Here is a 55336-nt window from a genome sequence, read left to right on the forward strand (position 1 = left end):
ATGTCCTGAGTCCTATCGCTGTGTTGTGACCAGCGCAGCGCAAGCCGCGCCGCCGCTTTTTTCGGGCTGCATCCCACCATCCGCATGCGCCGCGCTACCGCACCACGGCTTCGGCATACTGCAGACGCCGAAGCCCGTCCTGCTCACCACAGTTTAGGTCGTGATTCGCCGACAGGCAGGGACATTTGCCTTTCGTTGCATGTCCCAGCGAACTCACGGCGCCGGATTGGGCTGCAACTGATGCAGCGCGTCGATTTCATCGAGCAGTTCCTGCGACAGCTTCACGTCGACGCTGGCAATGTTGTCCTTCAGTTGATCCAGCGATGTAGCGCCGATCAGATTGCTCGTCACGAACGGCCGGCTGTTGACGAACGCAAGCGCGAACTGCGCGGGCGACATGCCATGACGCTTCGCCAGTTCGACGTAACGCGTGGTCGCCTGCACCGCTTGCGGCTTGCTGTAGCGCTGAAAGCGCTCGAACAGCGAAATGCGTGCGCCGGCCGGACGCGCGCCGCCTTCGTATTTGCCGGACAGCCAGCCGAACGCCAGCGGCGAATACGCGAGCAAGCCGATGTTGTCGCGATGCGCGTATTCCGAAAGCCCGACTTCGTAAGTGCGATTCAACAGACTGTACGGATTCTGGATGCTGACGATACGCGGCAAGCCGAGCTTCTCCGACGCGCGCAAAAACTGCGCGACGCCCCACGGCGTTTCGTTCGACACACCTACATGGCGCACCTTGCCCGCCTTGACGAAATCGGCGAGCACGGACAACGTTTCGTCGATCGGCACCGTGTATTCGTCATCGACCCATGGATAAGCCGGACGGCCGAACGTCATCGTGTTGCGATCCGGCCAGTGCAACTGGTATAGATCGACGTAGTCCGTTTGCAGACGCTTGAGGCTGTCGTTCAGCGCCTCGGTCAGGTTCTTGCGGTCGAACTGATTGGTCTCGCCGCGAATGTGACGCGGGTTATGCGGCTGACGCGCGGGGCCGGCGATTTTCGTGGCAAGCAGGATTTTCTCGCGCGCGCTGCGGTGCTGCGCGAGCCACGTGCCGATAAAGCGTTCGGTCGAGCCTTGCGTCTCGGCGCGCGGCGGCACCGGGTACATTTCGGCGGTATCGATCAGGTTGACGCCGTGATCGAGCGCGTAGTCGATCTGCGCGTGCGCGTCCTGCTCACTGTTCTGCTCGCCCCACGTCATGGTGCCGAGCCCGATCAGGCTGACCTGCACATCTGAATCGCCGAGTCTGCGGTATTCCATCGAACTTGTCCTGTTGGTTGTATGAACATAAACCGCTGACGTTACCATGTCCGCTCGATGCCTGCAGCACGGCTAGAATGCCGTTCTAGCTGGCGTCAGCCGGTTCGTCACGCTCAACATTTTTGCGTCGGTCCATCACGATGAATCCGGAACACCGAACTGCTGGTCACGCGCGTGATGCCTTACGGCAAGTACAAAGGCCGCCTGATCGCGGACCTGCCTGGCCACTACCTGAACTGGTTCGCGAGTCAGGGCTTTCCGCCGGGCGAGATCGGACGGCTGCTCGCGTTGATGCACGAGACCGATCACAACGGTCTATCGTCGTTGATCGAGCCTTTGCGCAAGCGTTGAGTTATTCGTCCGACAGGATGACAGATGGGCCGCCCGCGCTCAGATGCTGAAGATTAACGAACTGTTACGACGCAACGGATGCGTATGCCAAGGTGGCAGCCGGCTCACGCAACGCACGCAATAGCTTCCCGGCGCGGCATGAGTTGCGCCTCTCCGCCAGCGCGGATCACGCCGGTAATGCACGGACACAAATGCGGGTGAACTCCTTTGCACGCGATGTTTCTGATTCTTTATGTCAGGACGGGAGACGATCGTGAGCAGACTCTTTGCATCGATGGCATTGCTGGCCGTGGTGGCGAGCGTCGGCGGATGCGCAGTCGCACCTGGCTATGACTACGCCGATGCGCAGCCCTATTATCCCGACTACGGCTACGCGTACGGACAACCCTATGCACCCGTCTACGGCACGGTCGGCATCTGGAGCGGCTGGGGCGGACCATGTTGCTACTACCGTGGCGGCGGTGGCCACTGGCACGGGGGCGGCGGTTGGCACGGCGGCCACGGGGGTGGTGATGGCGGTGGTGGCTGGCATGGCGGCGGGTATGGCGGCGGGTATGGCGGGTCTCGCGGCGGCAGTTCGTGGAGCGGCAGTGGCGGGCACGGCGGACGCAGCCATTGAGCCTCCTGCTCTCGAAGCAGCCGCTTGCCGCTCAGTGCAAACCAGAACCTTGTTGCGGCTGGTTAGCTAGCCAGGTCGCCGCGCCCGCTACGGTTCAAGCCCGGCCCCGGCCGTTTCGCGCGTTGCGGTAAAATCGCGGTTTCGATTCAAGCCGTTTGGCCGCCCATGTCTTCACCTCGCACTCCCAGTCCACGCCGCGTTTCTGTCGCGCCGATGATGGACTGGACCGATCGCCACTGCCGGTCGCTTCATCGCATGATCTCGCGCCATACGTGGCTTTACACGGAAATGGTGACGACCGGCGCGCTGCTGCATGGCGATGTCCCACGTCATCTCGCGTTCACGCCTGAGGAAGCGCCTGTCGCCCTGCAACTCGGCGGCAGCGAGCCCGCGGATCTCGCGCGCTCGGCGAAGCTCGGCGAGCAGTGGGGTTACGACGAAATCAATCTGAATTGCGGCTGCCCGTCAGAGCGGGTGCAGCGCGGCGCGTTCGGCGCGTGTCTGATGAACGAGCCGCAACTGGTCGCTGACTGCGTGAAGGCGATGCGCGACGCCGTCTCGGTGCCCGTGACGGTCAAGCACCGCATCGGCGTGGATGCCGTCGAGGACTACAGCTTCGTGCGCGATTTCGTCGGCACGATCGCCGACGCGGGCTGCACCGTTTTTATCGTGCATGCACGTAACGCGATCCTCAAAGGCCTGAGCCCGAAAGAGAACCGCGAGATTCCGCCGCTCAAGTATGGCTACGCGTATCGGTTGAAACGCGAATTCCCGCATCTCGAAGTCATCATCAACGGCGGGGTTAAAACACTCGACGAAGTGGAGACGCATCTTGAACACATCGATGGCGTCATGCTCGGGCGCGAGGCGTATCACAACCCCTATCTGCTGGCCAATGTCGACGCCCGCTTCTACGGCTCGACAAAAGCGCCGCTCGCGCGCGAGCAGGTCGAGGCGAAGCTGATCGAATATTGCGCGGCTGAAATGGCGCGCGGCACTTATCTCGGCGCGATCACGCGGCATGCGCTCGGGCTCTATCGCGGCGAAGCTGGCGCGCGCGGTTGGCGGCGCGTGTTGTCCGACAGCAAACGTCTGGCTGCGCGCGATCTCGCGATCTTCGACGAGGCGAGACAACATCTGCGTGAGCCCGCCGAGATTTTTGAATAAAGGACTAGGCAAACGCGGTTCCTCTTCGTATAATCTCGTTTCTTCGTTGACGAGCCAAGTTTTCCGGCAAGTCAGGCAGATCTCAGTGGTGGCTGTAGCTCAGTTGGTAGAGTCCAGGATTGTGATTCCTGTTGTCGTGGGTTCGAGCCCCATCAGCCACCCCAAAGAATTCAGGCAGTAAAGTTTGGCAAACGGTTTTGCAAACGGCGTTGTGAGAAATCACAACGCCGTTTTTGTTTTGGGGTTTCGTTCGCCTGTCGCATTGCCACCGCAATGCCCGCCTCGCCTATCAAAAAACCCATCCCAGATGAGGTCCTTTTCCTCGCCGAACACCATCGCCCATCGGGCCAGACCGTCGCTCACGCCCGCCCCACCTGACGTTCACCGATTATTTCAGCAGCGAGAATAGTAATTTCAGATTATCGGCACAAATTTTCGATAGTAGGGGTATACACTGCATTTCATCGGCGGTGCAGACACAGTTCAACGGCTCCTGCAACGCCACCCTGAATCGAAATCGAAACATCATTGGAGGTACATCATGAAGACCAAATTTATCGCCGCCCTGCTCGTTGCTGTTTCCGCCTCGATCGCTGCTCCCGCTTTCGCGAGCGGCTACGGCCCGGCACCGTTCTATCGTCCGTCGGTCGGCGCACCGGCTTCGCAACAAGGCCAGAGCGCGCAAACCGTCGCGGCTGAACGTGCTAACGCCAACTCAACCGCATATGGCGGCGTGACCAACGTGTCGTCGCAATCGGGCACGCGTGAGCCGGTTTCGAGTCCGCAATCGGTTTTCTTCGGCCACTAAGCATTCGCTGTTGAGCATGCTGCGTCGTAGCAGCACGCAGACTGGGCGCCGCGCATCGAGCTCCGATGCCGGCGCCCAGTTGCGTTTACCTCGGTGGGCAGCGCTGGCTGATGCAGATAGCCGACGCCTCAAGCGGCGAGACCCGCGTCGATCACTTCGCGCGCGGCGCGAAAGCCCGCCTCGGCCGCCGCATGCTCGGTGGACCACAGGCTGTCAATGTGCACGAGCCGCCAGTCGACCACCACGGCGTCTTCCCGCAGCACCCGAAAATGCGCCTTGACGCCGGTGAGCACCTGTTCGACCGCGACCTCGATGTCGTAGTCCTGATAGCGCTCCTGGTAATCCCCCATGTCAAGGCCCTTCGGCTCCATGTTCGACCTCCTCGTTTAATCTGTCTTCGTAGCGCCTGTTGATTGGGCGCGAGCGTACCGGGGAAGTCAGCGCGACGCCGCACGAGCGCCGATACAGGCTCGTCCGCTGCCTGGGGTCACACGGCTCTCGACTCGCGCTCAGTCGCAATCGCCGGACAGGTACTGCCTGCCGTTGCAGGTGATCTCGACCTCATCGCCGCTCGCTTCGGCGACGAGCCCGCACGCCAGTAATTCCGCGGTGACGGACTGCGGGAATTTCGGCATCGGCTGCCCGACGCCCACATCGTTCAAGCGCCGCAACGCTTCTATCGCTTCCGGACTCAATGACTTCGACATGGCCGTCTCCATCGAGGTGACTGAATTCATCGTAGCAAGTTTCGAACGCGTATGCAGGTACGTTGGCGTATAACGCGCCGCGACCATGGGACGGCGCGACCGCGCGTGAATTTTCCTTGCCACGGTGGGTCTACCCAGAAACCTGACACGGCCTAATCCGCAGCGATGGACGCAAAGGAGAAAGAGATGAAGCGAAGCACTCTGGCAACTCTGATAGCAGGCGCCACGCTGGCGGCGATGGGCGCGAGCGGTATGGCTGCGTCGGCGCAAACGGGTTCGACTGCGCCGACGCAGCAAACGGCGCAAAGCGGCAAGCAGGCGCCCCCGCAGGGCAGCGACGCTGCAGCGTCGATGGTGAAGCCACCGGAGTCGGCCTCCGGTTCGACCGGATCGAGCAATCCGGATAACATGCCGATCAAACGTCCGCGCAAGCCGACCAACGACAAGATGATGCACGAGCCGCCCGCAAGCGGCGCGAACGCGAAATAACGCGGGCCTTACAGGCGCGCGATCGACACCTCCGTCGACTTGACCAGCGCGACGACTTCCGAGCCGACCTGCAGATCGAGTTCATCGACCGAGCGCGTCGTGATCACCGAGGTGACGATACCGAACGGCGTATCGACATCGACTTCGGACACGACCGGTCCGCGGATGATTTCCTTGACCTTGCCTTTGAACTGATTGCGTACGTTGATTGCGGAAATGCTCATAGCGAGTGGCTCCAGTGAAGCGATTGAAAACAGTCAGTCAAGGGAATGTCAGACGGCCCAACGGACGTCTGTGGGCCGCGTGAAGCGGCGTTCTATACGTTCTCCACGTGCGTCGTATGCACGTTCCGACAAGGCGTCGTCGTTCGGCGCATTCTTCAGCACGCGTTGCAACACATGCTCTTCAAGGGCGGCGAAGCCCGCCGACGCGCGCGCTCGCGGACGCTCGAGCGGCACCGGCTGATCCAGCGCGATGCGCCCTTCTTCTATCAGCAAAATGCGATCGCCGAGCGCCACGGCCTCGTGCACATCGTGCGTGACGAGCAGCGCGGTGAACTTATGCTCACGCCACAAGCGCTCAATCAGCCCGTGCATTTCGATACGCGTCAATGCATCGAGCGCGCCGAGCGGTTCATCGAGCAGCAGCAATTGCGGACGATGCACCAGTGCCCGCGCCAACGCCACGCGCTGACGCTGACCGCCGGAAAGTTGTGCGGGCCAGTCATTGGCACGCTCCAGCAAGCCGACTTCGGCCAGCACCGCGCGCGCATCTTCACGCGCGCTGCGTGGCAGCCCAAGCATCACGTTTTGCAGCACGTTCTTCCACGGCAATAGACGCGCGTCCTGGAACATGATGCGGGTGTCGAGCGGTCGGCCGTCTTCGGTGCGTTTTTCGAGCACGCCGGCCGTGGTCTTCTCCAGACCGGCGACGAGCCGCAGCAACGTCGACTTACCGCAGCCGCTGCGGCCGACGATCGCGACGAAACTGCCGCGCTCGATCGACAGATCGAAGTCCGTCAGCACCTTGCGTTCGCCGTACCGTTTGCCGACGGCGCGCAGTTCGACCGAATAATCGTCGGCACTATTTGCACCGCTTGCATCGTTGCGCGCCAGTGCGCCGACCGGTGCCACCGTAGACCGACCGCCATGTGCATAACCGTGCGCGGCATCGCCGTGCTCGAAATCGGCGGCCACCTCCGCGTCGCGATCGACGACGCGCGCCTGCGCCAGTTCCGCTTCCAGATCGCTGCCCGCGATGCCGCCGAACGACGCCGAGAGTGTCGTTGCGCTCATGCTTTGCCTCCTCGCTGATAGGCTGGATGCCAACGCAGCGACACGCGTTCCAGGCTTTTCGCCAGTACGTCGGCGAGTTTGCCGAGCGCCGCGTACAGCAGAATGCCGACCACGACGACATCGGTTTGCAGGAATTCACGCGCGTTCATCGTCATGTAGCCGATGCCCGACTGCGCCGAGATAGTTTCCGCGACGATCAGCGTCACCCACATCAGCCCGAACGCGAAGCGCACGCCGACGAGAATCGACGGCAACGCGCCCGGCAGAACGACATGGCGGTACAGCTGAAAACCCTTCACGCCGTAACTGCGCGCCATTTCGGTCAGGTTGGAATCCACCGAACGAATACCGTGAAACGTGTTCACGTAGATCGGAAAGAACACGCCCAACGCAACCAGAAAAACTTTGGCCTGTTCCTCGATGCCGAACCACAGGATCACGAGCGGGATCATTGCGAGCGCCGGAATATTGCGGATCATCTGCACAGTCGAATCGAGCGCGATTTCGATCGGCTTGAAGAGACCCGTCGCGAGACCGAGTGCGAGACCGATACCGCCGCCAATCGCGAAGCCGGAGACAGCGCGCCACGTGCTGACCTTCACATCCGCCCACATTTCGCCCGACTGGATCAGCGACCACGCGGCCTTCACGACCGCCAGCGGTTCGGGCAGCACGCGCGTCGACAGCACGCCGCTGCGCGCGGCGAATTCCCACGCGAGCAAAATCAGAAGCGGTGCGAGCCAGGGCGCGAGATGCGCGCCGATGCGCCGTAACGACGTAAAGACTGAGACCAGTATGGAATCGAAAGCCGCGCGTGAACCCGCGCCTTCATTGCGGTCCGCACTCACAGTGGATTGAGCCATGACGATTTTCCTGATTGCCTGTCGGATGTGCTGTGTGGGTCTGAGTGCGCTCAACTCGCGCTTGCCGCCTTCGGCAAATAACTGTTGCCGACGATCTCGCCGAACGGCCCCGACAGCGGGCCATTCGAGGTCTTGCCGCGACGGTTCGGCAGCAGCGGAAACACAAGTTCCGCAAACCGATACGACTCTTCGAGATGCGGATAGCCCGACAGAATGAAGGTCTCGATACCCAACTCGGCGTATTCCTTCATGAGCGCGAACACCTGCTCCGGATTGCCGACGAGCGCGGTGCCTGCGCCGCCTCGCACGAGGCCCACGCCGGCCCACAGATTCGGATAGACCTCGAGTTCGGCCCGGTTGCCGCGCTTGCCGCCATGCAGCGCGGCCATGCGGCGCTGACCTTCGGAATCCATCTTCGAGAACGACGCCTGGGCGCGCGCGATCGTGTCGTCGTCGAGCTTGCTGATCAGCTTGTCGGCGGCGGCCCATGCTTCTTCTTCCGTCTCGCGCACGATCACGTGCAGGCGGATGCCGAATCTGATGGTGCGGCCATGAGCAGCGGCGCGTGCGCGAATGTCGCCGATCTTCTTCGCGACCGCCGTGGGCGGCTCGCCCCATGTCAGATAAGTGTCGATATGCTCGCCCGCCATGTCGTGCGCGGCCGGCGACGAGCCGCCGAACCACAGCGGCGGATGCGGGTTTTGCACCGGTGGATACAAGGCCTTGCCGCCCTTCGACTTCAGATGCTTGCCGTCGAAGTCGATCGCGTCGTTGGTATGCGCGGCCGTCAACAGCTTGCGCCAGATGTGCAGGAATTCGTCGGTGATTTCGTAGCGCGTGTCGTGGTCGACGAACACGCCGTCGCCTTCGAGCTCGGCCGCATCGCCGCCGGTCACGACGTTGATCAGGAGCCGCCCGTTCGACAGACGGTCGAAGGTCGCGGCCATGCGCGCGGCAAGACCCGGCGAGGAAATGCCCGGGCGAATCGCAACCAGAAACTTCAGGCGTTTTGTCGCGGCGATCAGGCTCGATGCCACGACCCAGGCGTCCTCACACGAACGGCCCGTCGGCAGCAACACGCCTTCGTAGCCGAGCGTATCGGCCGCGACGGCGATCTGCTGGAAGTAGTCGTAATCGGCTGCGCGCGCGCCTTGCGACGTACCGAGATAACGGCTGTCGCGATGAGTTGGAATGAACCAGAACACATTCATTTGCTGCTCCCGCAAACTCAAACAGGATTGGATAAAGACGGTGCACGCCGCGCATGCAAACGCAAAGGCACACGCAAACGCACACGCAAAGGCACACGTACGCGCCGGCCGCGCGCATTGAGCCGGCCATCAGGACTCGAGCCGGGCGATGCATCGCCAAAAGCACGGAAATTGCGGTAATCGACGCTATGGGTGACGGCGGCAAGCACCGTCTGCATGGAGAAACAGTCTAGGGATGGGGCTGCGGCTTTTGAACGATTTTTTTGAGCTTAGGTTTTCCACTTCTGTGATTAGCCCGACGCTAAAGCATACGAAGATGGCGTTTGATGCACGCTGAAAAGCCGCTACCGCTGGATATAATGGCGCACGTTTCCAATAATCCGGTACAGGCCACGCGAGGCACGCGCCTGGACCCTGGCGGTGCAATGCATGCAAAAACTTATCCTGCCGTTCGTCGCCGGTTTTCTGGCTTCACTGTTCTTTCATGAATCGACGCTGGCGCTGCTGCACGCAGCCGGGGTCATCGATCAAAGCGGTTTTTCAACTGCGCCGTTTCTGCCGTTCGGCCTGCCCGAGTTCATTGCGAACGCAATCTGGAGCGCCTTCTGGGCCGTGTTGATGGCGTGGCTGTTGCGGGTCTCGCCCGAACGCCGTGCGCCGTGGGTGCCGGCTTTCGTGTTCGGCGGCATCGTGTTGACGGGGGCGAGCGTGTTCGTGGTCGATCCGCTGCGCGGCATCTGGCCGAGCGGCAATATGTTGCCGCGCCTCGCTACGGGTTTCGCGGCGAATGCGATGTGGGGTTGGGGCGCGCTCGTATTCATGCGCGCCCTCATGGCAAGCGAAGAGGTGGATTGAGCGGCCTGGCTGGTTAGCTGCTTGGTCGCTTGGTCGCTTGGTCGCTTGGTCGCCGGCTCGCTTTTCGACGGCTCCGGCGGTCAGGCTAGACGTGAGCGAAGCTTCAATCGCGCGAACCGAGCGCGACTTAATCTCGAAGATCGCGCAGCGGATGTTCGTTGCCCGGCCACGGGCTTTCGAACATCTTCGCCACGTCCGCGCCGCTTACGTCTTCGATACGGGCGAAGCGCCAACGCGGCGCGTTGTCCTTGTCGATGATGCGCGCGCGAATTCCTTCCACTGCGTCGCCTTGCAGGAAACTCGAACGCGTCAGATCGAGATCGCCGCGCAGCACTTCCGCCATCGAACCCTCCGCGCGGGTCACTACGTCGAGCGACACCGCCATCGACAGCGGCGAGCGCTCGCGCAACACGGCGATGGTCCGCTCGGCCCAATCGGCGGCATCGCCATCGCACTTGCGCTGTAGTGAGGCGAGAATGCGCGGCATATCGGGCAGCGCAAAGTGCCGGTCGATCAGACCACGGGCGCTCGCGAGCGGCGAGTCGTCGGGCTCCGGCACGACCCGATGCGCGCGGCTTTCACGCTCCACGCAAGCCACGACATCCGCGCCACGCTCGAACAGTTCGCTGCGCAAGGTGTCGATGAGCGCGGGCAAGGCGGCGTCGTCCATATAGACGTCCGCGAGGCCGGCGTATAGCGCATCCGCCGCGCCGATCGCTTCGCCGGTCACCGCCAGATAGCGGCCTATCGCGCCAGGCGTGCGGGCGAGAAACCAGCTCGCGCCGACATCAGGAAAAAGTCCGATGCGCGTTTCCGGCATCGCCATTTTCGTGGACTGCGTGACGACGCGCAGCCCGCCGGTGCGATGCGCGCCCTGCGAAATGCCCATACCGCCGCCCATCACCACGCCGTTCGTCAACGCGATATATGGCTTCGGATAAGTGAAGATCGCGTGATTGAGCCGGTATTCCTCGATGAAAAACGTCTCGCGCGCTGCGTGCTCAGCGCGTTGCGCCGACTCGTACAGAAAGCGGATGTCGCCGCCCGCGCAGAACGCCCGGGGATGCTGGCTGCGCACCACGACCGCGAGCACGTCGGGATTTTCCCGCCACGCGTCGAGCGCTGCATGCATTGCGCGGATCATGCCGGTCGACAACGCGTTGAGCGCCTTCGGCCTTTCGAGTTCGATGAAACCGATGCGGTTGGCTACGTAAGTCGCGACTTGGTCGCTAGCTGCGGGCGAGGCGGAAAGAGACATGGAAGACGACGCACGGCGGCGCAGAGTCAAGGGAAACCCAACGTTATCACGGGCCCGCGGCCTGGGGTCTGTTTGCGCATGCGTGCCGCCTGCATGCACGTTACGCGCCGGCGGTATGCCAGCAATATGCCGGCTAGGTGCTCGCTTTCGCGGAAATTCCGCGGACCTTGGCCGGACCTTTCGCCGACGCTCCCTTCGCTCTACCCGGCCGAGTTGCCCGGCGGAAAGTGCCCGCTCTTGAGCAGCACAGGCGTGCCGTTGCTGATCTGCAAGTGCTCCCGCGCCACCGCTTCGATGCGCGGACGTCCGGCGTTAAACGCGCGCATCCAGCCTTCCAGGTCTTCGGAGCGCGCGCCGAAGTGATCTTCGAGCGCCTCGACGGAAATTGCGCAGGGCACCGGCTCGCCGTCCACCAGCGCGGAAAAGACAACGGTCAGATTGGAGTCGCGGTAGGCTGGCGCGCCCGCGGGAAACCTGATTTCCATGGTCGCCTCATTAGAAATATCCGGCATGGAACCCGGGCCCGCGAGAACCGGCCGGCCCCGGACGACCTCGATATGGTACTCGCGCGGCCGGACCGCGGTCCACCCCGCCGCCGCGTCCGCTTCGCGGCCGGCTTCCTTGCAGTCTTGCGTTTCACGCGCCGTCATGACTTGCCTCCCAGCAGACGGTCGATGTAATCGCGCGCGGCCTGTTCGACGAATGCCAGCGCCTCCTCTTCGCTGCGAAAGCGCTGCCGATCGCCGAGTTCGAGCAAGGTTTCCATCCGGTGCGGATCGTCGGGACCGAGTTCGGCGAGGCTGACCGAACCGACGTAGGTACCGCCCGCGCTTTGCGCGTCGGCTGCCGGCATGAGCCGCGCGGCGGCACTGATGTAGTAGCCGCGATAAGGGCCGCTGACCCGTTCAGCCATGTTCGTTCTCCTCGTTGCAGTTGATCAGGTAAGGCGCGTGGCAGTCCAATAAGTTCTGCGCGATGCAAGATCGCACTTGCCGGGTTCGCGCGAGTCGAACGGCATAATCGGCACGCTCTGTGCTGCCGAAGTGGCGCCATTTGGAGTTCAGCGAGTGCAATATGGGAAAATATTTTCTGCAAGATCACGAACTGCCCGAGCCGGATGCGGCAAACAGATGGTTTGCCTATGCCGAAAGCCACGGCATCGACATCGCCAAAGCCATCAGCATCTGGGAAGACGCGGCCACGGAGAGCGGCACGGAAAGCCGCCGGCTGGTCAGCGCGGCAGGCATCACTATCGAAACGCCCTGAACTCGCGCGCACCGCGCGAGGCACGCGGCGCAAGCCAACTTCATCAAAGGAAACATCACGATGCATTTCATGATGCAATTGCTCCGCACCAGCCGCCTGCGACGTGGCCTCGCGCGGGCTCTGCTGCGCCGTACGCCCCTCCTTGCCGCCTTGCCGGCCGCGGTCGTGCTGGGCGCTGGACTCGCCGGTTGCGCGTCGTCGAACACGACCTCGCTGATCAACCTGCCGAACGGCCAGACCGGCTTCGCGGTCAATTGCAGCGGCGCGGACGCCGGTTCGAGCTGGGCGTCGTGTTACGTGCAAGCGGGTAAAGCGTGCGGCGCGACGGGCTATGACATCGTGTCGAAGGATAATGACGAAGGCGGCACCGCGGGCGGCAGCGTGACGAACGTCGTGTCGGCCAACGTCAAGAACCGCTCGATGATCGTGCGTTGCAAATAAGCGCGCTGAAGCAGGGCCAAGCATCGGCAAGCGCCGCAAAGCCCCAAACGCGCACGCGGTACATGCAACGCAGATACGTCGCGGCGAAAGGCGCGCGTCAATGGGCCTGCATCTTCGAGAACATGTTCAGCACCGCGACGCCAGCAACGATCAGCCCGAGCCCGATGACGGCGGGCACATCGGGCACCTGGCGGTACAGCAGCAGAGCCACCAGCGTGATCAGCACGATGCCGGCGCCCGACCACACCGCGTAGACGATGCCGACCGGAATGCTCGTGAGCGTCAGCGACAGGCAGTAGAACGCGAGCGCGTAGCCGAGCACCACCACCGCGGACGGCACGAGCCGCGTGAAGCCGTCCGATGCCCGCATCGCGGAGGTCGCAATCACCTCGGCCACGATCGCGATGCCGAGCAATGCATAAGGCGGCATCCGCATGGGCTCAGGCCTTTACAAGCGCGAGCTTGCTGTAGTCATGACCGAGGTGCGCGCACAGCGCCTCCACCACGAACTCATGATCGGCGCGCTGTGGCAAGCCGGATACGGTGACCGAGCCGATCACGCCGGCGCCCGCGACCGTCAACGGAAACGCGCCGCCGTGCGACGCATATTCGGTGGCGGGCAGGCCGTGCTTGTCGGTGAGCGTGCTGCCGGCCTGCTGCATCTTCAGGCCGATCGCGTACGAGCTGCGCCGGAAATGCGCGACCGTGTTGCCCTTGCGGCGCGCCCAGTCGACGTTGTCGGGCGTCGCGCCGTCGAGCAGGCTGAAGAACAGCGGTTGACCGAAGGTACGCACGTCGATGGCGGCGGCAATGCCGCGTGCCTTCGCGACTTCGTGCAGATAGGCGCCGATTTGCCATGCGCGGTCGGCATCGAATTGTGGGAACACCAGCGCGTGTTCCTGAGCGGCAATGACCTGCAGATCGTGAGCGATGTCCATGGAGTTCCAGGGCGAGTAGGAGTGCGGGCGCGAGTCGTCGTGGATTCGGGGTGCTTTCGTCGTGGAGTCGTCGTTGATTCGCCGCGAATGTGAGACGGCGCGCCGGGAGGATCTGATTCTAGCGCAGCACCTCATGAAGGCCTTCCGCGATACGACGCCGCCCACGCCTCGCGCGACCTGACCTGCAATCTGACCTGCAAGGGCCGCCAGCAGCGGGACCGCCCAAGATTTGAAGCCGTTTCTTAAATGGCTATTGCGTCAGCTTTCGCTTTGTTCTATAATCTTTTCTTCGACGGGCGCGGGGTGGAGCAGTCTGGCAGCTCGTCGGGCTCATAACCCGAAGGTCGTAGGTTCAAATCCTACCCCCGCAACCAAAAGCTGAATCAGCGAACTGGTTGGAACGTCGAAGACAACATTGAAGGCTTGCCAAACCGGCAGGCCTTTTTTGTTTGCGCGGCTGCTTGTTCTCCTCATGTAGCCCAAAGAGATACCTGCACCGGATTGATCCGCAAACACCGCAATTCGCGCATCCGCAAGCGCTCCCCGCGTCTCTTTCGCACCACCCGCGCGCGGCACAGATCACATTGCGCGCCGCCGTCTCCGCGCACGGTAAAACGCCGCCCCAGTGATAAACTCCTAGCACCCTTTCTCGCCCCCTTCCTATGAAATTCTGTTCTGTCTGCGGCCACGGGGTCAGCCTGAGCATTCCGCCGGGCGACAACCGCGAGCGCTTCGTATGCGGCAGTTGCGGCACGGTGCACTATCAGAATCCGCGCAACGTCGTCGGCACGGTTCCGGTCTGGGACGACAAGGTGCTGCTGTGCCGTCGCGCGATCGAACCGCGCTACGGCTACTGGACGCTGCCCGCGGGCTTTATGGAAATGGGCGAGACCACGGCCGAGGCCGCTTCGCGCGAAACGCTCGAAGAAGCCGGCGCACGCGTCGAAGTGCAGAACCTGTTCTCGCTGCTGAACGTGCCGCATGTGCATCAGGTGCATCTGTTCTATATGGCGCGTCTGCTCGATCTGGACATTGCAGCGGGCGAGGAAAGTCTCGAAGTGAAGCTCTTCGACGAAAGCGATATTCCCTGGGACGAGATTGCCTTTCCCACCGTCGGACAAACGCTGCGCTTCTTTTTCGCCGACCGCGCGGCCGGCAGTTTCGGCCTGCATACCGGCGACATCTTCCGCTCGCTGCGCGAAGGCTGAGCGGCGCGCATGGTTCCCTGGCTCGGACCCGACGATCCGTTTCCGCCCGTCGAGCGCGCGCTCGGCGCGGCAAGCGGCGCCCCCGGTCTGCTCGCGGCGAGCGGCGACCTGCTGCCGTCACGGCTCATCGACGCCTATCGCCACGGCATCTTCCCGTGGTATTCGGACGGCCAGCCCGTGCTGTGGTGGAGCCCCGACCCGCGCATGATCCTGCGCCCCGCCGAGTTCAAGGTGTCGCCGTCGCTGCGTAAAACGCTCAAGCGCGTGCTGCGCGACGACGCGTGGGAAATCCGCGTGGACCACGATTTCGCCGCCGTGATGCGCGCCTGCGCGCAAGCGCCGCGACGTGGCCAGCGCGGCACGTGGATCACTGCGGACGTGGTGGACGCGTATTCGTCGCTGCATCGCGCGGGCGATGCGCACAGCATCGAAACATGGTTCGAAGGCGAGCGCGTGGGCGGTTTGTACGGCGTCTCGTTCGGCAAAATGTTCTTCGGCGAATCGATGTTCGCGGACGTCACGGATGCCTCGAAAATGGCGCTGGCCGCGCTTGTCGGGCACTTGCGCCGTCACGAAATAGAAATGATAGACTGCCAGCAGAACACGTCGCATCTGGCGTCGCTCGGCGGTCGCGAGATAGCGCGCAAGGCGTTCATCGCGCATGTTCGCGCGTCGGTCGACGCACCGCGCATTCCCTGGCGCTTCGACAAGACCGTGTTGCTCGATCTGCTCACGCGAGCGGCGTAGGAAGAATCAGGCCGAATCCGGATCCGCTGACTGAAACGCGCGGATCGAAAGCTGCAACAGGAGCCGCAACGCGCGGCGGATTTGCATTACCAGAGACGCTTCGAGAGCTGCCAACGTGACTCATCCCAACGAGCTGCCTCTTTCTCCGCTTTCGGCGCTGCAATTTTATGCAACGGCGCCCTACCCCTGCAGTTATCTCGACGGGCGCATCGCGCGCTCGCAAGTCGCCACGCCCAGTCACCTGATCAACTCGGACGTCTATACCGATCTCGTCAAAGCAGGCTTCCGGCGTTCGGGCGTGTTCACCTACCGTCCGTATTGCGACGGTTGCCGCGCGTGCGTGCCGGTGCGTGTGCCGGTCGATCAATTCGAACCGAACCGCACGCAGCGGCGCGTCTGGAAGAAGCATGGCGACATGATCGCCACGGTCGCGCCGCTTCACTACGACGAAGAACACTATGCGCTCTACATGCGCTATCAGTCGGCGCGGCATGCGGGCGGCGGCATGGACCGCGACAGCCGCGATCAATACGAACAGTTCCTGCTGCAAAGCCGGATTAACTCGCGGCTCGTCGAATTCCGCGAGCCGCTGCGGGATCGGCCGGATTCGCCCGGCCTTTTACGCATGATCAGCATGATCGACATTCTCGGCGACGGGCTTTCGTCCGTGTACACGTTCTTCGAACCGGGACTGCCGCATACGAGCTTCGGCACGTACAACATCTATTGGCAGATCGAGCAGGCGCGCAGCCTGAAGTTGCCGTATGTGTACCTTGGCTACTGGATCCGCGAGAGTCCGAAGATGGCGTACAAGGCCAATTTCAGGCCGCTCGAAGGTTTGATCGACGGCGTGTGGCGCGTGCTCGATCCCGCCGGCATCGATCCCGCGCCGGTCGGCGTGACGCTGCAGGGCAAGCGTGGGCCACTGCGGCCCTGAGTGCTTGCGATAGCGGCGGCGCGCTGCGCCTCGCCTTCTGCCTCGCCTTCTGCCTCGTCTCATGGCATGCGCGGGCCGCTGCGGCCCTGACCGGTTGCCCTGACGGTCACGCACCCGCCCGGCTCCTGCCGGGCCTCATTAAAAGCGCAAAGCCGGTAAAATAGCGGGTTCCCATTTTCCGGCCGCCCGGCTTCGTCCCGTGTTCAGTTCCCTCTATCCGCTTGTACGCGCCCAACTCTTTCGCATGGATGCGGAAGACGCTCATCACCTGACCTTGCGTGTGCTTGGCGCCGCGGGCCGAACCGGTCTTGCCGGCGCGCTCGCCGCGCGCGTGCCGGACGCGCCGCGCACGGTGATGGGGCTAACGTTCCGTAACCCGGTGGGGCTCGCCGCGGGGCTCGATAAAGACGGCGCCTCTATTGACGGTCTGGCCGCGCTCGGCTTCGGCTTCATCGAAGTGGGCACCGTCACGCCGCGCGCGCAGCCCGGCAATCCGCGGCCGCGCATGTTCCGTCTGCCGCAGGCGAATGCGGTGATCAACCGCATGGGCTTCAACAATGCCGGCGTCGATCAGTTCGTGAAGAACGTGCAGGCCGCGCGCTATCGCGGGGTGCTTGGCCTGAACATCGGCAAGAACGCCGACACGCCGATCGAACGCGCCGCCGAAGACTATCTCTATTGCCTCGAACGCGTGTATCCGTTCGCGAGCTATGTGACAGTCAACATCTCGTCGCCGAATACGAAGAACCTGCGCCAGTTGCAAGGCGCGGACGAACTCGACGCGCTGCTCGCGGCGCTCAAGGACAAGCAGCTGCGTCTCGCCGACATGCACGGCAAACTCGTACCGCTCGCGTTGAAGATCGCACCCGACCTCGACGACGAGCAGATCAAGTCGATCGCCGACACGCTGTTGCGCCACCGTTTCGAAGGCGTGATCGCGACCAATACCACGCTCTCGCGCACGGCCGTCGCAGGCATGCAATACGGCGACGAAGCCGGCGGCCTGTCTGGCAAGCCGGTGTTCGACGCGTCGAACGAAGTGATCCGCAAACTGCGCGCCGAAGTCGGCGAGACGGTGCCGATCATCGGCGTCGGCGGGATTTTTTCCGGCGACGATGCCCGCGCGAAGCTGGCCGCCGGTGCATCGCTGGTTCAGCTCTATACCGGCTTCATCTATCGGGGACCTGCGCTCATCGGCGAATGCGTGCAGGCGCTTCGTTAGCCGCGTGGCGCGGTCTCAGCGCTGTTCGGGCCTGGCCTCGCGGCGGCCCGGTAATACAGGCATGAACAACGGTATTTAGCGTTCGGCCGTCTGCTTTGTTAAGCTTCCGCCCGCTAAAACGCCATACGAACAAAAAGGAACGCAATGCAACTCGGGTTGTTGAAAAAAGTTTTCGTCGCCGCTCTGATCGGCGCTTCGTTCACCGCTGTCACGGCACACGCCAACGACCTGCTGGATCAGGTCAAGCAGCGCGGCACGCTGCGCATCGGCCTGGAAGGCACCTTCCCTCCGTTCAATTCAAAAGCGCCGTCGGGCGAACTGGTCGGCTATGACGTCGACATCGCCAAAGCGGTGGCGGCGAAGCTCGGCGCGAAGCCGGAATTCGTCACGACCGAATGGAGCGGCATCATTGCGGGCCTGCAGGCCGGCAAGTTCGACGTGATCGTCAACCAGGTCGGCATCACGGATGCGCGCAAGCAGGTGCTCGATTTCTCGCCGGCCTATACGTACTCCGCCGCGCAGTTGATCCAGCGTAAGGATGACACGCGCCAGTTCAAATCGCTCGACGATCTGAAGGGCAAGAAGCTCGGCGTCGGGCTCGGCACGAACTACATGGACATGGCGAAGTCGGTGCCGGGCATCGACGTCAAGACGTATCCGGGCGCGCCTGAATACCTGCGCGATCTGGCGGCTGGCCGTCTTGACGCGGCGCTCAACGACCGTCTGATGCTCGCGTATCTGTTGAAGAACTCGCAGTTGCCGCTGCGCACCGGCGCGAATGTCGGCGCGGGCAACCCGTCGGGCATTCCCTTCCGCAAGAACAACCCGAAGTTCGCCAAGGCGATCGACGAAGCAATGACCGAGCTCGAAGCAGACGGCACGTTTGCGAAGATTTCGGACAAGTGGTTCGGCATCGACGTCAGCAAGCCGATCAGGTAACCGGCTTCGGATGAAACGAAGGGCGGCATCGTCGGGATGCCGCCCTACGCATTTTGCGGCACGCGTCCACATAGATCATGTGCGCTTTGCGCGCCAACCCGAGCACCGCTCATGTCCACCACTTCCCTGCTCGTTCAATCGCTTCCTGTGCTCGCGCAGGGCGCCGTCCTGACGGTCAAGTTCGCAGTTCTGTCGATGTTCTTCGGCCTGATCGCGGGCGCCATGCTCGCGTTGATGGGTGTGAGCCACAGCCGCATATTGAACTGGATCGCTCGCATCTACGTAAGCGTGATGCGCGGCACGCCGCTGCTCGTGCAGATCTTCGTGATCTATTACGGGCTGCCGAGCTTCGGCATTTCGCTCGACCCGACGCCGGCGGGCGTGATCGCCTTGTCGGCGAACGTGGCCGCGTATCTCTCGGAAAGCATGCGCGGCGCGATCCTCGGCATCCACCACGGACAATGGCTGGCCGCCTACAGTCTCGGACTCTCGCGGCGCCAGACGCTGCGTTACGTGATCGCGCCGCAAGCCTTGCGCATTGCCGTGCCGAGTTTGTCGAACAGCTTGATCAGCCTGATCAAGGATACCTCCCTGGTCTCGGTGATTACCGTGACGGAGTTGCTGCGCAGCGCGCAGGAAATCATTGCGTCGACTTATCAGCCACTGCCGCTTTATCTCGCAGCAGCGGCCGTCTACTGGGTGCTGTGCCAGGTGCTCGAACTTCTGCAGCGCTGGTATGAACGGCGCCTCGCGTTGCCGTCCAGACACTGAACATCAGACACTGACCATCAGGCACTGAGCAACTGACCACTGAGAGCCGAACGCGCGCACCGCCTAGCGGCTCGCGAATGGCGCGGCCTGGTCCAGCGGCGCGCCGAAACGCTCGAAACGCGGCGCGTAGTAGCGGTCCGGATCGAGCGAGTACGCGACGTGACGTGTGCGCCCCATCAATTCCTTGCGCGGAAAGAAGCCGAAATAACGGGAGTCGGCACTGTTGTCGCGATTGTCGCCCAGCATCAGATACTCGCCCGGCGGCACCGTCACCGGCCCGAACGAATCGCGCGGGCTCGGCGCTTCGGGCGTGAGGCGCACGGTATGCACAACGTCGTCGAAACGCTCGGTCAGATAATCGCCCGGCGATGCGGCATCGCCCGGCAGCGGTTTGACCGTGAGCGGCTGATAATCGGCACGCACGCCATTCACATACAACACGTTATCGTGCATCGCGACCGTATCGCCCGGCAAGCCGATCAGCCGCTTGACGATCAGCTCGTGCGCCGCCGACGAATCGATCGTCACAATATCGCCACGCTGCGGATCATGCAGATGCGCGATCGCGATATGCGTGAGCGGCAGGCGCAGATCGTAGGCCATCTTGTCGACGAAAATCCGGTCGCCTTCGCGAATGGTCGGCAACATCGAGCCGCTCGGCACGACGTTCCAGTCGGCCACCGCGCTGCGAAACAGCACCATTAGAAAGAGAAACGCGACGAGGCTCTTGTTATCGCGCCATAGTTTGGCAAGCATGCGCATGGCAGGCGGCTCCGTTGGAAGGTGTTCGAAAGCATCGGACATGACGGCGTTTTCTTCGCCGCATGCCGGTGCAAATCGTACCACCGAGGATGGGCTGTTTTAGCGGTTGCTATCGTTGTTGCCCGTTGCGGTCCCGAGCGCCGCTGCGCCACTTTCGCCCCGCCGTCACTCCCCCGCGAACTTCAGGCCTAACGCCGCGCGCGCGGCGTCAGCCATCGCGATCATCTGCAACGACTTGCTGTGCGGCATCAGTGGACTTTCAATCTGCCCCGCGCGGATCAGCTCGCAGAAATGCGCGGTCTCGTAGTTGAGGCCGCCGCCTTCAAACGGCTCGTCAAGCTCGACCATGCGGCCATCGGCGTAACGGATGGTCGCGCGCGACGGGTTCCACCACGGTTCGTGAATCGTCACGTGGCCGCCTGTGGCCATCAGCAGCGCGTCGCCCTTGCCGTGCAGGTCGAGCCCGCAAAAAAGCTGCGCGATGCCGCGCTCGTGCTGACTGTTCAGGCTCGCAAACGTATCGACGCCAGTCGAACCGAGCCGCCCGAGCGTTTGCACTTTACGCGGCGCGCCGAGCCAGTCGACGGCGAGAAACATCTCGTAGATGCCGATATCGAGCAGCGCGCCGCCCGCATGCTCGAACGACAGCGACGGGTGATCGTCCGGCACGCCCGGCACTGAGCAACCGGCCCGCACGAGTCCGACTTCGCCGATCGGATCGTCGCTTAGATGCGCGCGCAACTTTCTGTACAGCGGATAAAACGGTGGCTTCATCGCTTCCATGAAGAGCCGTTGCGCGGCGCGCGCGGCGTCGATCACGCGTTCGAGTTGCCGCTCGTTGATGGCGGCGGGTTTTTCGCACAGCACGTGCAGACCGGCGCGCAATGCGGCGACCGCGTAATCGGCATGGCTGTCCTGGACCGTGGCGATATAGAGCGCGTCGATCCCGCTTGCGAGCAGCGCGTCGAAGCTTGCGCAGAGTTGGCCGCCGAACTCATCGGCGAAAGCCTGGGCCGGCTCCGCGCGGCGCGACCACACCGCGGCGACGCGCGCCTGCGGCACATGCGCGAGACCTTGAGCGAAACGGCGGGCAATGCGGCCCGTGCCGACGATTCCCCAACGGATCGCGCCGTCCGATGGGATTGCTTGCATTGGGTGCCCTATGGCGTTTGTCACGGCATTTGTCACGATTAGCTGGCGTCCATGCGGTTAAGAGCAGCCGCTATTGTCGCGCATGCCGCCCACGCGTGCCGGCACGAGCGAACGCCGCACGTCGTGCGCGCTTTTCGAAAAAGGACGAACGGGAGACAAACAGAAGGAGGTCCATGCGCTGCTGTAGTACCGCTTACAGCAGCGCCAGAAGCCGCGCTTTCTCTGGGCTTCGTCTACGTCTTATCCGCGCGTGGGTGCTGGCGGGACCGGCGGCGCGGAAGCGAAGGTACCGGCGATTTCCTCGGAGCTATAGTCGATCATCGCCATCGACGCGAGTTCGGCTTCTTTCGGGTCGTGCCGCTCGATCGCTTCGACCACACGCCGATGCGAGTTCACCGCCGCTTCCCAGGCGCCTTCCCTCGCGTTGACAATCGGATTCGCGGTCGACAGCGCTCCGCGAATGATCGCCGCCATCTGCTTGAAGAACTGATTGCCGCTCGCGACGACGATACGCGTATGGAACAGTTCGTCGGCTTCCTGATAACCCGGCTCGCCCGGACGGATCACGCGAAACGCCTCGAACGCATCGCGAACAGCAGCGATGTCCGCCGCGCTGCCGCGCGACGCGGCCTGCGCCGACGCACGCGGCTCGATCAGGATGCGAAATTCGATCACGTCGCGCAGGAATAGCGGATCGGGCTTCGCACGAAAGCGCCAGTTCACCACGTCCTCGTCGATCATGCGCCAATCGCTCATCGGCCGGATGCGCGTGCCGATCTTGGGACGCACGTCGAGCATGTCGCGCGCGAGCAGCATCGACAGCGCTTCGCGCATGACGGTGCGGCTGACGTCGAACTCTTTCGACAGCACGTCCTGTGGTGGCAGTATCGCGCCGTACTTCTCCTCGACGATGCCCGTGACCAACCCGTCCATCACCTTGCTGACGAGTGATCGATCCTTGTTTGCCTGTTCCATGACCCTCTCCCCGAAGCGGTGTTCGCCCCCGCGTAGCCTGTTGATAAATCGTTCTTTTGTGTGTTTTATCGTCGCGTGGGTGCTAATCCACGATACGTTGCTAGCTTCACAACCGTTACGCCAGTTGGGACACTTCCTGACAGGGTTATCCCTCTGAAGAACTGTTTCTTCTCTGTAACGCGACACGCTTCGTCGGACCATAAGCTTGCGTCTCAAGCATGCCCTCGCCGCTAACTTTGCATCGTGCGAAGACGCACGTTGCAAGCCAATTTGTCTGAACGGAAACAGTGCCGAGCTAACCATGATTTGCCGCAAGAGCCGGACCCGGCTGCGGGCCCTCGGTGACGACGGTGGCCGGAGGCACGCTTGCAAGTGCTGTGAAATGTGGCATCGACGCGCTCGCGAAGCGCACGGAGCGCATGACGCAAGCCGGGTTCGTCGAAGCGGGCTTGTGCGCGATGAAGTGCAACCACCACGCGTCGCTGTTCTCGACGTCGTGGGGAATACGGTTGCCCTCGCAACTTTCGAACACCGCATGCCATTGCAAGCTGATCCGTGCGAGGTGCCCGCGCTGTTCGCGCAGCGTCGTGTAGACGATCACAATGCCAAAGTTGTGAGCCGCCGCTGTCTTCACCGTATAATCGCCGATGCATTGGCGCAGGCACGCGTCAAGTTGACGGCGACGTTAACCGACGGCGTGATCAGCATGCACTCCATCACAGCATCTCGAACGTGTTGACGAGCGCGGCGCGGTCACGCTCGCCGCGCCGCACGGCAAGGAGCGGCTGTGAGCCGCGCATCTGCCGCGTCAGACCGATGAACGGCACGCCATGTTCGAGATACGGCCCTTCCGTCTTACGGAAACCGAATTGCTCGTAGAACTCGCGCAAGCTGAGCGGCGCGCTCACACGCGCCGCGTGTCCCGGCCAACGCTCGGCGATGGCTTGCAGCACGCGCTCCACCAGCATTTCCGCAGTGCCGTCGCCACGCCGCAGCGGGCTCGTCAATACCTTGTCGATCGTGATCTCGGGATCTTCAGCATCGCCGGGCTGTATGCGAGCGTACGCGAGGATCGGCATGGGGCGCGCCATGTCCTCGACGGCGAAGACGTGTAGCGAGCTTTCGTCGCGGCCGTCGGCGTCGAGACAGACATGCGACTGTTCGACAACGAACACGGCGCTGCGGGCCCGCAAGATCAGATACAGCTCCCGTGCAGAAAGCTGCTCGAATTCCAGCGTTTTCCAGTTCATCACGTTCCCCAGCGGTCGATGAAGTTCAACGAGAACGGCACCGCATGCCGCCCTCATGGGCCGTGCTCGATACGCCGGCCCGTTTTGCTGGCTACACGTTAAGGCCGCGATACGCGCGTTTCCGTGCGGCATCGCACCGACGCCGGACTTTAAGGATTCTTAAATACGAGGCAACCGGACAGATCATCCGCGCCGTCAATGATCAACAATGACCGCACCGAAAAGAACACCACGAGCCTGCCGCTCATGCAGCGGCCCGCCGCTGCCGCGAGAGCCTGATGAAGACGATGAGCGACACCGCCGCGCTCGCTGTCGCTACCGATGAACCGGCCGCGCCGAGCTTGCGCGATGAGTTGCTGGCTACGGGGCTTGTGATCTGATACCGGCGACAACGGGCGATATGGCCGCAGCCATGTTTTCGAGGACTCCGCGGACCGCCTGAACGTCGCGATCACGCAGCGAGTATAAATTAGCATTCCGAAGTACTTCGCCTTCATCTAGCCGTGCGCCGCATGGACTTCGAAGATGGCGAATATCGGTTTCGGCGTGGAGCGCATCACGCTCGCGCTATTCGTCATCATCGGCTCGACGTGAAGGCGTGGCCCAATGACGTGCGCGCGCTACTGTGGGGCGATACGAGATACGGAAGCGAGCGTCGCGCATGGCATCGAGCGCATGGAAGCGCTGGCGGCGATTGCACAACGCGCGGGAGACGGCGCACGAGTTCGTCGCTGACACCGTTGGCGCAGTACACGTCATGCGCATCCCAGTTGCTGCGGCGCGCCGCATTATCCGCTGACGGCAGCGTAAGCGCGATTTCATCGCAAAGCGCGATGGCGCGCGCAACGGAATCGCCGCCGCGTCAGGGCGAGCGCGAGTAGCAGGAAGCTCTCGCTCTTTGACGCCAGCGTTGGCGGCAAAACGCTCGCGCGCGCCATGGCGCCGACGACTCGTATCGCTGCCGATTTTGAGCACGGTGCGCAGCGCGCTGCTGGGTCACATGCGGGGCTGGTGTCCCTGTGTGCAAGCGGTTAGCCCATGGCGCCCAGTCGAATTGCTGAGCGACGCATTCATGCGATCGATCACGTCGACGTCATGAGCCGGATCCATCGCGACGACGGCATTGTTTCGCTAACGCTACATTTCGTTCATCCACATGATGCGGCGGCATGCGGTGCGTCATTCAATTGCGGCGCCCACGTTTCGTTCCTGCAATGGACGGACGTGTACACGCGCTGACCGGCAGCGTCCGCGTGCCACGCGCCGTTTCGCTTCGCTCCCGGTGTTGTGCGGCGGCAGCGAGGCGAGCAGCAAACCGCGATGTTCGGACTGTCGCCTTCGATGCGCGCGCAACCGGTATTTACCGAACAGTTGTCTGAGATTGTCGCCCGCAAAGGTCAGATCTACCGTATGCCTGCAACTCGCCGTCAGCTGCGGCGGCGCACTCGTCCGGCAGCGTCAGGTCGCCTGCGCGTGATCGATGCCACAGGACGGCCTGAAAGCGCCCTCCACGGCCCCCCGCGCGCACTCGAACCCATACACAGGTGTCGATCACCGAGGAAGGCCTCAACGGCCTCGATATCCACCTGATCAATGAGCCCGCCAAAACACCGCGGTGCAACTGGAACGGGTCTGTCTGGGCGACGGCTGCTTCAACGTTGCGGTGGCGAGCCGCGCGGTCGAATGGGCGCCGTAGTATGCAGCGTATTAGCGCAGCCGCGTGCCTCGGCCCGTTCTTCGGTCCGATACGGCCGCGCGCCGGCAACGGCTGGCAACGGGTCCTCGAGTGAAGCGCTTCGCGCGCTTCGTTCATATTATTGAGTCGCACTACCGCGTGCCGCACGACCGCTTTCATTTCGCACTGAACCGCCGGTGCATCGTGCCTCTGGTTGCGCTTGCATCGAACGTCGGCTTTAAAGCTTACGGAACGCATGCGACGCGCGCCCGCCGGGTCCGCGCGCTCAATGCGGCCTGCGCCGCGTTCTACGGATAAAGCCGTCCTGCTTGAGCGAGCCATCGCAACTCGCGTAAAACCCCGCACGCGCCAAAGGGCCTGTCTGCGCCGTGCAATCACTGTCGGTTTTTTTGCGACTCCTGAAATCCAGAAACGATGAACCGTATCGCACCGAAGGCAGTGCGTTGAACACATCTGAATCAATTCCGGCACATCGCGGACACCGCGCCAAAAGGCGCTCGCGCAGGCCGGGTCAACCCTGGCAGCGCTTGCGCAACACCCCGGCTAGCCGCCGCGAACTCAATCGGATCAAGCACTTGGCCCGTATAAAAACAGCGTTCGGAACGCGGCCCGATCGAAAGGCCGATGTACAGAATTGAAACAAAAAGCCCCACACAGGCAGGCGGATTCGCTAGAGCGTCGTCGCTGCGGCGCATCAGTCCGGCTTTTCGCTATGGTTGGCACAGTCCTCGCTAATAGGAGAACGCAACACCGCGGCGCCGTAGGGGAAGAAACCAGAACGGCGGCGGCGCATCAGGCCAATACGGGGCCGATCCTGTTCATCCTCCGCTGCTTGCAACGCAGCGCATGATTCGCCAAAGGATGCAGGCGTCGGATCAAAAACAGGAAGACGCGCGACGCGCGGCTTCACGCGAGGACCGATCATGTTGACACTTCAATCAGATCTGCACGGTAACCATTTGCTCGGCGCATTGCCGTCCCACGAATGGCAAGCGCTTGCTCCCCACCTCGAACTGGTTCATCTGCGCACTGAGCAGCTGTTGTGCGACTCCGGCCAACGTATCCATCACGTGTACTTTCCGACGACCGCGATCATTTCGATGCTGTCGACGATGGAAGACGGCAGCTCCGTAGAAATCGCCGCGGTCGGCCGCGAAGGCATGACCGGCGTGCCGGTGCTCACGGGCGGCGAAACCATGCCGAACCGCGTGCAGGTTCAATGCGCTGGCTTCGCGTACCGCATGAGCGCCCAGGCCCTCAAGCAGCAATTCGCACGCTCCGACTTTCTGCGCCGCCTGATGCTGCTCTATATGCACGCTCTTCTCACGCAAGTCGCGCAAACCGCGGCGTGCAACCGCCATCACGCACTGAACAAGCAGCTGTGCCGGTGGCTTCTGATCGAAGTGGACCGCGTTGCATCGAATGACCTGACGGTGACGCAGCAACTGATCGCCGACATGCTCGGCGTGCGCCGCGAAGGCATTACCGAAGCGGCCGGCAAACTGCATGACGAAGGTCTGATCCATCATAGCCGCGGGCACATCAAGGTGCTCGACCGCAAGGGACTCGAAGCGCGCGCGTGCGAATGCTACGGCCTCGTCAAGCGCGAGTTCGACCGCCTTCTGCCACGCCTACGCCAAGCCGAGACTGTCGAATAAGGCAACGCACGATTCGACCACCTCGCAGAGTCATTTATGTTCAGGAATACTGCGCGATGTCTCGACGCACTTTTCGTGGTTGCGGGAGGCCTGCTCGCTCACTGGATGCGCTTTTCGACATCCGTCGCATTGCCGGACACCGAACGTCTGCTGATCGCGTTCAACTGCGTGCTGATGCTGTTGATGTTTCCCGGCTTCGGTGTCTACGAAACGTGGCGCGGCAAGGCTTTGACCTCCATGCTGGCGAGAGTCGCCGCAGCGTGGCTGGCGGTGGTCGCGACCGCGTTGTTGCTAGCGTTCACGCTGCATCGCATGGACTTCGTATCGCGGCTGTGGTTCGCTTATTCCACACTGATTTCCGGCGTGCTGATCATCGCGACCAAATGCGCGGTGCACGTGGCTTTGCGCAACTTGCGCCGCCGCGGCATGAATTTCCGCACGGTTGCGATTGTCGGTGCACGCGGCTTTTCGCGCACGCTGCTCGCCCATCTCGAACATGCGCCGCAAGCGGGTTTCAAACCGGTCTGCGTGTTCGATAACAGCATTGATGCCGGCATCGATACGAGCATTGAAGGGGCCGGAGCTTATGGCGCGACTCACGGCGCGCGGCTGAATGGACTGCCGGTGCTGACCGATCTGGACGCGTTCGCCGCCAAAGTGCGGGACGAGCACGTGAACGAAGTCTGGCTCGCGTTGCCGTTATCAGAAGAACCTACGATCTATCGCTTTCAGCGCATGTTCAGGAACGACTTCGTGAATCTGCGCTTTATTCCCGATGTACGCAGCCTCTCGCTTTTCAATCACTCGCTGGTCGACGTCGTCGGTTTGCCCACACTGAATCTGAGCGCGACGCCGTTCTCGTCGCCGCAGATGTGGCCGAAGCTGATCTTCGACCGCCTGTTCGCTGCCGCCGCGCTGCTCACGCTTGCGCCGGTGTTTCTGGTGCTCGCGGCTGGCATCAAGCTCACTTCACCCGGACCGGTGTTCTTTCGCCAGACCCGCAAGGGCGCCGACGGGGAGCCGTTCTCGATCTACAAGTTTCGTTCGATGACCGTGCATCACGAAGCGCATGGGCAGCTCACGCAGGCATCGCGCAACGACGCACGCGTGACGAAGCTCGGCGGCTTCATGCGCCGTACGAGCCTCGACGAGCTGCCGCAATTTCTCAACGTGCTGCTCGGTCAGATGTCGGTGGTCGGCCCGCGTCCGCATGCGATCGAACACGACGATCTGTACAAGGACCAGGTATACGGTTACATGCACCGCTATCGCATCAAACCGGGCATTACCGGATGGGCCCAGGTAAACGGCTATCGCGGCGCCACCCGCAAGGTGGAAAAGATGGAGGCGCGCGTGAAGTTCGATCTCTTCTATATCCATAACTGGTCGTTCTGGTTCGACATGAAGATCGTGTTCATCACGATCTTCAAGGGCTTTGTCAGCCGCAACGCGTTCTGAGCATGCCGTGACGGGAACCGCTCGTGAAAGTCTCCGTGATCGTGCCGACGTACCGGCGCACTGCCGATCTCGCGCGTTGCCTCGCCGCGCTTGAAGCACAGGAGCGCAGGCCCGACGAGGTCATCGTGGTCGCACGTCATGACGATCATGCGACGCTCGACTGGCTGCGCACGCGCGAGGCGAACCGGCCCGATCCGCGCCGCTACGTCGTGCTCGTGCACAAGCCGGGCGTGGTGGCCGCCTACAACCTCGGCATCGAAAGCGCATGCGGCGACGTGCTCTGTTTCACCGACGACGACGCCGCTCCGCATCCGGACTGGGTCGCTCGGATCGCCCGCGCATTCGAGAGCGATCCGTCATTGGGAGGTCTCGGCGGCCGCGACATCGTGCATGAACGCCACGGCATCCTGCAGGGGCGAAAGCCCCGCGTCGGGCTAGTACGCTGGTATGGCCGCACGATCGGCAATCATCACATCGGTCATGGACGAGCGCGCGAAGTCCAGGTACTGAAGGGCGTGAACATGGCGTTTCGCCGCAAGGCGATCGGCAGGCTGCGCTTCGACGCGCGCCTGCGCGGCAGCGGCGCGCAGGTTCACTGCGAAATGGCTTTCAGTCTCGACGTGCAGGGGCGCGGCTGGACGCTCATCTATGACCCGGCGCTTGTGGTCGAGCACTTCCCCGCTCGACGCAGCGACGAGGACCCGCGCTTCACATTCAACGACACGGCTTTCTATAACGCGTCGTTCAATCTCCGACTCATCATGTGCGAACACCTGACGCCGCCCGGTCGATGGGCGTTCGTCGTTTACTCGACGCTGATCGGCGACAACGCGGACCCGGGATTTCTGCGCGCCTTATCGCGGGCATCCGAGCACGGCGGCGTGGCGCTTGCACTTCGTAAATGGCGAGTGGGTTTACGCGCCATGCGCGGGGCATGGCAGGAAGCAGTGCGCTGAAGAAACTGTGCCGCGCTCGCGCGCGCGGTGGGCGGCGTAATGAATGCTGCGCTGCTCAATAGCCGCAATAAAAAGTACGCGTTACTACGCTTATGCGTACCCGTATACGACCGCCGATCCGGGTCATACTCGCAAGCCGGACTGAGTGCGTTCCTAACGGCGGTGAATCAAGGGCTGCGCCATATGAAGGCGCAGCCCTTTTCTATTGACGCCTATTGCCGCCGCGCAATGGAAAGGTTCGGACGATGGCGATTGGGATGCAGCAGCCAATGACGCCGGCAGCTCAAAAGCCACCAGCGCAGCGTGGACGGAACGACGCGGCCGAAGACAGCGCAATAAATCGTTTAAGGCCTACGCTGCTCCGCGGAGGTCTTATAAAAACGCGCTGACGTCTGTCTGAAAACGCACGGCGAGCGCCTTGGCAACCTTCTTGCTGATCGCGCGGCGACCGGCCAGGATATCGCTCACGACGGTCGGCGATGCGATTCCAATCAGGTCCTTCTGCTTGAGGCCGTGCGTTTCCAGCAGATGCCGCAATACCTCACGCGGCTCCGCTGCTGGAATCGTCACGTTGTGCGCCTCCCAGTTCCTGACCAGATCCGACACGATCGCGAAAAGATCGGTAAGCGGATCGTCTTCCTTGCCGTTCAGATGATCGGCAAGCGCGTTGGCGAGCCGGACCATCGTCTGATAGTCGTGCTCGTCGCGAATCGGAGTGATGGGCAACTGGGCCTGCAACGCAGCCCAGCTTTGAGCGATGTCGGGAAATGATCCCGGAAGGCGATCGGCATTCATGAGTTTTAATTCTTCCTCGTCCAAAGGTCGTGCTCCGCATGCGTCATGACGTGACAAACGAATAACGACTGCCTGTTGTAGTAAACAACGCTTTCTTTGAGATGATCCGCGTCGAGCATGTGCAGTGCGCGCATGCAGAGGAGCCCATACCCAACGCAACGAATCGTCCCCGATAGCCGGTCGGATGGCATAGCCCGAGCGGTCTGTTTGAACGTCTGATGCTTCCGAAGCTCGCGCAAACCCGCGGCTCAGCGTCCCCAACTACTCTCCTGCGCCGGTTCGGCGGGCCACCTGATGTCCTTCGCCACCACCTGGGGCTCGATGCGTTCGCCCCCCTCCAGCTTGCCGCGCAAGCCCTCCGCTGCGATCGTGCGCGTAATCTCAGCCATGAACGCACGACGAAATACGGCCGCCGAGAAGCGCTCCGCGTTCGCGCGACATGCGGCCGGCGTGATCCGTTCGCGTTGACGCTCGAAGCGGTCGATTGCGTCGAGCATCGACACAACAGTTTGTTGTCCGAAGTAAACGCCGGTCGGATGCGCATCGCCGACGGGCACCACCGTTTCAAGCGCCCCGCCCTTGCCGAACGCGATCACCGGCGTGCCACATGCTTGCGCTTCGAGCACCACGGTGCCGAAGTCTTCTTCGGCGGCGAATACGAAAGCCTTCGCACGCTGCAAGTGATCTTTGAGAACCTCGAACGGCTGATAGCCGAGTATCGTCACATTCGGCGCGGCCTTTGCGCGAATCGCGGCCATCTCCGGTCCATCGCCGATCACTATCAGCTTGCGACGCGGCGTTGCGCTAAAGGCTTCGACGATCAAGTCGATGCGCTCGTACGGCGCCAACCGCGAGGCCGTCAGATAGAATTCTTCCTTGTGCGCGCACAGTTCGAATTCCTTAACGTCGACGGGAGGCGGAATCACGGCCGCGTTGCGCCGGTGCGTCTTCATCACACATCGCGCAACGAATTGCGAGTTGGCGATCAGGCAGTCGACACTATTCATCGAATGGGAATCCGAGCCGCGTAGATAGTGCAGCAGCACACGCGCGAACCAGGACTTCGGCCGACGAGTCAATCCGGCTTCGCACAGATACTGATGCTGCAGGTCCCACGCGTAACGCATTGTCGAATGCACATAACTCACATGCGTTTGATCGGGGCCAACGAGCACGCCCTTCGCCACTGCATAAGAACTCGTGATGACCAGATCGTAGCCGGCCAGATCGAACTGCCCGACCGCAAGCGACAGCAAAGGCAAATAGGCGCGATAACGGCGCCGCGCGAAGGGCAGGCGTTGAATGAAGGAGGTGATGACAGGCTTGCCGCGTAACGGCCTGCGATCTTCGAGAAAGTCGACGAGGCTGAAATGATCCGCGTCGGGGAAGCACTCGATAATCTGCTCGAGTACCTTCTCCGCGCCACCTGGTGCGACCAGCCAGTCATGCACGATCGCGACTTTCATGGTCTTCGTACCTGTGAGTAAACGCCTGCTGGGCTTAGCAACGAGTGTAGGTGGCGCATCGTTTGCTGTGCGTGCGCGTGCCCACATTCGCCGCGCGACAGTACGCGAATAATTAATCGTCGCCATTCGCCATTCGCCATTCGCCTCTTGCGAATGCGCAAGACGAGATCACTTCCCCTTCCTATGCGCCGTGCGATCGACGCTTCCCCGCTCACCGACGCATTGCCGCTCGCCAAGCCGGCGCGGATCGATCCGCGTTAATGACTTGCATGTGTGCGCCGAGCGCTTCTAGGCGCGTACGGAACGGACCGTGCGGTTCGTGAGCACACGGATCGCGTGCACTTCGTGGGCTTTCAGGACGACGTGTCCGCGTGGATCGAAGCGATGGATCTGATCTTGCAGACGTCGACCGAACCCGAGCCTTTCGGACGCGTGATCGTGGAGGGTATGGCGGCGGGCGGTCCGGTGATCGCGGCCGCCGCGGGGGCGCCTGCGTTTGCGCAACAAGCGCATCTCGACGCAAGCGGAGTTTTCAGCGGATCAGGCATTTGCCGCGAAGGATGGATGCGCTGACAGCATCAATGCACTGATCCGATGGCCGGGCTAACACTCAGCGACTAGCTGAAGCGTTGGCCGCGATGGCTGCAATGCCTGCGCGCGAGCCCGCTTGACACGGGCTCGCGCGTCGTTCAGTCCTTGCGGTACTCGATGGTTTGCACGCCGGCGTCCGTGCCGAGCAGGCACAGATTCGCGCCGCGGCCGGCGAAGAGCCCAACGGTCACCACGCCCGGCCACGCATTGATGTGCGTTTCCAGCGTGCGCGGATCGCTAATGCGCAGACCTTTTACGTCGATGATTTCGTTGCCGTTGTCGGTGATGAACGGCACGCCCTCTTTCGTGACCCGCACGATCGGCACACCGCCGAGCGCGGTCACGCGACGGCCGATTGCGGTGCGCGCCATCGGCACCACTTCGATCGGTAGCGGGAAGTTGCCGAGCGTGTCGACGACCTTGCTCGCGTCCGCGATGCAAACGAACACGTCCGACACCGACGCGACGATCTTCTCGCGCGTCAGCGCGCCGCCGCCGCCCTTGATCATCGCGCCGCTGTGGTCGATTTCATCGGCGCCGTCGACATACACGGGCAGCAAATCGATTTCGTTCAGATCGAGCACCTTGAAGCCGTGCGACTGCAGGCGCGCGGTGGTGGCGAGCGAACTCGACACCGCGCCGCGATAGCGCGCCTTGTTGGCGGCCAGCGCGTCGATAAAACAGTTCGCGGTGGAGCCGGTGCCCACGCCGATCACCGAGCCTTCGGGCACGTTGGCGTGGACATAGTCGGCGGCGGCCTGGCCGACCAGTTGCTTGAGTTCGTCTTGAGTCATGAGAGCGGGCGAGCAGTAAAAAGCGCTAGTTTACCGGAGTGGAGGTCACGAACCGCCGGAGCTACTTCTTCACCGCCCGCTGCCGGACCGCCTCGAACAGACACACGCCGCTTGCTACCGACACGTTCAGACTTTCCACTGTGCCGGCCATCGGAATCTGCATGACGACGTCGCAGGTCTCGCGCGTGAGGCGGCGCATGCCCTCGCCTTCGGCCCCCATCACGAGCGCAACGGGGCCGTCGAGCTCCGTGTCATAGAGGCTTTTGGTGGCCTCGCCAGCCGTGCCGACGACCCACACGCCCGCGTCCTTCAATTCGCGCAGCGCACGCGCCAGGTTCGTCACGGTGATGTACGGCACGGTGTCGGCGGCGCCGCTCGCGACCTTCGCGGCCGTTGCGTTCAGGCCGACCGCGCGGTCGCGCGGCGCGATCACCGCGTGCGCGCCGGCGGCATCGGCAACGCGCAGGCAGGCGCCCAGATTGTGCGGATCGGTTACGCCGTCCAGCACGAGAAGAAGCGGCGAGCCGTTGATGCCGTCGAGCAATTCGGCCAGATTCTGCGCGAGCGGCATGTCGCCCGCACGCGCCACCACGCCCTGGTGACGCTCGGTGTGTGCAAGCCCCCACAGACGCGTTTCGTCGGCGGCGATCAGACGCACGCCGGCTTCCTTCGCCGCGTGCAGGAACTCGGTCATCCGACGGTCCTTGCGCGTCGCGTCGTAATAGACATCTTCGACGGTCGACGCATCATGTCGAATACGCGCGGTGACTGCGTGGAAACCGTATAAAACCTTGAAACGTGCCATGACTGATACAACCTTTGATTGAGCGCGACATCGAAGCGCGCTGCTGTGATGAATACGTGTGCCTGTCTGCGACCGGACCAGCGTATGAAGCCGGCGTTAAGCGCGGACCAAACGAACACCGCGCGCAACCGGCACGTATGAACGTACCCGCTGCGCGCGGTTCAAGCTGCGAGGCCGCTTCAGCGCTTCTTGCGCGCCGTCGGCTTGGGTGCCGGTTTGACCGCCGCGCCATGCTTCTTCGCAGCGCGCGCGGCGCGTGCTTCCTTGACAGCGACGGTTTGCGCGGGTGCCGCCTTCTTGCGACGCGCGCCCGGCGCCGGCGCGCCGCCTTCCACCGGCGGCAAGGCGCGCACGCGCGCGCCGCCGTTTTCACCCGATGACTTGTCGGCCGCCGCTATGCCACGAACCGGATGCGGCTTGATCGGTGTGTCGCGCACGAGGCGGAAGTCGATCTTGCGCGCGTCGAGATCGACGCGGCTCACCTGCACGCGCACGCGATCCGACAGCCGGTAGCGAATGCCGGTGCGCTCGCCGCGCAGTTCGTTCTTGATCTCGTCGTACTGGAAGTAGTCAGAGCCCAGTTCGGTGACGTGCACGAGGCCTTCGATGAAGAGCGAATCCAGCTGCACGAAAATGCCGAACGACGTCACGCCGTTCACCATGCCGCCATACTCTTCACCAAGTTTGTCGCGCATGAAGTAGCACTTGAGCCACGCTTCGACATCGCGCGATGCTTCGTCGGCGCGACGCTCGTTGGCCGAGCAATGCAGACCGAGTTCTTCCCAGATCGCCACGTCGTTCGAGCGCGAGCGGCCGCGTTTCTCTTCATCGGCCTGTTGCATGGCGCGAGCGCGCGGTGACAGCGCCGTATTCAGCTCGACGCCTTGCGCCGCCTCCGGCTGATACTTGCGGCCCTGCAGGATCGCGTAGATCGCGCGGTGCGTGAGCAGATCGGGATAACGGCGGATCGGGCTCGTGAAATGCGCGTACGCCTCATATGCGAGTCCGAAGTGGCCGATGTTGTCCGGGCTATAGACGGCCTGTTGCATCGAGCGCAGCAGCATGGTTTGCAGCATCTGCGCGTCGGGCCGGTCGCGGATTTGCGCCATCAGCGCGGCGTAATCGCTTGCATGCGGCTTGTCGCCGCCGCCGAGCGTGAGGCCCATGCCGCGCAGGAACGTACGCAAATTCTCGAGCTTTTCCGCGGTCGGACCGGCATGCACGCGGAACAGACCGGGATGCTTGTTGCGCTTGAGGAAGTCGGCGGCGCACACGTTCGCGGCCAGCATGCATTCCTCGATCAGCTTGTGCGCGTCGTTGCGCGTGCGCGGCACGATCTGTTCGATCTTGCCCTGCGCATTGCAGACGATATAGGTCTCGGTCGTGTCGAAGTCGATCGCGCCGCGTTTCTGACGTGCGGCGAATAGCGACTTGTAGACGCCGTAGAGGTTCTGCAATTGCGGCAGCAGCGCGGCGCGGCGCGCGGCTTCCGGACCCTTGGTGTTCTTCAGCACCGCGGCGACTTCGGTGTAAGTCAGACGCGCGGCCGAATGCATCACGCCAGGATAGAACTGATATGCCTTCACTTCGCCGCGCGCGGTGACGATCATGTCGCACACCAGTACGCAACGGTCGACGTTCGGATTCAGCGAGCACAAGCCGTTCGACAGCTTCTCCGGCAGCATCGGAATCACGCGGCGCGGGAAATAGACCGAGGTGCTGCGTTCGGTCGCGTCGGCATCGAGCCCGCTCTTCGGATACACGTAATGCGAGACGTCCGCGATCGCGACGATCAGGCGAAAGCCCTCGCCGCGGCCCACCTTGACGGGCTCGCAATACACCGCGTCGTCGAAGTCGCGCGCGTCTTCGCCGTCGATCGTAACCAGCGGCACATCGCGCAGATCGATACGATGCCGTGCGTCCGCCGGACGAACCTCGTCGGGAAGTTTCGCGGCTTCATCGAGCGCGCTCTGGCTGAACTCGTGCGGCACGCCGTACTTGCGCACCGCGATTTCGATTTCCATGCCAGGGTCGTCGATATCGCCCAGCACTTCCGCCACGCGGCCAAGCGGCTGCGAATGACGGCTCGGAAAATCAGTCAGTTCGACCACCACCACCTGGCCGACCTTGGCCTTCTTGGTGTTCTGCTGGATCAGGATGTCGTGACCGATGCGCTTGTCTTCGGGCGCGACGATCAGCGCGCCGTTCTCATTCAGCAGGCGTCCGATCACGCGCTTGTTGGCGCGGTCCGTCACTTCGACGATATGCCCTTCCGGCCGCCCGCGCCGGTCATAGCCGACGATGCGCGCGAGCACGCGGTCGTTGTGCATGACCTTCTGCATCTCGCCGGTGGGCAGGAACAGGTCGTCCTGGCCGTCGTCGCGGATCAGGAAGCCGTAACCGTCGCGATGACCCTGCACGCGGCCCGCGACGAAGTTCGACGGATGAGTCAGCTGATAGAGATTGCGCTGATCGAGCCGGATCTGGCCGTCGCGCTCCATGGCGCCCAGGCGCTTGAAAAATCCTTCGCGCTCCTGGCGCTTGATCGACAGGGCTTCGGCGATCTCGTTCGCGGCGAGCGGCGCTTCGCTCGTACGCAAGACACCCAGGATTTCTTCGCGGCTCGGAATCGGATACGGAAATTTGCTCAAGGGCTTGTCGATGATTTTTTCTCGTTGCATGGACGTCGGTCGGCGATGTGGCTCGGCTTAAGAAGCGTTTGCGTGGCGCCTGAACGGCGCTTGCTGTTGCACTGAAAGACTGTCTCGGGTCCGGCTCGTTCAAGGCTGAGTCCGACGGACTTGTGCACCGTGCCAACGAACTACTGCGAGGCATTCTAACACCCGTCTCGCGCGCCACGCGGGCTGTCAATAGTCGCCGGGAAGCCTGTGGCGGCGCCCCGGCACGTCGTTTAAGCAAGTTTTGAGAAACGCTTGACAGACATCATTCTGTCGCTATAATGGCGGTCTTTGCTGTTCATCACCTGCCCAGGTGGCGAAATTGGTAGACGCACTAGGTTCAGGTCCTAGCGGTGGCAACACTGTGGAGGTTCGAGTCCTCTCTTGGGCACCAAGATTCAAAACTAAAGCCGCCATGTTGCATTGGGCGGCTTTAGTTTTTGTGTGAGGCGTTCTTTGCCTGAGGTCATGCGGTCCGATTGCCGTTCGTCGGCGTTGGTTGCAGGGTCGGCGGGAAGGCTTGTCTGGCGGTTGGCGTTGTGAAGGTCTGCAACGCCCTACCGGCGGACCAAAGACCGAGTTTGTTGTGCAGTGGGGATTGACACACTGCATCAGCCCGCTAAAATAGCGGTCTAGCTTGAAGACGTGCCCAGGTGGCGGAATTGGTAGACGCACTAGGTTCAGGTCCTAGCGGTGGCAACACCGTGGAGGTTCGAGTCCTCTCCTGGGCACCACAAGGCTGTTTAGCGTAGTACAGAGAAGTCCAGAAGACCCCGTAAATTGTTGAATTTGCGGGGTTTTTTGTTTATTGCCGTCCAAGCCGGAACACGGCAAGCCACGTGCAGATGAGTGCGTTTTTGAGTACATTGAAAGTTCGAGATCACACAATGTACTCACCATGCCCCTCACTGTCCGAGAAGTCGAAGCAGCCCGGCCCCGGCCGAAGCCCTACGGTATCGCCGATGGCGACGGTCTCGTCCTCTGGGTAACCCCGGAGGGCAGCAAGTTCTGGCATTTCCGCTATCGCCTGCACGGCAAGCAACCGCGCATCTCGTTAGGACGCTTCCCCGACGTTACGCTTCAGAAAGCAAGGCAGCAGGCCGCGACATACCGGACGCTCGTCGCCGACGGCGCCGACCCTCGCGCGAAGCGACGGATCGAGCGCCAGCGGGCGGACACCAGCGACGATGGCACGTTCAGGGTAGCCGCTGAGCTCTGGTACAAGAGCAAACAGGATGCGGGCCGATCCGCCTCGACGCTCGACAAGATCCGAACATACCTGGACAAGGACATTCTGGTCGAGCTCGGCTCCATCAAGCTGGTGAACATCACACGCGCAGACTGCGCCCGCGTCCAGGCGCGGTTCGAAAAGCGCGACGCCCTCAATGTATCGAAGAAGGCCCGCGGCTGGCTGCGCGAAATCTTCAGTCAGGCCATCGCACGCGGCCAGTGCGAGTTCAATCCGGCATCCGAGCTCAAGGTCATTGCGAAACCCGCCCGAAAAGCAAGACCCTATCCCCACCTCCTCGAACCGGAACTGCCCGATTTCCTGCGTGCGCTCGAGAAATCAACGAGTCGCCTCATCGCCTACGTCGCGGCTTGGATGACGATCTGGACGGCGAGCCGTCCCGGTATGGTCCGCTATGCCGAATGGACCGAGGTTGATCTCGACGGCGCGCTGTGGACGATCTCGGCCGAAAAAATGAAGATGCGCCGCAGCCACGTCACGCCCCTCCCGTCGCAACTGGTCAATGCGCTCGGGGAGCTCAAAAAGCTGACAGGCCGTCACCAGTACGTTTTCCCAGGAATCGGGACGAAGCACGAGGTCATCAGCGAGAACACTATCAACCTCGTGTTTTCGAAGATTGGCTACAAGGGCCGCATGGTCGGTCACGGAATACGCCATACGGCGAGTACCCTCCTTCGCGAGCACGGTTGGGTAAAGGATCACGTCGAAACTCAGCTGGCCCATCTTGAGGAAGGCATTGCCGGCGACTACAACCACGCCAGGTATCTGGCGCAACGTCGCGCGATGGTCCAGTGGTACGCCGACTACCTTGATGCGCTGAAGGCCGATATGCACCCCGCCAAGCAGCAGTCATTTGCCCAACGGGTCAACAGGATACCCGTGCAATCGACCTCTACGCCTTCGCAAACGCTCGACAACGACGAAATCGCAGCCTGATGAAACCGCGGTTCGTTGCTTCAACGTTATTCACCGGGTCCGATGGCAACGGCGGGAGCTACGTCTATAGCGTGCACGGGCCGCCGCATGTCGACGATCTATGCAGCCAGTAATGCGGGACAATGTGCAGCGGGCAGGTGTCGCCGTGTAGCACACTTCAACCGTGACACGCTGAGCGACTTCTCGGAGATTGATTGCCAAACGCAGAATGGGACACGACTGAGCCATGAACGACAAAGAACAGAGCACGAGCGAGCTGTGGCTGGAAGCGCACGCGCCCGGCTTTCGGGATCTTCCCGACCCTGATCGCCGCGCCATGTTCGAGTTCGCCTTTCTTTGGACCCTCTTCGAAGCACAGGTCATGGACAATTTCGCCCGTGCCGACCGCATCCGGGAGCGAGCCGACGCCTGGGCGGCGGACGGTACGCTTGAAGCTGATCTCTACGAGGCGGAGCTTGCTTACTTTCGGAACCGTTACTTCGCCGATGGCGCCCCGACCCATCGCTTCCCTTATCTGAACCTTCGCCCCTCCGACCATCCCGACCTCGTTCAGACTGTGCTTGAGGGCGCGAATGACGACCCACGCGACAAGGTTCTGTGCCTGCTGATGATCATTTGGAGACTGCGCAACAATCTATTCCATGGTGCCAAATGGGCTTACCAGCTTCGCGATCAGCGGGAGAATTTCACGCAGGCGAACAGAGTCCTGATGCGAATGCTTGAACGCCATGGCCGGCTGGGGTAGCGTCAAATATTCACCCACCCAGCTTACTCGATCCTATGCAGGTGTATCGATCGCCCTAAGATCCGTCGGTACACGGCGCCCGGGTCAATGCTCCTTCTAGGCGTTGATGATGTCCAGCCAGGAACGGCAATCTATCGGTGCCGCTCGGGTTCCCGTGTAAGCAAGCACCGGCACCTACGACAGGCTGCGATAAGATAACCAACAATACCTACCGTGTTAAGCCGGCTTCGGGGAAAGAATGCCAAGCGAAAAAAATGTAAAACGCAACAAGGCATCACTTGATCACAGGTTTGAGTTCGTCGAAGACGCCATCGCGCCGGGAGACCGGGCCGCCCTTCGGCCGGCCGTCTTCGAGGTCGAGGAAAAGACATCCGGCGCAGAACGCAACCTGAAGCTCTGGCGCAAGACGGGCACGGCGCTTGATGATGATCTCCGACAGCTCTGGCTGCACGAGATGCGGCAGGTGCAGCGAGTGATGTCGTACGAGGGTGCTCGCGAGGTCATTGTCGACGTCCTAGAGTTCGTGGAAGACAAGTCCGATTTCGGTGTCGTCCTTGAACGGACAGGGCGACCACTCGCCGAGATGCTCAGACGCGCTTCTCGCCAGCACTGGCTGAACAATCTCCGTGCGCCCCGTGCACGGCTCCTCTTCTGGCGCAATGTCAGGCGACTTGTCACAGCGCTTGGAATTGTCCACGCGCAAGGTCTCGTGCATGGTGCGGTTGGCCACGACGCGGTGATGACGGAAGGCGCGGACGAGCCGGATTTCCGGCTGGGGGGCTTCGAGTGGAGCCTGTGGTTGACTCCCGACGCAACGGACCGGTCACATGCGAAGCTCGGATCAGCCACCGCTGAACGCAGATCGGAGCGCTATTCGTTCGCCGAGGACTGGCAGTCGTTGGGCCAGATGATCGCAGACTGTCTAGACTGCATCGTCCGGGAATCGGGCGATGTCATGCCGGCCGGGCGACATAGCCCCGCCATTGAGCTCAACACGGCCGAACGTCTGCTGTTGCTGCGCCTCGTGAGGCCGGCGAGAATGGATCAGCTCGACGCCGGATCAATCGGACGTGCAATTGATGATCTGCTCGCGAACGTTGCACAGTCCGCCTCGACGCGCGCCGGGACCTTCATCCTCTGCATTCCGTCGAACCCGAACGTCAGCGATGCCGTGTACACGGCAACCGACGGGGAAATTCCCGCTGATGAACACCGGCGTCAGCTCGACTGGATCCGTGCCGACCTCGACGGCGGCGCAACACTGCTGGTGCCTCGATCCTTCGATCCCGCAACCGATGCCATCCGGCTGGTGACATCGACCATGGTCTACAGGCTAACTGCCTTCCTTGACGACGGAGCCGCTCTGTGGGACATCGCAGTCTGCAGAAAGGCGGAGCTGCGGAACGGCACGTTCAGTCTTGGCGAGACCGACGAACATGCTCTGGTACAGACCGTGACAATAGTGAGGAACGCGCGTGACGCTCGCGAGACACGCGACCGGCTTGGCGCCGATACGCTCGACTGGAGCACTTTCGCCAGCCCGGCACGTGACGCAATCGGGCCCGACGAGCGTGACACCGTGCGCAATGCACTGCTGCTTGTGCAAACCGTAGAAGCGGTTGTCAAGGCGCTGGAAGTCTATCCTGTGCAGGTTCTAGCAACCGAGGTACACAAGGGCCGTCGTTCTGTGCTCCTGCGTGCCGAGCCCGGTAACGAGCGCGACCGTATCGCAAAAAGGATCGGCCTGACCGAAAGCGCCGTTGCACTCAAATGGCTGTTCGAGGACGACCGCCGCGATGCCGAAGCGAAATGGCAACTCTGTCGTGCCGCCGGCCTGGGATCCACACGAACCAGCGACGTGGTCGCCAGCTTTGTCGAAGCACTGGAGCATCGCGGCATCCAGGCATACCGCTTTGAGATCGACGAAGACCTTGAGAACCAGGGGCCCTATTTTCTCCGAACGGAGCGCGACGCCGGAACAGAGCAGGCCATTTCTCGGCGCCTGCGTAACATCAAGGCACTCGACACGCGTGCGGACCTCGTCGACATGCTGGCCGATCCATGGCGCGTACGCAGATCCAGCCGTGAGGAATTCAGCCAGGAGGCACGCCGGGACGAAGCCTTTCTGGATCTTGACCCGCCCAAGCAGAAGGCCCTGATCGGCCTCTGGTCGACGCTTCCGTCGTTTTTCGTCGTGGGGCCGCCTGGCGTTGGCAAAACCAGGCTGGCGACCGAAGTGGTCAGACGCCAGTTTGCCCACGATAGCTCAACGCGCATGCTGATAACCGCGCAGGGCCATGACGCGCTCGACAATCTTCAAAAAAAGATCGGGGAGACGCTCGGCGAGGCAGGACAGCATGACGTTCTGATCGTCCGGTCGACTACATCCGAGCGTCGACCGACGAGCGGTGAGGAAGTCCATCGGACGGGTTTGGACTATCTGGAGCGCCTTTCGCAAAGCACGCTTGCGAGAACGGCACCGGAACCACTTCGCGCGCGCATTGCGGAACTGCGCGATGCCGCCGGTCGCATGGAACGTGCGAAGGACACCATCACTCGGGAGCAGCGGTCCGGCCTCGGCGCGGTCTCACATCTGATACTCGATGCGGCGAACATCGTCATCTCCACTGCCAATTCATCCGACATCGAAAGCCTCGTCGAGGCCCGGCAGCAGTTCGACTGGGTCATCGTCGAAGAGGCAGCCAAAGCGACCGGACCTGAACTGGTTGGCCCGCTCATGCTTTCAGGCCGCCGCCTCCTGATTGGCGACCACCGGCAATTGCCGCCGTTTGAGTCGGAACGGCTTGTGCGCATTCTGCGCGACCAGAGCCTCGTGAGCGAGGCCTTGCAGATCGCTGGGCAATACGTAGGCTCCCTGTTGCACGACGGTGAACTCGACGAGCTCGAACTGATCGCCTCGGATGCCGCCATCCTGAAAGCATCGGCAGACATGGCCCTGAGGCTGCTCGAACCGTTTCGCACCTTCGTCGAGAACGACGAGCGACGTCGCCACGGCAACCCGACGCACCGGCCGATCTCGGAAACGCTCACCGAGCAGAGACGGATGGATCCGGCCATCGCCGAGGTCGTGTCCCACGCGTTTTACGGCGGACAACTCCAGACGGCCGCCAGTCGGGCGAAAGCTGCCGAGACGCAGGCGTCCCCCGTCGTTCAGCTTGGCGCGCTCCCCCGTTCCCCCATTGTCGTCGTCAATTTTCCGCACGTGAGCTCGACCGGCCGCGCAACAGAAATCGAACGTGGAAAGCCTCGCTGGCACAACCCCGCCGAGGTGGAGGCAATCATGAACGTATTGCGTCATCTGCGGGCCCACGAAACCGCGAAGCCGCCGACGCTCGCCATACTCTCGCCCTACAAGGCGCAAGTCGACAAGATCCAGGAGCAGCTGTCATCGCGCAGATCTGGTGACCTGCAGCACCTGAACCATTTCAAACCCGTGCGAAGCGATGGCGCACTGGTCGGAACGGTCGACTCTTTTCAGGGTAGCGAGGCCGATGTCGTCATTCTCTCGCTCGTGCGAAACAATCCACGCAATGCCTTGGGCTTCCTGCGCGACCGACGGCGCATGAACGTTGCGCTCAGTCGCGCCAAAACACAATTGATCATCGTCGGCAGCCTCGATTTCCTCGCCGAGGCGGTCCGGGCAGTCAACCCGGACGCGGAAGATCACGACCTTTCTTTTCTCGCCCTGATGGCTGAGGCGATCCGCAAGCTTGAAGACCAGAAACGAAATGATGTCGCGCTCGCCCGCTCGATAGGCCCCGATACGCTAAAGGAGCGTGTATGAGCGTATTGATCGCAGTCCCGGTATTCCGGGTCAGTTGCAGGGTCGGAATCGACCGCGGACGGTCATGGAGTGTCATTGACGAACTCGTGTTGTGGGCCATCGTGCGCGAGCCCCGCTCGATCGCCACGCTTGCCCGCGAAGCTGATCTGCCACACCAGGTCATCATTGCATCCATCGCGCGCCTGATGCGCTTTCGCCTTGTTGAGGTCACGCTGAGTGGCGACAGTGTCGCCTTCCGCGCAAGCGAATTCGGATTTCGGACCGTGGCCAGCGGCGAAACCCTGCCATTTTTCCCTAAACGCGTTTCACGACGCGTCAGCTTTGTCATTGATGCAGCGACGGGTGATTTCTTCCCGACGCGTGAAGTGCGCCTCATACCGGGACACCGGCTCGACCGGGAGCGTCAGGCTGGATATGAAGTCCGGATTGTCCACGTCGAAGGTGGCGCTCCTTCGATGTCCCATGAAGCCAACATGGGCCGTCTGTCCGATATCGCCGTCCGGGGATGGGACGAACAGGTCGCGACAATAGACGGCAAGACCGCTGTCTTGCGGGACGACGAGTTTATGGTGTTACGTGTCATCGATGGAATCCCTAAGGGTCTGCCTGAATCGGCAGGCGCGAACATTCGCGATCTCGTCGCCCAGGCTGCGACGCTGCCACCTGGCACGAAACACCTCACCGTGACCTACGCGGGTGAACCGGACGCGCCTGACACCACGCTCACGAGTCATGCCTGCCCATTTGAGCCGTCCGATCTTGTCATTGGTGGATCGGCGCACAGACAATGTCTTGTGTCACTCCTCGCAAGCGCTCACAGGCGCGTCATCATCCATTCCACGTTCCTCGACCCCGACCGCTTCAGGGACCTGATGGACGCGATACGGACCGCATGTGTGCGTGGCGTGACGTTTGACCTGCTCTGGGGCGCTGAGCTGGATGATGAGACGGAGCGAAAACATGCTGCCGCAGCTGTCGCGATCGCGCGGCTTGTGCGGGAAGACGAGGTTTTGAAAGGCCGCGTGCGCGTGCACATGAGGACCACCGGATCACACGCCAAACTAATCCTGCTGGATACCGCGCACGACGGTTGGATCGCAGGCGTCGGTTCATGCAACTGGCTATCGTCCCCTTTCGAGGCTGTCGAGATGTCAATTGTGCTTCGGGATCAACAGTCCGTCGCAGACGTCGCCGTGGCCATCCAGCGACTGGCGGGACGCCGCGGCCTGTCCGATGATATTGCCACCGAGATGTCGACGCTTGCCCGTGACCTGCGGCGCATGCCGGCAATGGACGGCGCCGGTCGTGTCGCGCTTGTTGTGGGTGACGCGCACGACCGTCTGATACGTGCCGCTAGCAGTGCGGCGGTGACGCGGTTTGTCGTGGGCAGTCACCGACTGGGCTCGACAGCAAGACCGGGGGCGTTAATGCAAGGGGAGAAGGCGGCTCAACGCCCCGGCGTGCGGACCGTCGTTTTCTATACGCGCACGACAGGCCCACTGAAGAACCGGCACGCCAAGGCGCTCGCTGAAGAAGCAGGACTCAACGGCGTGATTCTTGCGAAAGCGGGGAAGATCCCCTCGCACGGGAAGTTCGTCGCATGGGATGACGACAATCTGGTCGTCACGAGCCTGAACTGGGCATCTGCATCGGCAGATCCCGACTTCCCCTGCGGCGAAGTCGGCGTGCACATCTGCGCGCCGGGCATTGCCGCCCACGCGCTGACCCGTCTCGAGGAAATATTCCCTGAACTGGCGCAGGACGCCGGGTCCTTTGCCAGGCAGTAAAGCCATCGCGAGCAGCCGTTGCGGCCGCACTGCCTGCTGCCGCCTAGGCTTCGTCTCGGTGCCGCGGAGGCCATACGTCGGCGCCACGAGGCAACCAGAGCAGACTCAGTGTGGCATCGTACTGCCCGGCGTGAATCTTCATTTCCCGCAGCGACATCTGAGGATCGGCATGCCCAAACCAGACCGAGGCGCGAATCTCCGCGCCCCGTCGGTCATGTCTGATATCCGGGTTGGCCGCGAGGGACTGTTCGGGCACGGGGATGACGTGGCCGCGCGTCCTGAAGAACGCACCCGCCCGGAAAGCCGGCTCGCTCGACCATGCCCAGTTGATGAAGCCGTCGTTGGACATCACCAGGACGGCTTTTTCGTCGGTGTACTGCAGCCACTTCAGCACTGCGGCCGTGAGTGACACGCCATACCGGTCCGCGCAATGGCTCAACGCGTCGAGATCAACACCGGAAGAAAGCTGCGCGCGAAAATCGTCGAGCGGCATCAGCAGATAGGAAGCAAACAGGTCGGCCTGTGCCTCAATATCGCGATCGTCCTGCGACCAGTTCAGCATATCGGCGTCGCTGCACTGGAACGATTCCCTGTTGAGCCGGTGAAGAATGTAGTGCCCCAGCTCATGCGCCTGGGTGAACCGGATCCTGCCGGGCGACGAGACCGTTTCGTTGTAGAGCAGCAGCCAGCGCCTGCGCTCCTCGTCTGGCAGAAGCGCCCCCTCAAATCCCCGGATATCGGCCGGTTCCACCTGGGTAATCGGATCGCTCCATCCGAATACGCGCGCGGCTTCCAGAGCCAGCGTTGGCACATCAACCGGAAACCGGTCGACGCCGTGTGCGAGCGCAAAGGCTTCCGTGACGCGCACGAGGCGGGTCGCGGCGCGCGGCGGCGTCCAGGGTTCGGCCATCACTAATTCTTCTTGAACGTGTTGAGTATCCTGCGAAGCTGTTCCTTCGCCTCCGGATCGAGCTTCTGGTAGCCGCGGAAGAATGCCTCATCGAGATGGCGCTCTTCAGGCGCGCGCACGTCCTCCTCAATGAAGTACGACGTGGCTACCCCGAGTACATCGGCCAGTGCAGTCAGTTTTTCGGCCGACGGTCTTTGCGACTCACGGTTTTCGAGTTCCCAGAGATAGCTCTTGCTCATCCCTGCCAGTTCGGCCAGCTTCTCCAGCGTAAGTTGCCGCTCCTTTCGAAGCTTCCGCAATTTCTCACCGAGACGTGTCGCCATCATCGCGTCTCCCAACAGATTAGGTGTCAACCTAATATACCACGGTACCGAACTTTTCGTTTGACAATCGAAAGATCTGATGTAACATCATGAAAGTTCGCTATTCCGAACTTTCGATCTGGACTTCCCGATATGCTGGCAAGGAGCGCGTCGATCCCGACCGAACTCAACCTCGCACCGCCGCAGAGACCATATGCCACTGAGCAATACCGATATCCGATACTACGACAGCACCGTATTGCGTCTGCCTTCCGACAGGCGCACGGCGTATCACGAGCAGGTCGACCGGCTTGTGGCGGCGCTGAGCAAAAAGCTTCACGAACAGACGGACATCAAGATCACGAAAGTGGTCAAGGCAGGCTCGTTCGCCAAGTACACGATCCTGCGCAAAACCTCGGAGGACCCGGTCGACGTCGACGTGGTGTTCTATATCTCGGGACGCAGCGTAAGCCAGGAAACGCTCGCGAGCCTTAGCCAGACCATCTACGACGGGTTGATCAAGCTCTATCCGAACAAGTCCGTCGAGGACTTTCAGATCCAGCGCAAGGCAGCCACCGTCACCTTTGCTGGCAGCGGCCTGAGCGTCGACATCGTGCCTGTGATCGAAGACCCCACGCGTGCGGGTTACGGATGGCAGTTCGACATCCATGATGGCACCCGCGTGCAAACCTGCGCGCCATGCCAGATCAGGTTCGTGCGTGAGCGAAAGAACGCGGATCCAGACTTTCGCACGCTGGTGCGTCTGGCGAAGAAGTGGCGCAACCGCGTCGAACTCAAGCCGCTCAAGTCGTTTGCGATCGAACTGATCATGGCGCACGTTCTGGCAAAGAACGGCACGGCCGGCTCGCTCGAGAAACGTTTCCGCGACTTCCTGCTGTACATCGCCCAGTCGGGGTTGAAGGAGGCCATCACGTTCCCCGAGAACGGCAACGTTGTCCCGACTTTTCCCGATCCCGTGGTGATCATCGATCCCGTCTGCAACACCAACAATGTTGCCAGCCGGATTTCGGAGGCGGAGCGCAAGGAGATTGTTGCAGCGGCACACGAGGCATGGGAAACGGCCGTGTTCGCCTCGACCGAAGACGATATCGAAATCTGGAAAGAACTGTTCGGACCGCGCTTCACGGTCGGGGAATCAGCATGAGCGAGACCTACGCATCCACCGAAACCTATTCGGTTGCCGATATCGAAATCGTCATGCGGCGCGTTTGCGCCGACCTGCTGATGATCGCGGGAAGCACCAAAGCGGTGACCGAAGAAAAAGCAAGGAACTGGGCTCACGATATCGAGGTCCTGGCGAAGAACGGATATCTCAGGATGGTCGACCTCACCCTCCTGTACGCGGGAGTCGAAATCCGGGCGGCGCGCTTTGTCGTAAATACCGATTCTGGTGAGCTGTCCTCAAGCCGCCCTGGCGGTGTCCTTTGGCCGGAAATCCCTGGTGCCGAACTGCGCATCATCCTGTCTTACACCGGTGCGTACGACGCGGTGGCTAAGGAAAAGACGAAGAATCGCCTGCGCATCGGCTGGGTCGCAAGCAGCGCCGACACGAGCCATGCAGGCCTGACGTCGGGTATCGGCCGCGATTACATGAGCAACGGATACGGCATGCAGCGAAAGGATTTCAACTGATGACTCAGACGATCATTTTCGATGCCAAAACGCCGCTGCCCGATGCGGGCCTCGCGGCGCGCGAAAAAACGCTGCTGGGTTTTGACGCACGTTATACACAGATCCACGACCAGCTTCGCCTGCTGCTCAATCTGGGCGATCTGGCAGAGTGGAGCAAAAAGCACCACAGGAAAAAGCTGGCCTTGTGCGATCTTGTCGCCGAACAGTATCCGCTCGTGATCTTTCATGGCGATGTCGGCACCGGCAAGACGGCGACGGCCGAATGCATCGCAAACAGGCTGGCCAGGGAGTCTCGCACAGAAGACTCCCTGCTCTTCAGGCTCAGCAACCGCGTGCGCGGCAGCGGCAAGGTCGGCGAGATGGGCACGCTCCTGACCCAAGCTTTTCAGGAGATTACGCAATCGGCAGGCAAGACGCGCCGCGCGATTCTTGTGATCGATGAAGGCGACTCGCTGGCAGCAGCGCGCACGCAGGAGCATAGCCATCACGAAGACAAGGTAGCGGTCAACACGCTGATCCAGTGTATCGACGATCTGCGCCGCTTCGGGGGCCGTGTTGTTGTATTCCTTTGCACCAATCGTCTGTCGGTGCTGGATGCGGCCTTACAGCGCCGCGCCGCCGTCATCGAGGAATTCACGCGCCCCGGCGACGCCGAGCGGCGCGAGCTGTTCTCGATGGATCTCGAAGGACTGGGTCTCACGCAGCAGCAGATCGAGGATCTCGTGGCTGTTACGGGCGCCCGCTCCAAACTGCCGCCGTGGACCTATTCGGATATCCGCACGCGTCTGTATCCCTCCGCAATGGCCAAGGCGTTTCCGAACAACCCGCTCGCCTTCAGGCATCTTCACGAAGCCGCGTTGTCGTTGCGCCCGTCGCCCATCATGGAGGACAGGTAATGACCCGATCCGCCCTCTTTGGCCGTCGCGTCCACATTACCGGCAGCATTTCAGGGGATCTTGCGCTCGCGTCAGCGGACGAAGTCAGGCGCGCTCGCGCAATCGTCGAGTCGCTGGTGAAGGAACTGATTCGCAGGGGTGCGATGTTCGTCATCCCCGTCGACGCGGAAAAGCTTCGCGAGGACGGCTTGCCCATCTGTTTCGACTGGCTGGTGTGGGAAACTGTCCACAAGCATTTGCATGCCCGTCCCGAGGGTGCGCCGAGCCCGCTTGTCATTGCGGTCAAGCATCACAAGACTGAAACGCAGATTCCCGAACAGTACGCGGCACTGTGGAGCTCGCTACGCGGCTCGCCAATGGTCCAGATCGAAAGCTCGGCACTGTGGAACATGAACAGCAAGCGCATGGAAATGCAGGCGCGTCATGGCGACATGCTCATCACCCTCGGCGGCGGTGAGGGCGTTCTGTTCCTGGCCAACATCTATCACGATGCAGGCAAGCCCGTAATTCCGTTGAACCTGAAGCTCGGATCGGCGCAATCAGGCTCACTTCGCCTCTTTGATTTCGGGCTTGCAGGAAACAATGCGACGCGTCTGTTCCAGACGGACACCGCGCTGTCTTCACACGGGTGGCTCAACCGGCTTGAGATGCCACCCAGGCAGGCCGTACCGGAGAGCGTCGATGACCTGATGGCATTGCTTGAGGCATTGGCGCCGCCCAAGGCATTTGTGGTCCGGCTCCTCAACCCTGAGCACGAGGACTTCAAGGACGTGCAGGCATTCTTCGACACCGTCGTGAAACCCGTCATCGAAGACGAATTGCGGTACAAGATGATCACCGTCGACGGGTACCAGGCCTTCGATCACGCCCGCATCGATCAGGAAATTTTCGCAAAGCTCCATCGCAGCAGCATTGTCCTCGCTGACATAACGGGCTCGCGGCCAAACTGTTTTCTGGAACTCGGCTATGCGCTTGGTCGCGGCCTGCCGACCATGTTGATGGCGAAGGCAGGCACCGCGCACCCATTCGACATCACCACGTTTTCCGGTCATCACTGGAAGACGACGGGAAGTGTCGAGGAGCGGCGCCGCGAGCTTCGGAAACATTGGGAGGCAGTCAGAAACCGCCCCACCCTCGTCCCCACGGAGCCGCTAATTCCATGACCAGCTCGCGCGAAATCTATATATCGGTCGATGTCGAAACTGCCGGACCGATTCCAGCGGAATACAGCCTTCTCTCGATCGGCGCCTGCAACGCAGAGGAGCCAGCACAGACCTTTGCATGCGAACTGAAGCCGACCACCCGCAATGCTGACCCCGCTGCGCTGAAGGTCACCGGGTTATCACTGGAGCGGCTTGAACACGATGGGCTTGAACCACACGCCGCCATGCAGTCCTTCCAGGAATGGGTTGAGCGCGTCGCAGGTGCTGACGGAAGCCCTGTTTTCGTTGGCTTTAATGCAGCCTTTGACTGGTCGTTTGTGAACTATTACTTCCACCGCTACCTGGGAAAGAATCCATTCGGCTTCGCTGCCCTTGACATTAAGTCCCTGTACATGGGCACCGTAAAGAGTACCTGGAGTGGGACACGTTCGCGCCAGATTGCGGCGGCTCTAAAGCCGTCGCTCAAGGGCGATCACGATGCGCTGCATGATGCTCTTTACCAGGCCGAGCTTTTCCGGGCTATTCGAGCCTTAGAATAGCCCGGGAACGATCGGGTCTATCGCATGTGCTGATATCGACCTTAGGTCGTGCATCTTCAGGCAGCAACTGAAAGACCTCATCGTGGAACAGTGACCTGTAGGGACCGCGCGTGACGGTTTCTGGCTTCGCAAACATGGACGCCAACCCTAGGCGTGCGGCATCCTGAGAGAACATCTCGAACTCCTGGGCACTGAAGACGCGGTACGGGCACTCTGACAGCAGCAATGGTGGCAATCTCTCCCGTTCCAACTCGTCCACGACAAGTCTCCGCAACTCGGGCTCGATTAGAGGATGACCCAATCGCCAGTTTTCCAACGTCACGATCGCGTTAAAAAACGGCAAGTCACGATTGGGAAAGTCACGTCTAACGCCAGTCCGGGCTTCGTGAATGTTCTTGTAGTTCTGAACGACGAACTGGGCCATCTTTCGCAGGTCTTCTGCGAAATGCTCGTGGTCCATGTCCGCCTTTGCCGTAAGCCTGATTCGCTTCGTCTTGCATTCAATGAAAACGTGACAGCCTTCATCGCTAACATGCCAGTCTGAGCCGGCTCGCCCGTGCCCTTTCTTCACGTCAAAAGACGTCTCTGCCATCACACGAAACGTCGGCGCTGTGAGCACTGTCTTCAGAACATCGCCAACGTAATGTTCAAAAGCAGTCCCGAAAGCTTTTCCGAAGCCCGAACGGCCCTTCGCGACGTCGTAGTACACCCCATCCGTAATTCGCCACAGGAGCAACTTGCTGCTGAAACCGAACACTATCTGTGGACGCTCGGAGCTGTAAAACAACGGCTTTCCACGAAGTGGGTTGTACGTTAGCGCCCAAGTCTTGTCATATTTCTGCTCCGCTCGAATTTGTGAGCGCAATTCGTCTCGCTCGGCCGCGCAAAGTTCGAAGAATCGGTCAACATGATCTCGTGGAACCTCGGGAAGCCGGTAGTAGTCTCGCCACTGTACTCCCATCTGGTAACCCAGAGAGCCTGCGATCGCAATCCCCATAATGTAAAGACTTTGGAGCGACATTCGCAGATCTCCTTCTACGGCTTCTTTTGTAAGAGGATGCGCGAAAATCTTTCTGTAGCGCGCGGCCTTACCCAAGAAATCCTCATCCTGCCATTGAAATTGCTCATGAAACAATGTGAAAACGATCTTCATCGCCGCATGGGGCGAGCTCACATTCTTCGCCGAAATCGTATTCTTTATCTTCCTAATGTAGTTGATGCTCTTCGGCACGAAGTTTCTCTCTATCACTCCGTTCGCGAAAAACGGTCGATGACATCGCAACAGAACTTCTCGCGCTAGGAGTTCGAGCTCCCAGTCGTGAATTTCGCAATTTGACTGCGTTTCGCCTGAAGATGAGGTCTGCTCTCCAATCCTACTAAACGAGTTCCACACTAGGTGGCAGGCCCCTGCAACTGGCTGCTTGCGCAAAAACTCGCTAAATTTCTTATAATTTTCACGCATTGAATTTTCGCTCGCTCCTAATCAAGGTCGTGGACGTCAATTGCCGGTGATATGGTGCTGGACTATGCTCTACGCAGTCGGCCAACTCGTCGCGGCGTTGTGAAGCGCGCTCGAAAGGGCTCGACGATTGCCGGGTCAACCGCAACGGGCAGTACCGGGAGTCCGCGATCGCGAAACCATGCGAATCGGTGCCGCCCGTTTGAAAAAACCACTTCGCCGCGGCTCAGGCCGATCTCCGGTACCTGAACGGGGCGATGCAGATTTGCCGCGAGCCACTCTCCGAAGAATGCATAGCGATTATCCGTGCCGCCCTTGCCACCAGGCCCAACATAGAGGCCCTTATCGTGCTGCCATGATGCGTCGATTGCATTGACGGACACCCAAACGACGGGATCAGCAGGGATGCTGTGTGTCCATACCAGTCGTTCGAAATTCACTTTCATTGCCCCTCAAAAGCGCGGTCCTCAGATCCGCGGAGATGATCACGACCGTCATGGCGCGAGCGGCTCGTCGTGTTCTTTGCCAAACTCTCCGATATCGGGTTTTCACCGTCACCTGATCGCCGTTGATGCTGCCACCCGCATATTCGATAACGAGCGCGATATGGGAAACTGAATTTAGCGGTCACCGACCGTTCGCGAGGGTGCAGCAGTCATCATCGATGAATATGCAATTAAATGTAACAAGATTGTATCTCTCTCGACCAGCAAAGCTGCATTGATGTCACCGTGCTGAACGACGTGTCATGGTGTCCCCTGCGGTCGTCCATTGCCGGCAGCCTGGCTCCGTGGATAATCGTCAATGGCGATTGCAACCCGGAGGGGTAAAAATGGATCAGGTAATGCGCATGAAGGATGTCGTCAAAAAGATCGGCCTCTGTCGAGCCACGATCTACGCAATGATCAGCCGCGGAGAATTTCCGCGCCCCATCCGAATCGGAGAACGTGCAACAGGGTGGCGTGAGTCGGAACTTGAAGCATGGCTCTCGAACCGAACCTCGGCGCGAGAGCGATCGGCACCAGCGCTACCATCGGGCCGCTGATTCTCTGCCTGCAACGTCACTAGCCCACAGCCAGCATCGTGCCCCGGCATCCCGACGCGCCGCACCGGCAGACATCGCTTAGCCGCGCATCTTCGTCGGCAGGCTCGTCAACGACCAGTTGGTAGTCCAGAAAGAGTTCATCGCCGGGTGCGATCGCGGTCGACGCGTGGATAAACACGCGGCTTTCGATCTCGATCGCCTCACAATTGGCGTTGCATGAGTGATTCAACCAGCGCGCGCTGTTTCCCCGATGTCCGCCGTCGATCACGCGTCCGTCCGACAGGCCGAAGAAATACGTGTGGCCAGCGGTGCCAGTACTTTCATGGTGTCTGATGGCCGTCGTCCACGTGAGCGTCTCACCCTTATATTCGAAGATCCGTTCGCCGGCTTCCAGTGCGCGTAACGCAAAAACGCCACGCCCATGCACGGGTGAGCGTCGGACGACTACACGCCGCGCAATGCCCTGTCTATTCGCTTTTTTCATCGCAGAAGTATACAGCGGCAAATTGCAACCTACGTGTACTTCTTGAAGTACTTCGCCATGTTCCATACCGCAATCACGATCATCACTGACACCGGCCAGAAGAGGAGATAGATCGGCAGCCGTACCGGCGCGGCGAGCCAGATAACCGCAGTCAACGGTATTACGCCGAACGTCAGGAAGTGCTTGGCGTGATGGTAGCGGGTCGCCGACTCATGCCCGCCCTGAGCGCGCCTCAAGTCTCGCGCGACCAGCCCGTCAAGCACAGCAACGGCAATCGCCAGTGCGAACTGTGGAATCGTCATCGCGAGCATGGCGAAGCGAACCCCGAAGAGCTTTAGCCCGTACATCGCCACCACGAGCCCTTCACGGGTCGCTCCTGAGAACGCCGGACGCAAATAGGAGCCCAGACCATGCGACGGCAGGACGCCTGCGTCCCATGACCTTGCCGACGCATCCACGCCGGTCCAGCCGAACCAGCCCCAGTACGCGGCATCGGCCGCGCGCGCCGCCAGCCCGGGATTGGTCGTCTCGCTCAGGTAATAGCGCAGGAGCTCCTGCATGCCGCTCACCGGATCTTCGCGCCACAGGTAGTGGGCGGCAGCCAGATCGGCCACCACCGCGAGGATGCTCGCCAGCAGCAACCAGAGGACCGCGTGAATGGCCAGATCGACAACCCAGAAAAAAGACTTCACGCCATCGGCATTGCCGTCGCGCGTTTTCGTCGCCATGGTCGCCTCTATCGTCAGAACCCGGCACCCTTGCCTTGCACGGCCCAGGGACCAGAGGTCGGCGCCTCTGTCTTTGCATTCGCATCGACCGGCAGGAAGGTGCCCACCGAGCCGCCGATGGCATCGGGCGAGACGCCTCCCGTCTCATCGAACGGCGATACCGCCTGGACGTACGACGCATAGCGAGACCGCATGTCGGCCACCACATCGTCGAGTCCGGGAAGCATGATCGGGTCATGCGCCTCAAGCAGCGGCAGCCGCACCTTCACAAGCTGGCCGCCCTCGATGAGCGCAAACGCCTGGCCCTTGGGCAACTGCGTCAGGTCGGACGCCTGCAGCATCGGCACCTCTCGCACCGAGATCTGGTCATGCGTCTGCGCGGTGAAATGTACGCCCTCGCCGCGCCGCACGGCGTCCGTCGCCGACGAGGCGAGCGTCAGCGATTTGACGTCCACCATCGGAAGCTGGTCAGTCAGGATCTTCGCGGTTGTGATGTATTTCACGCGCAGCATCACGAGCGTGTTGAAATTCCCGAAAATCTGCTCGGCCTTCGCGCGCGAGCCGATCTTCGCCTCGAGATCGGCGCTTGTCTGCGTGTAGGCCGTAACCTGATACCCCGCGCCGCCCGCCTTGTTGACCATCGGCACGAACTCGTCGCCGACCAGCTCGTTAAACTCGTCCGCATGGATCGAGACGCGCCGCCTGGCGCCTCCCGTGCTCTGTCCGTAGCTGTGCCCATACTTGTAGATGCGACCGGCTGTCGACGTCAGATCCGCGAACATCGCGTTGCCCACCACCCCCGCCACCTCGAAATCCGACAGGGCGTCGAGCCCGACGTAGACAATCCCGCCCCGGTCCATCACGCGATTCCAGTCAAACACGGGCCGCGGATCATGCGGATCATCATAGTCGGGCGACAGCAGCTCCGATGTCCGGCCTGTGGTGAGCTTTTCCAGGAGCGGATACAGCGACGAGACCAGCTTGTCGAAGTACGAGCGCTCGTTGCTGATGACCGAGAGCAGCCCGTTGGCGATCGGATCGGCCCAGCCCTGCTGCCGGATCAGGTTGGCCACCTGCAGTACTTCCTGGTTGCGTTGCAGTCGCATCGCCTGCTTCGCCTCTTCCTTGTCCAGCGGCTCCAGCCCATCCTTCCATCCCGCGTGATCGCGGTCGAGCCAGAAGCGAAAGTACCGTAACGCGAGCGCGTCGATGTTCACGGCATTGCGGTAGATCATCTCGTA

At 61.7% G+C, this 55336-nt stretch carries 58 protein-coding genes, 4 tRNA genes and 1 pseudogene (1 of these 63 cut by a window edge); 33 read left to right on the forward strand and 30 right to left on the reverse strand.

Translation table 11 applies throughout. The annotated features are described in order from the left end of the window. Positions 1–213: 213 nt before the first annotated feature. Positions 214–1266 carry an NADP(H)-dependent aldo-keto reductase gene (locus tag C0Z16_RS21360; protein WP_102634085.1) on the reverse strand — a complete coding sequence of 351 codons (1053 nt, stop codon included), beginning with the start codon at positions 1264–1266 and terminating at the stop codon, positions 214–216. Between the two features lie 140 nt (positions 1267–1406). Between C0Z16_RS21360 and C0Z16_RS21365 the strand changes: the two are divergent. From C0Z16_RS21365 to C0Z16_RS21385, 5 genes and pseudogenes are all read left to right on the forward strand, one after another. Beyond that, positions 1407–1617, forward strand: a pseudogene (locus C0Z16_RS21365) (DUF3820 family protein). 253 nt (positions 1618–1870) lie between these two features. Next, positions 1871–2236: a hypothetical protein gene (locus C0Z16_RS37460; protein WP_146014332.1), complete on the forward strand. Its 366-nt coding sequence runs from the start codon at positions 1871–1873 to the stop codon at positions 2234–2236. 165 nt (positions 2237–2401) lie between these two features. Continuing rightward, entirely contained in the window at positions 2402–3403 is a 1002-nt protein-coding gene (gene dusA / locus C0Z16_RS21375; RefSeq protein WP_102634087.1) for a tRNA dihydrouridine(20/20a) synthase DusA, read from the forward strand. Positions 3404–3491: 88 nt separating this feature from the next. Further along, positions 3492–3567: transfer RNA gene (locus tag C0Z16_RS21380), tRNA-His, on the forward strand. 377 nt (positions 3568–3944) lie between these two features. After that, entirely contained in the window at positions 3945–4211 is a 267-nt protein-coding gene (locus C0Z16_RS21385) for a hypothetical protein (RefSeq protein WP_102634088.1), read from the forward strand. Between the two features lie 128 nt (positions 4212–4339). Here the strand turns inward: C0Z16_RS21385 and C0Z16_RS21390 are convergent, their stop codons facing one another. Then, complete coding sequence (locus C0Z16_RS21390) at positions 4340–4582, reverse strand: DUF6566 family protein (RefSeq protein WP_102634089.1); 243 nt, start codon at positions 4580–4582, stop codon at positions 4340–4342. A gap of 138 nt (positions 4583–4720) precedes the next feature. Continuing rightward, the gene (locus C0Z16_RS21395) at positions 4721–4918 is read right to left on the reverse strand and encodes a hypothetical protein (protein WP_102634146.1); all 198 of its coding nucleotides are present in this window, start codon (positions 4916–4918) and stop codon (positions 4721–4723) included. Positions 4919–5104: 186 nt separating this feature from the next. Between C0Z16_RS21395 and C0Z16_RS21400 the strand changes: the two genes are divergently transcribed. Next, positions 5105–5407, forward strand: coding sequence for a hypothetical protein (locus C0Z16_RS21400; RefSeq protein WP_102634090.1), 303 nt, complete (start codon positions 5105–5107; stop codon positions 5405–5407). An 8-nt stretch (positions 5408–5415) separates the two neighbouring features. Here the strand turns inward: C0Z16_RS21400 and C0Z16_RS21405 are convergent, their stop codons facing one another. Genes C0Z16_RS21405 through ssuD form a run of 4 tightly spaced genes read right to left on the reverse strand, consistent with a single transcriptional unit; the run spans position 5416 to position 8776 of the window. Further along, the gene (locus C0Z16_RS21405; protein WP_102634091.1) at positions 5416–5631 is read right to left on the reverse strand and encodes a TOBE domain-containing protein; all 216 of its coding nucleotides are present in this window, start codon (positions 5629–5631) and stop codon (positions 5416–5418) included. A 48-nt stretch (positions 5632–5679) separates the two neighbouring features. Further along, entirely contained in the window at positions 5680–6702 is a 1023-nt protein-coding gene (locus tag C0Z16_RS21410) for an ATP-binding cassette domain-containing protein (protein ID WP_102634092.1), read from the reverse strand. After that, positions 6699–7565 carry an aliphatic sulfonate ABC transporter permease SsuC gene (gene ssuC / locus C0Z16_RS21415; protein ID WP_102634093.1) on the reverse strand — a complete coding sequence of 289 codons (867 nt, stop codon included), beginning with the start codon at positions 7563–7565 and terminating at the stop codon, positions 6699–6701. The genes C0Z16_RS21410 and ssuC overlap by 4 nt, the downstream gene beginning before the upstream one ends. Before the next feature lie 50 nt (positions 7566–7615). Further along, entirely contained in the window at positions 7616–8776 is a 1161-nt protein-coding gene (gene ssuD / locus C0Z16_RS21420; RefSeq protein WP_102634094.1) for an FMNH2-dependent alkanesulfonate monooxygenase, read from the reverse strand. Between the two features lie 429 nt (positions 8777–9205). On the opposite strand from ssuD, the gene C0Z16_RS21425 reads away from it, so the two are divergent. Next, positions 9206–9631 carry a hypothetical protein gene (locus C0Z16_RS21425; protein ID WP_102634095.1) on the forward strand — a complete coding sequence of 142 codons (426 nt, stop codon included), beginning with the start codon at positions 9206–9208 and terminating at the stop codon, positions 9629–9631. A 127-nt stretch (positions 9632–9758) separates the two neighbouring features. On the opposite strand, the gene C0Z16_RS21430 is transcribed toward C0Z16_RS21425, so the two are convergent. From C0Z16_RS21430 to C0Z16_RS21440, 3 genes are all read right to left on the reverse strand, one after another. Then, positions 9759–10889, reverse strand: a complete 1131-nt coding sequence (locus C0Z16_RS21430) for an enoyl-CoA hydratase/isomerase family protein (protein ID WP_102634096.1) — start codon at positions 10887–10889, stop codon at positions 9759–9761. 200 nt (positions 10890–11089) lie between these two features. Then, on the reverse strand, positions 11090–11539 hold the full coding sequence (locus C0Z16_RS38845) for a DUF1488 family protein (protein ID WP_244201297.1): 450 nt from the start codon (positions 11537–11539) through the stop codon (positions 11090–11092). Then, positions 11536–11802, reverse strand: coding sequence for a hypothetical protein (locus tag C0Z16_RS21440; protein ID WP_102634097.1), 267 nt, complete (start codon positions 11800–11802; stop codon positions 11536–11538). Before C0Z16_RS21440 ends, C0Z16_RS38845 begins: the two co-directional genes overlap by 4 nt. A 161-nt stretch (positions 11803–11963) precedes the next feature. On the opposite strand from C0Z16_RS21440, the gene C0Z16_RS21445 reads away from it, so the two are divergent. Beyond that, the gene (locus C0Z16_RS21445; protein WP_102634098.1) at positions 11964–12155 is read left to right on the forward strand and encodes a hypothetical protein; all 192 of its coding nucleotides are present in this window, start codon (positions 11964–11966) and stop codon (positions 12153–12155) included. 60 nt (positions 12156–12215) lie between these two features. Next, on the forward strand, positions 12216–12596 hold the full coding sequence (locus C0Z16_RS21450) for a hypothetical protein (protein WP_102634099.1): 381 nt from the start codon (positions 12216–12218) through the stop codon (positions 12594–12596). A gap of 97 nt (positions 12597–12693) precedes the next feature. Here the strand turns inward: C0Z16_RS21450 and C0Z16_RS21455 are convergent, their stop codons facing one another. After that, entirely contained in the window at positions 12694–13026 is a 333-nt protein-coding gene (locus tag C0Z16_RS21455; RefSeq protein WP_407070687.1) for a DMT family transporter, read from the reverse strand. A gap of 10 nt (positions 13027–13036) precedes the next feature. Then, positions 13037–13534 (reverse strand): heme-degrading domain-containing protein, encoded by a 498-nt coding sequence (locus C0Z16_RS21460; protein ID WP_102634101.1) that lies wholly within the window; start codon positions 13532–13534, stop codon positions 13037–13039. 297 nt (positions 13535–13831) lie between these two features. Here C0Z16_RS21460 and C0Z16_RS21465 point away from each other — a divergent pair. The 7 genes from C0Z16_RS21465 to C0Z16_RS21495 all read left to right on the forward strand — a co-directional run bounded on the left by C0Z16_RS21465 (position 13832) and on the right by C0Z16_RS21495 (position 19358). Then, positions 13832–13908 (forward strand) — tRNA-Met (locus tag C0Z16_RS21465). Between the two features lie 288 nt (positions 13909–14196). After that, positions 14197–14742, forward strand: coding sequence for an NUDIX hydrolase (locus C0Z16_RS21470; RefSeq protein ID WP_102634102.1), 546 nt, complete (start codon positions 14197–14199; stop codon positions 14740–14742). A gap of 9 nt (positions 14743–14751) precedes the next feature. Beyond that, positions 14752–15489 (forward strand): leucyl/phenylalanyl-tRNA--protein transferase, encoded by a 738-nt coding sequence (aat, locus tag C0Z16_RS21475; protein ID WP_102634103.1) that lies wholly within the window; start codon positions 14752–14754, stop codon positions 15487–15489. A 115-nt stretch (positions 15490–15604) separates the two neighbouring features. Then, a complete protein-coding gene (locus C0Z16_RS21480; RefSeq protein ID WP_102634104.1) occupies positions 15605–16426 on the forward strand; it encodes an arginyltransferase in 822 nt (273 codons plus the stop codon). A 199-nt stretch (positions 16427–16625) separates the two neighbouring features. Beyond that, entirely contained in the window at positions 16626–17648 is a 1023-nt protein-coding gene (locus C0Z16_RS21485) for a quinone-dependent dihydroorotate dehydrogenase (protein WP_102634105.1), read from the forward strand. Positions 17649–17792: 144 nt separating this feature from the next. Continuing rightward, positions 17793–18587, forward strand: coding sequence for a cystine ABC transporter substrate-binding protein (locus tag C0Z16_RS21490; RefSeq protein WP_102634106.1), 795 nt, complete (start codon positions 17793–17795; stop codon positions 18585–18587). Positions 18588–18698: 111 nt separating this feature from the next. Beyond that, a complete protein-coding gene (locus tag C0Z16_RS21495) occupies positions 18699–19358 on the forward strand; it encodes an amino acid ABC transporter permease (RefSeq protein WP_102634107.1) in 660 nt (219 codons plus the stop codon). 63 nt (positions 19359–19421) lie between these two features. Here C0Z16_RS21495 and lepB read toward each other — a convergent pair whose 3' ends face one another. From lepB to C0Z16_RS21520, 5 genes are all read right to left on the reverse strand, one after another. Then, positions 19422–20120 (reverse strand): signal peptidase I, encoded by a 699-nt coding sequence (lepB, locus tag C0Z16_RS21500; protein WP_102634108.1) that lies wholly within the window; start codon positions 20118–20120, stop codon positions 19422–19424. A gap of 165 nt (positions 20121–20285) precedes the next feature. Further along, the gene (locus tag C0Z16_RS21505; protein ID WP_102634109.1) at positions 20286–21272 is read right to left on the reverse strand and encodes a Gfo/Idh/MocA family protein; all 987 of its coding nucleotides are present in this window, start codon (positions 21270–21272) and stop codon (positions 20286–20288) included. A gap of 240 nt (positions 21273–21512) precedes the next feature. Continuing rightward, a complete protein-coding gene (locus tag C0Z16_RS21510) occupies positions 21513–22247 on the reverse strand; it encodes a FadR/GntR family transcriptional regulator (protein ID WP_102634110.1) in 735 nt (244 codons plus the stop codon). Positions 22248–22542: 295 nt separating this feature from the next. Then, positions 22543–22881 (reverse strand): hypothetical protein, encoded by a 339-nt coding sequence (locus tag C0Z16_RS38850; RefSeq protein ID WP_244201298.1) that lies wholly within the window; start codon positions 22879–22881, stop codon positions 22543–22545. Positions 22882–22963: 82 nt separating this feature from the next. Continuing rightward, complete coding sequence (locus C0Z16_RS21520; protein WP_102634148.1) at positions 22964–23497, reverse strand: GNAT family N-acetyltransferase; 534 nt, start codon at positions 23495–23497, stop codon at positions 22964–22966. A 1786-nt stretch (positions 23498–25283) separates the two neighbouring features. Here C0Z16_RS21520 and C0Z16_RS21535 point away from each other — a divergent pair. Further along, a complete protein-coding gene (locus C0Z16_RS21535) occupies positions 25284–25490 on the forward strand; it encodes a hypothetical protein (protein WP_102634113.1) in 207 nt (68 codons plus the stop codon). Between the two features lie 397 nt (positions 25491–25887). Here the strand turns inward: C0Z16_RS21535 and C0Z16_RS21540 are convergent, their stop codons facing one another. Beyond that, on the reverse strand, positions 25888–26118 hold the full coding sequence (locus tag C0Z16_RS21540; RefSeq protein ID WP_102634114.1) for a hypothetical protein: 231 nt from the start codon (positions 26116–26118) through the stop codon (positions 25888–25890). Between C0Z16_RS21540 and C0Z16_RS21545 the strand changes: the two genes are divergently transcribed. From C0Z16_RS21545 to C0Z16_RS21555, 3 genes are read left to right on the forward strand one after another with little or no spacing between them, the layout of a single operon-like run. Next, positions 26117–26851 carry a Crp/Fnr family transcriptional regulator gene (locus tag C0Z16_RS21545; RefSeq protein ID WP_006048767.1) on the forward strand — a complete coding sequence of 245 codons (735 nt, stop codon included), beginning with the start codon at positions 26117–26119 and terminating at the stop codon, positions 26849–26851. The two genes, C0Z16_RS21540 and C0Z16_RS21545, sit on opposite strands and share 2 nt — an antisense overlap. A 36-nt stretch (positions 26852–26887) precedes the next feature. Further along, positions 26888–28309 (forward strand): undecaprenyl-phosphate glucose phosphotransferase, encoded by a 1422-nt coding sequence (locus C0Z16_RS21550; RefSeq protein WP_102634115.1) that lies wholly within the window; start codon positions 26888–26890, stop codon positions 28307–28309. Between the two features lie 23 nt (positions 28310–28332). Next, the gene (locus C0Z16_RS21555) at positions 28333–29265 is read left to right on the forward strand and encodes a glycosyltransferase family 2 protein (protein ID WP_102634116.1); all 933 of its coding nucleotides are present in this window, start codon (positions 28333–28335) and stop codon (positions 29263–29265) included. A gap of 372 nt (positions 29266–29637) precedes the next feature. On the opposite strand, the gene C0Z16_RS21560 is transcribed toward C0Z16_RS21555, so the two are convergent. Together C0Z16_RS21560 and C0Z16_RS21570 are read right to left on the reverse strand one after the other, a co-directional pair. Next, entirely contained in the window at positions 29638–30060 is a 423-nt protein-coding gene (locus C0Z16_RS21560) for a helix-turn-helix domain-containing protein (RefSeq protein WP_102634117.1), read from the reverse strand. Positions 30061–30308: 248 nt separating this feature from the next. Beyond that, the gene (locus tag C0Z16_RS21570) at positions 30309–31526 is read right to left on the reverse strand and encodes a glycosyltransferase family 4 protein (protein ID WP_102634118.1); all 1218 of its coding nucleotides are present in this window, start codon (positions 31524–31526) and stop codon (positions 30309–30311) included. 273 nt (positions 31527–31799) lie between these two features. Here C0Z16_RS21570 and C0Z16_RS21575 point away from each other — a divergent pair, with 273 nt between their 5' ends. Then, entirely contained in the window at positions 31800–32099 is a 300-nt protein-coding gene (locus C0Z16_RS21575; protein ID WP_244201299.1) for a glycosyltransferase, read from the forward strand. A gap of 116 nt (positions 32100–32215) precedes the next feature. Here C0Z16_RS21575 and rpiA read toward each other — a convergent pair whose 3' ends face one another. The 3 genes from rpiA to rnr form a co-directional block, all read right to left on the reverse strand. Continuing rightward, on the reverse strand, positions 32216–32911 hold the full coding sequence (rpiA, locus tag C0Z16_RS21580; protein ID WP_102634119.1) for a ribose-5-phosphate isomerase RpiA: 696 nt from the start codon (positions 32909–32911) through the stop codon (positions 32216–32218). A 61-nt stretch (positions 32912–32972) separates the two neighbouring features. Next, complete coding sequence (gene rlmB, locus C0Z16_RS21585) at positions 32973–33716, reverse strand: 23S rRNA (guanosine(2251)-2'-O)-methyltransferase RlmB (RefSeq protein ID WP_102634120.1); 744 nt, start codon at positions 33714–33716, stop codon at positions 32973–32975. Positions 33717–33895: 179 nt separating this feature from the next. After that, positions 33896–36397, reverse strand: coding sequence for a ribonuclease R (rnr, locus tag C0Z16_RS21590; RefSeq protein WP_102634121.1), 2502 nt, complete (start codon positions 36395–36397; stop codon positions 33896–33898). A 304-nt stretch (positions 36398–36701) separates the two neighbouring features. Between rnr and C0Z16_RS21595 the strand changes: the two genes are divergently transcribed. From C0Z16_RS21595 to C0Z16_RS21620, 6 genes are all read left to right on the forward strand, one after another. After that, a tRNA-Leu gene (locus C0Z16_RS21595) sits at positions 36702–36788 on the forward strand. 253 nt (positions 36789–37041) lie between these two features. Continuing rightward, positions 37042–37128, forward strand: a tRNA-Leu gene (locus C0Z16_RS21600). A 164-nt stretch (positions 37129–37292) separates the two neighbouring features. Continuing rightward, entirely contained in the window at positions 37293–38579 is a 1287-nt protein-coding gene (locus C0Z16_RS21605) for a tyrosine-type recombinase/integrase (protein WP_102634122.1), read from the forward strand. Positions 38580–38805: 226 nt separating this feature from the next. Next, positions 38806–39324, forward strand: a complete 519-nt coding sequence (locus C0Z16_RS21610) for a hypothetical protein (RefSeq protein ID WP_102634123.1) — start codon at positions 38806–38808, stop codon at positions 39322–39324. A gap of 238 nt (positions 39325–39562) precedes the next feature. Next, on the forward strand, positions 39563–43129 hold the full coding sequence (locus C0Z16_RS21615; protein WP_102634124.1) for a DEAD/DEAH box helicase: 3567 nt from the start codon (positions 39563–39565) through the stop codon (positions 43127–43129). Next, positions 43126–44916 (forward strand): phospholipase D-like domain-containing protein, encoded by a 1791-nt coding sequence (locus C0Z16_RS21620; protein WP_102634125.1) that lies wholly within the window; start codon positions 43126–43128, stop codon positions 44914–44916. The genes C0Z16_RS21615 and C0Z16_RS21620 overlap by 4 nt, the downstream gene beginning before the upstream one ends. Before the next feature lie 43 nt (positions 44917–44959). Here C0Z16_RS21620 and C0Z16_RS21625 read toward each other — a convergent pair whose 3' ends face one another. Further along, positions 44960–45826, reverse strand: coding sequence for an ImmA/IrrE family metallo-endopeptidase (locus tag C0Z16_RS21625; RefSeq protein ID WP_102634126.1), 867 nt, complete (start codon positions 45824–45826; stop codon positions 44960–44962). A 2-nt stretch (positions 45827–45828) separates the two neighbouring features. Continuing rightward, positions 45829–46149, reverse strand: coding sequence for a helix-turn-helix domain-containing protein (locus C0Z16_RS21630; protein ID WP_102634149.1), 321 nt, complete (start codon positions 46147–46149; stop codon positions 45829–45831). A 193-nt stretch (positions 46150–46342) separates the two neighbouring features. Between C0Z16_RS21630 and C0Z16_RS21635 the strand changes: the two genes are divergently transcribed. The 5 genes from C0Z16_RS21635 to C0Z16_RS21655 are packed head-to-tail and all read left to right on the forward strand — an operon-like array spanning position 46343 to position 50379. Then, entirely contained in the window at positions 46343–47293 is a 951-nt protein-coding gene (locus C0Z16_RS21635) for a CBASS oligonucleotide cyclase (RefSeq protein WP_102634127.1), read from the forward strand. Next, the gene (locus C0Z16_RS21640; RefSeq protein WP_175130652.1) at positions 47290–47781 is read left to right on the forward strand and encodes an HORMA-1 domain-containing protein; all 492 of its coding nucleotides are present in this window, start codon (positions 47290–47292) and stop codon (positions 47779–47781) included. Before C0Z16_RS21635 ends, C0Z16_RS21640 begins: the two co-directional genes overlap by 4 nt. Beyond that, the gene (locus tag C0Z16_RS21645) at positions 47781–48677 is read left to right on the forward strand and encodes an AAA family ATPase (RefSeq protein ID WP_102634128.1); all 897 of its coding nucleotides are present in this window, start codon (positions 47781–47783) and stop codon (positions 48675–48677) included. Before C0Z16_RS21640 ends, C0Z16_RS21645 begins: the two co-directional genes overlap by 1 nt. Beyond that, entirely contained in the window at positions 48677–49840 is a 1164-nt protein-coding gene (locus tag C0Z16_RS21650) for a hypothetical protein (RefSeq protein ID WP_102634129.1), read from the forward strand. The genes C0Z16_RS21645 and C0Z16_RS21650 overlap by 1 nt, the downstream gene beginning before the upstream one ends. Continuing rightward, positions 49837–50379: a 3'-5' exonuclease gene (locus tag C0Z16_RS21655; protein WP_102634130.1), complete on the forward strand. Its 543-nt coding sequence runs from the start codon at positions 49837–49839 to the stop codon at positions 50377–50379. Before C0Z16_RS21650 ends, C0Z16_RS21655 begins: the two co-directional genes overlap by 4 nt. Here the strand turns inward: C0Z16_RS21655 and C0Z16_RS21660 are convergent. Further along, positions 50360–51610, reverse strand: coding sequence for a hypothetical protein (locus tag C0Z16_RS21660; protein WP_146014333.1), 1251 nt, complete (start codon positions 51608–51610; stop codon positions 50360–50362). The two genes, C0Z16_RS21655 and C0Z16_RS21660, sit on opposite strands and share 20 nt — an antisense overlap. A gap of 293 nt (positions 51611–51903) precedes the next feature. After that, on the reverse strand, positions 51904–52284 hold the full coding sequence (locus tag C0Z16_RS21665) for a hypothetical protein (RefSeq protein WP_102634132.1): 381 nt from the start codon (positions 52282–52284) through the stop codon (positions 51904–51906). Positions 52285–52688: 404 nt separating this feature from the next. Between C0Z16_RS21665 and C0Z16_RS21670 the strand changes: the two genes are divergently transcribed. Further along, positions 52689–52883, forward strand: a complete 195-nt coding sequence (locus C0Z16_RS21670) for a helix-turn-helix transcriptional regulator (protein WP_244201302.1) — start codon at positions 52689–52691, stop codon at positions 52881–52883. Between the two features lie 19 nt (positions 52884–52902). Here C0Z16_RS21670 and C0Z16_RS21675 read toward each other — a convergent pair whose 3' ends face one another. The 3 genes in view from C0Z16_RS21675 to traD are tightly spaced (at most 29 nt apart) and all read right to left on the reverse strand, a layout consistent with a single transcriptional unit that may run on beyond the window. After that, on the reverse strand, positions 52903–53367 hold the full coding sequence (locus C0Z16_RS21675) for an SET domain-containing protein (RefSeq protein ID WP_102634151.1): 465 nt from the start codon (positions 53365–53367) through the stop codon (positions 52903–52905). A 29-nt stretch (positions 53368–53396) separates the two neighbouring features. Continuing rightward, positions 53397–54095: a DUF4400 domain-containing protein gene (locus C0Z16_RS21680; RefSeq protein ID WP_102634134.1), complete on the reverse strand. Its 699-nt coding sequence runs from the start codon at positions 54093–54095 to the stop codon at positions 53397–53399. A 14-nt stretch (positions 54096–54109) separates the two neighbouring features. After that, positions 54110–55336, reverse strand: the 3' portion of a protein-coding gene (gene traD, locus C0Z16_RS21685; RefSeq protein ID WP_102634135.1) for a type IV conjugative transfer system coupling protein TraD. Its footprint extends 921 nt past the window's final position; 1227 of the gene's 2148 nt are visible here — the last part of the coding sequence; the start codon falls outside the window, past its right edge; it ends in the stop codon at positions 54110–54112.

Source organism: Paraburkholderia rhynchosiae (genome assembly GCF_002879865.1).
Lineage (GTDB): Bacteria > Pseudomonadota > Gammaproteobacteria > Burkholderiales > Burkholderiaceae > Paraburkholderia > Paraburkholderia rhynchosiae.

Coding starts and splice junctions, on each gene's coding strand:
- C0Z16_RS21360 (WP_102634085.1), bottom strand. CDS start 1,266: ATGGAATACCGCAGACTCGGCGATTCAGATGTGCAGGTCAGCCTGATC.
- dusA (WP_102634087.1), top strand. CDS start 2,402: ATGTCTTCACCTCGCACTCCCAGTCCACGCCGCGTTTCTGTCGCGCCG.
- C0Z16_RS21385 (WP_102634088.1), top strand. CDS start 3,945: ATGAAGACCAAATTTATCGCCGCCCTGCTCGTTGCTGTTTCCGCCTCG.
- C0Z16_RS21390 (WP_102634089.1), bottom strand. CDS start 4,582: ATGGAGCCGAAGGGCCTTGACATGGGGGATTACCAGGAGCGCTATCAG.
- C0Z16_RS21395 (WP_102634146.1), bottom strand. CDS start 4,918: ATGTCGAAGTCATTGAGTCCGGAAGCGATAGAAGCGTTGCGGCGCTTG.
- C0Z16_RS21400 (WP_102634090.1), top strand. CDS start 5,105: ATGAAGCGAAGCACTCTGGCAACTCTGATAGCAGGCGCCACGCTGGCG.
- C0Z16_RS21405 (WP_102634091.1), bottom strand. CDS start 5,631: ATGAGCATTTCCGCAATCAACGTACGCAATCAGTTCAAAGGCAAGGTC.
- C0Z16_RS21410 (WP_102634092.1), bottom strand. CDS start 6,702: ATGAGCGCAACGACACTCTCGGCGTCGTTCGGCGGCATCGCGGGCAGC.
- ssuC (WP_102634093.1), bottom strand. CDS start 7,565: ATGGCTCAATCCACTGTGAGTGCGGACCGCAATGAAGGCGCGGGTTCA.
- ssuD (WP_102634094.1), bottom strand. CDS start 8,776: ATGAATGTGTTCTGGTTCATTCCAACTCATCGCGACAGCCGTTATCTC.
- C0Z16_RS21425 (WP_102634095.1), top strand. CDS start 9,206: ATGCAAAAACTTATCCTGCCGTTCGTCGCCGGTTTTCTGGCTTCACTG.
- C0Z16_RS21430 (WP_102634096.1), bottom strand. CDS start 10,889: ATGTCTCTTTCCGCCTCGCCCGCAGCTAGCGACCAAGTCGCGACTTAC.
- C0Z16_RS38845 (WP_244201297.1), bottom strand. CDS start 11,539: ATGACGGCGCGTGAAACGCAAGACTGCAAGGAAGCCGGCCGCGAAGCG.
- C0Z16_RS21440 (WP_102634097.1), bottom strand. CDS start 11,802: ATGGCTGAACGGGTCAGCGGCCCTTATCGCGGCTACTACATCAGTGCC.
- C0Z16_RS21445 (WP_102634098.1), top strand. CDS start 11,964: ATGGGAAAATATTTTCTGCAAGATCACGAACTGCCCGAGCCGGATGCG.
- C0Z16_RS21450 (WP_102634099.1), top strand. CDS start 12,216: ATGCATTTCATGATGCAATTGCTCCGCACCAGCCGCCTGCGACGTGGC.
- C0Z16_RS21455 (WP_407070687.1), bottom strand. CDS start 13,026: ATGCCGCCTTATGCATTGCTCGGCATCGCGATCGTGGCCGAGGTGATT.
- C0Z16_RS21460 (WP_102634101.1), bottom strand. CDS start 13,534: ATGGACATCGCTCACGATCTGCAGGTCATTGCCGCTCAGGAACACGCG.
- C0Z16_RS21470 (WP_102634102.1), top strand. CDS start 14,197: ATGAAATTCTGTTCTGTCTGCGGCCACGGGGTCAGCCTGAGCATTCCG.
- aat (WP_102634103.1), top strand. CDS start 14,752: ATGGTTCCCTGGCTCGGACCCGACGATCCGTTTCCGCCCGTCGAGCGC.
- C0Z16_RS21490 (WP_102634106.1), top strand. CDS start 17,793: ATGCAACTCGGGTTGTTGAAAAAAGTTTTCGTCGCCGCTCTGATCGGC.
- C0Z16_RS21495 (WP_102634107.1), top strand. CDS start 18,699: ATGTCCACCACTTCCCTGCTCGTTCAATCGCTTCCTGTGCTCGCGCAG.
- lepB (WP_102634108.1), bottom strand. CDS start 20,120: ATGCGCATGCTTGCCAAACTATGGCGCGATAACAAGAGCCTCGTCGCG.
- C0Z16_RS21505 (WP_102634109.1), bottom strand. CDS start 21,272: ATGCAAGCAATCCCATCGGACGGCGCGATCCGTTGGGGAATCGTCGGC.
- C0Z16_RS21510 (WP_102634110.1), bottom strand. CDS start 22,247: ATGGAACAGGCAAACAAGGATCGATCACTCGTCAGCAAGGTGATGGAC.
- C0Z16_RS21520 (WP_102634148.1), bottom strand. CDS start 23,497: ATGAACTGGAAAACGCTGGAATTCGAGCAGCTTTCTGCACGGGAGCTG.
- C0Z16_RS21545 (WP_006048767.1), top strand. CDS start 26,117: ATGTTGACACTTCAATCAGATCTGCACGGTAACCATTTGCTCGGCGCA.
- C0Z16_RS21540 (WP_102634114.1), bottom strand. CDS start 26,118: ATGATCGGTCCTCGCGTGAAGCCGCGCGTCGCGCGTCTTCCTGTTTTT.
- C0Z16_RS21550 (WP_102634115.1), top strand. CDS start 26,888: ATGTTCAGGAATACTGCGCGATGTCTCGACGCACTTTTCGTGGTTGCG.
- C0Z16_RS21560 (WP_102634117.1), bottom strand. CDS start 30,060: ATGAATGCCGATCGCCTTCCGGGATCATTTCCCGACATCGCTCAAAGC.
- C0Z16_RS21570 (WP_102634118.1), bottom strand. CDS start 31,526: ATGAAAGTCGCGATCGTGCATGACTGGCTGGTCGCACCAGGTGGCGCG.
- rpiA (WP_102634119.1), bottom strand. CDS start 32,911: ATGACTCAAGACGAACTCAAGCAACTGGTCGGCCAGGCCGCCGCCGAC.
- rlmB (WP_102634120.1), bottom strand. CDS start 33,716: ATGGCACGTTTCAAGGTTTTATACGGTTTCCACGCAGTCACCGCGCGT.
- rnr (WP_102634121.1), bottom strand. CDS start 36,397: ATGCAACGAGAAAAAATCATCGACAAGCCCTTGAGCAAATTTCCGTAT.
- C0Z16_RS21605 (WP_102634122.1), top strand. CDS start 37,293: ATGCCCCTCACTGTCCGAGAAGTCGAAGCAGCCCGGCCCCGGCCGAAG.
- C0Z16_RS21610 (WP_102634123.1), top strand. CDS start 38,806: ATGAACGACAAAGAACAGAGCACGAGCGAGCTGTGGCTGGAAGCGCAC.
- C0Z16_RS21615 (WP_102634124.1), top strand. CDS start 39,563: ATGCCAAGCGAAAAAAATGTAAAACGCAACAAGGCATCACTTGATCAC.
- C0Z16_RS21620 (WP_102634125.1), top strand. CDS start 43,126: ATGAGCGTATTGATCGCAGTCCCGGTATTCCGGGTCAGTTGCAGGGTC.
- C0Z16_RS21625 (WP_102634126.1), bottom strand. CDS start 45,826: ATGGCCGAACCCTGGACGCCGCCGCGCGCCGCGACCCGCCTCGTGCGC.
- C0Z16_RS21630 (WP_102634149.1), bottom strand. CDS start 46,149: ATGGCGACACGTCTCGGTGAGAAATTGCGGAAGCTTCGAAAGGAGCGG.
- C0Z16_RS21635 (WP_102634127.1), top strand. CDS start 46,343: ATGCCACTGAGCAATACCGATATCCGATACTACGACAGCACCGTATTG.
- C0Z16_RS21640 (WP_175130652.1), top strand. CDS start 47,290: ATGAGCGAGACCTACGCATCCACCGAAACCTATTCGGTTGCCGATATC.
- C0Z16_RS21645 (WP_102634128.1), top strand. CDS start 47,781: ATGACTCAGACGATCATTTTCGATGCCAAAACGCCGCTGCCCGATGCG.
- C0Z16_RS21650 (WP_102634129.1), top strand. CDS start 48,677: ATGACCCGATCCGCCCTCTTTGGCCGTCGCGTCCACATTACCGGCAGC.
- C0Z16_RS21655 (WP_102634130.1), top strand. CDS start 49,837: ATGACCAGCTCGCGCGAAATCTATATATCGGTCGATGTCGAAACTGCC.
- C0Z16_RS21665 (WP_102634132.1), bottom strand. CDS start 52,284: ATGAAAGTGAATTTCGAACGACTGGTATGGACACACAGCATCCCTGCT.
- C0Z16_RS21670 (WP_244201302.1), top strand. CDS start 52,689: ATGAAGGATGTCGTCAAAAAGATCGGCCTCTGTCGAGCCACGATCTAC.
- C0Z16_RS21675 (WP_102634151.1), bottom strand. CDS start 53,367: ATGAAAAAAGCGAATAGACAGGGCATTGCGCGGCGTGTAGTCGTCCGA.
- C0Z16_RS21680 (WP_102634134.1), bottom strand. CDS start 54,095: ATGGCGACGAAAACGCGCGACGGCAATGCCGATGGCGTGAAGTCTTTT.